The 57,671-nt window shown below is 67.8% G+C and carries 41 protein-coding genes (2 of these 41 running past the window's edge); 18 read left to right on the top strand and 23 right to left on the bottom strand.

The features are described from left to right. From flbD to fliF, 5 genes are all read right to left on the bottom strand, one after another. Positions 1 to 713 carry the 5' portion of a sigma-54-dependent transcriptional regulator FlbD gene (gene flbD / locus P5F91_RS15370; protein ID WP_277907550.1) on the bottom strand. The gene continues 706 nt to the left of window position 1, outside the view, so 713 of the gene's 1,419 nt are visible here — the first part of the coding sequence; its start codon is at positions 711 to 713; its stop codon lies off the left edge, out of view. Positions 714 to 771: 58 nt separating this feature from the next. Further along, the gene (locus tag P5F91_RS15365) at positions 772 to 1,716 is read right to left on the bottom strand and encodes a motility protein A (RefSeq protein WP_246134234.1); all 945 of its coding nucleotides are present in this window, start codon (positions 1,714 to 1,716) and stop codon (positions 772 to 774) included. A 43-nt stretch (positions 1,717 to 1,759) separates the two neighbouring features. Next, positions 1,760 to 2,062, bottom strand: a complete 303-nt coding sequence (gene fliN, locus P5F91_RS15360; RefSeq protein WP_004273939.1) for a flagellar motor switch protein FliN — start codon at positions 2,060 to 2,062, stop codon at positions 1,760 to 1,762. A gap of 93 nt (positions 2,063 to 2,155) precedes the next feature. Then, positions 2,156 to 2,869: a FliH/SctL family protein gene (locus tag P5F91_RS15355; protein ID WP_145609145.1), complete on the bottom strand. Its 714-nt coding sequence runs from the start codon at positions 2,867 to 2,869 to the stop codon at positions 2,156 to 2,158. 15 nt (positions 2,870 to 2,884) lie between these two features. Continuing rightward, positions 2,885 to 4,546 (bottom strand): flagellar basal-body MS-ring/collar protein FliF, encoded by a 1,662-nt coding sequence (gene fliF / locus P5F91_RS15350; protein ID WP_088871724.1) that lies wholly within the window; start codon positions 4,544 to 4,546, stop codon positions 2,885 to 2,887. A 289-nt stretch (positions 4,547 to 4,835) separates the two neighbouring features. Here fliF and P5F91_RS15345 point away from each other — a divergent pair, with 289 nt between their 5' ends. Together P5F91_RS15345 and P5F91_RS15340 are read left to right on the top strand one after the other, a co-directional pair. Beyond that, the gene (locus tag P5F91_RS15345; protein ID WP_145751495.1) at positions 4,836 to 5,144 is read left to right on the top strand and encodes an autorepressor SdpR family transcription factor; all 309 of its coding nucleotides are present in this window, start codon (positions 4,836 to 4,838) and stop codon (positions 5,142 to 5,144) included. A 22-nt stretch (positions 5,145 to 5,166) separates the two neighbouring features. Next, positions 5,167 to 5,829, top strand: a complete 663-nt coding sequence (locus P5F91_RS15340; protein WP_186454570.1) for an SdpI family protein — start codon at positions 5,167 to 5,169, stop codon at positions 5,827 to 5,829. 3 nt (positions 5,830 to 5,832) lie between these two features. Here P5F91_RS15340 and P5F91_RS15335 read toward each other — a convergent pair whose 3' ends face one another. Together P5F91_RS15335 and P5F91_RS15330 are read right to left on the bottom strand one after the other, a co-directional pair. Beyond that, positions 5,833 to 6,264 carry an MAPEG family protein gene (locus tag P5F91_RS15335; RefSeq protein WP_277907549.1) on the bottom strand — a complete coding sequence of 144 codons (432 nt, stop codon included), beginning with the start codon at positions 6,262 to 6,264 and terminating at the stop codon, positions 5,833 to 5,835. Positions 6,265 to 6,419: 155 nt separating this feature from the next. Then, entirely contained in the window at positions 6,420 to 8,687 is a 2,268-nt protein-coding gene (locus P5F91_RS15330) for a TonB-dependent receptor (RefSeq protein WP_145609149.1), read from the bottom strand. A gap of 494 nt (positions 8,688 to 9,181) precedes the next feature. Between P5F91_RS15330 and P5F91_RS15325 the strand changes: the two genes are divergently transcribed. Next, positions 9,182 to 10,423, top strand: a complete 1,242-nt coding sequence (locus tag P5F91_RS15325; RefSeq protein WP_277907548.1) for an efflux RND transporter periplasmic adaptor subunit — start codon at positions 9,182 to 9,184, stop codon at positions 10,421 to 10,423. Then, positions 10,420 to 13,557 carry an efflux RND transporter permease subunit gene (locus tag P5F91_RS15320; protein ID WP_277907547.1) on the top strand — a complete coding sequence of 1,046 codons (3,138 nt, stop codon included), beginning with the start codon at positions 10,420 to 10,422 and terminating at the stop codon, positions 13,555 to 13,557. The genes P5F91_RS15325 and P5F91_RS15320 overlap by 4 nt, the downstream gene beginning before the upstream one ends. Positions 13,558 to 13,587: 30 nt before the next feature. On the opposite strand, the gene P5F91_RS15315 is transcribed toward P5F91_RS15320, so the two are convergent. Beyond that, the gene (locus tag P5F91_RS15315) at positions 13,588 to 15,270 is read right to left on the bottom strand and encodes a methyl-accepting chemotaxis protein (protein WP_145609152.1); all 1,683 of its coding nucleotides are present in this window, start codon (positions 15,268 to 15,270) and stop codon (positions 13,588 to 13,590) included. A gap of 153 nt (positions 15,271 to 15,423) precedes the next feature. Next, positions 15,424 to 15,762 carry a DUF1491 family protein gene (locus P5F91_RS15310; RefSeq protein WP_145609153.1) on the bottom strand — a complete coding sequence of 113 codons (339 nt, stop codon included), beginning with the start codon at positions 15,760 to 15,762 and terminating at the stop codon, positions 15,424 to 15,426. A 140-nt stretch (positions 15,763 to 15,902) separates the two neighbouring features. Between P5F91_RS15310 and surE the strand changes: the two genes are divergently transcribed. Further along, the gene (gene surE, locus P5F91_RS15305) at positions 15,903 to 16,670 is read left to right on the top strand and encodes a 5'/3'-nucleotidase SurE (RefSeq protein ID WP_145609154.1); all 768 of its coding nucleotides are present in this window, start codon (positions 15,903 to 15,905) and stop codon (positions 16,668 to 16,670) included. 139 nt (positions 16,671 to 16,809) lie between these two features. Further along, positions 16,810 to 17,004 (top strand): hypothetical protein, encoded by a 195-nt coding sequence (locus P5F91_RS15300; protein ID WP_088871714.1) that lies wholly within the window; start codon positions 16,810 to 16,812, stop codon positions 17,002 to 17,004. Positions 17,005 to 17,031: 27 nt separating this feature from the next. On the opposite strand, the gene P5F91_RS15295 is transcribed toward P5F91_RS15300, so the two are convergent. From P5F91_RS15295 to P5F91_RS15285, 3 genes are all read right to left on the bottom strand, one after another. Further along, positions 17,032 to 18,675, bottom strand: coding sequence for a diguanylate cyclase (locus P5F91_RS15295; RefSeq protein ID WP_277907546.1), 1,644 nt, complete (start codon positions 18,673 to 18,675; stop codon positions 17,032 to 17,034). Beyond that, positions 18,672 to 19,064 (bottom strand): response regulator, encoded by a 393-nt coding sequence (locus P5F91_RS15290; protein WP_145609156.1) that lies wholly within the window; start codon positions 19,062 to 19,064, stop codon positions 18,672 to 18,674. The genes P5F91_RS15295 and P5F91_RS15290 overlap by 4 nt, the downstream gene beginning before the upstream one ends. A 143-nt stretch (positions 19,065 to 19,207) precedes the next feature. Further along, positions 19,208 to 21,124 (bottom strand): ATP-binding protein, encoded by a 1,917-nt coding sequence (locus P5F91_RS15285; RefSeq protein ID WP_145609157.1) that lies wholly within the window; start codon positions 21,122 to 21,124, stop codon positions 19,208 to 19,210. Positions 21,125 to 21,909: 785 nt separating this feature from the next. Between P5F91_RS15285 and fusA the strand changes: the two genes are divergently transcribed. Then, positions 21,910 to 24,051 (top strand): elongation factor G, encoded by a 2,142-nt coding sequence (fusA, locus tag P5F91_RS15280; protein WP_145609158.1) that lies wholly within the window; start codon positions 21,910 to 21,912, stop codon positions 24,049 to 24,051. A 186-nt stretch (positions 24,052 to 24,237) separates the two neighbouring features. On the opposite strand, the gene P5F91_RS15275 is transcribed toward fusA, so the two are convergent. Beyond that, complete coding sequence (locus tag P5F91_RS15275; RefSeq protein ID WP_277907545.1) at positions 24,238 to 33,624, bottom strand: beta strand repeat-containing protein; 9,387 nt, start codon at positions 33,622 to 33,624, stop codon at positions 24,238 to 24,240. Between the two features lie 556 nt (positions 33,625 to 34,180). Here P5F91_RS15275 and P5F91_RS15270 point away from each other — a divergent pair. From P5F91_RS15270 to P5F91_RS15255, 4 genes are all read left to right on the top strand, one after another. Beyond that, the gene (locus P5F91_RS15270) at positions 34,181 to 36,178 is read left to right on the top strand and encodes a cache domain-containing protein (RefSeq protein WP_277907544.1); all 1,998 of its coding nucleotides are present in this window, start codon (positions 34,181 to 34,183) and stop codon (positions 36,176 to 36,178) included. Positions 36,179 to 36,333: 155 nt separating this feature from the next. Next, positions 36,334 to 37,377: an N-acetyl-gamma-glutamyl-phosphate reductase gene (gene argC / locus P5F91_RS15265; protein WP_277907543.1), complete on the top strand. Its 1,044-nt coding sequence runs from the start codon at positions 36,334 to 36,336 to the stop codon at positions 37,375 to 37,377. A gap of 211 nt (positions 37,378 to 37,588) precedes the next feature. Next, positions 37,589 to 38,140, top strand: a complete 552-nt coding sequence (locus tag P5F91_RS15260) for a gamma carbonic anhydrase family protein (RefSeq protein ID WP_145609162.1) — start codon at positions 37,589 to 37,591, stop codon at positions 38,138 to 38,140. 161 nt (positions 38,141 to 38,301) lie between these two features. Continuing rightward, on the top strand, positions 38,302 to 38,526 hold the full coding sequence (locus tag P5F91_RS15255; protein WP_145609163.1) for a hypothetical protein: 225 nt from the start codon (positions 38,302 to 38,304) through the stop codon (positions 38,524 to 38,526). Positions 38,527 to 38,576: 50 nt separating this feature from the next. Here P5F91_RS15255 and P5F91_RS15250 read toward each other — a convergent pair whose 3' ends face one another. After that, entirely contained in the window at positions 38,577 to 39,503 is a 927-nt protein-coding gene (locus P5F91_RS15250; protein ID WP_145609164.1) for a LysR family transcriptional regulator, read from the bottom strand. Between the two features lie 123 nt (positions 39,504 to 39,626). Here P5F91_RS15250 and P5F91_RS15245 point away from each other — a divergent pair, with 123 nt between their 5' ends. Continuing rightward, positions 39,627 to 40,445, top strand: a complete 819-nt coding sequence (locus P5F91_RS15245; protein WP_145609165.1) for an alpha/beta fold hydrolase — start codon at positions 39,627 to 39,629, stop codon at positions 40,443 to 40,445. Positions 40,446 to 40,592: 147 nt separating this feature from the next. Here the strand turns inward: P5F91_RS15245 and P5F91_RS15240 are convergent, their stop codons facing one another. The 4 genes from P5F91_RS15240 to P5F91_RS15225 form a co-directional block, all read right to left on the bottom strand. Beyond that, positions 40,593 to 41,363: an Hpt domain-containing protein gene (locus P5F91_RS15240; protein WP_145609166.1), complete on the bottom strand. Its 771-nt coding sequence runs from the start codon at positions 41,361 to 41,363 to the stop codon at positions 40,593 to 40,595. Positions 41,364 to 41,517: 154 nt separating this feature from the next. Then, entirely contained in the window at positions 41,518 to 42,735 is a 1,218-nt protein-coding gene (gene hemA / locus P5F91_RS15235) for a 5-aminolevulinate synthase (RefSeq protein ID WP_145609167.1), read from the bottom strand. A gap of 353 nt (positions 42,736 to 43,088) precedes the next feature. After that, positions 43,089 to 44,636, bottom strand: coding sequence for an aminotransferase-like domain-containing protein (locus P5F91_RS15230; RefSeq protein ID WP_145609168.1), 1,548 nt, complete (start codon positions 44,634 to 44,636; stop codon positions 43,089 to 43,091). Between the two features lie 239 nt (positions 44,637 to 44,875). Then, complete coding sequence (locus P5F91_RS15225) at positions 44,876 to 45,142, bottom strand: hypothetical protein (RefSeq protein WP_145609169.1); 267 nt, start codon at positions 45,140 to 45,142, stop codon at positions 44,876 to 44,878. Between the two features lie 320 nt (positions 45,143 to 45,462). Here P5F91_RS15225 and P5F91_RS15220 point away from each other — a divergent pair, with 320 nt between their 5' ends. The 4 genes from P5F91_RS15220 (at position 45,463) to P5F91_RS15205 (ending at position 49,513) form a co-directional block, all read left to right on the top strand. Beyond that, complete coding sequence (locus P5F91_RS15220) at positions 45,463 to 46,179, top strand: response regulator (RefSeq protein ID WP_145609170.1); 717 nt, start codon at positions 45,463 to 45,465, stop codon at positions 46,177 to 46,179. Beyond that, the gene (locus P5F91_RS15215) at positions 46,176 to 47,495 is read left to right on the top strand and encodes an ATP-binding protein (protein ID WP_145609171.1); all 1,320 of its coding nucleotides are present in this window, start codon (positions 46,176 to 46,178) and stop codon (positions 47,493 to 47,495) included. The genes P5F91_RS15220 and P5F91_RS15215 overlap by 4 nt, the downstream gene beginning before the upstream one ends. Positions 47,496 to 47,729: 234 nt before the next feature. Then, a complete protein-coding gene (locus tag P5F91_RS15210; RefSeq protein ID WP_277907541.1) occupies positions 47,730 to 48,908 on the top strand; it encodes a M20 aminoacylase family protein in 1,179 nt (392 codons plus the stop codon). 137 nt (positions 48,909 to 49,045) lie between these two features. Beyond that, positions 49,046 to 49,513, top strand: coding sequence for a hypothetical protein (locus P5F91_RS15205; RefSeq protein ID WP_145609173.1), 468 nt, complete (start codon positions 49,046 to 49,048; stop codon positions 49,511 to 49,513). A 137-nt stretch (positions 49,514 to 49,650) separates the two neighbouring features. Here the strand turns inward: P5F91_RS15205 and P5F91_RS15200 are convergent, their stop codons facing one another. Next, positions 49,651 to 51,627 (bottom strand): polysaccharide biosynthesis protein, encoded by a 1,977-nt coding sequence (locus P5F91_RS15200; RefSeq protein WP_145609174.1) that lies wholly within the window; start codon positions 51,625 to 51,627, stop codon positions 49,651 to 49,653. A 377-nt stretch (positions 51,628 to 52,004) separates the two neighbouring features. Then, complete coding sequence (locus P5F91_RS15195; RefSeq protein WP_145609175.1) at positions 52,005 to 52,349, bottom strand: hypothetical protein; 345 nt, start codon at positions 52,347 to 52,349, stop codon at positions 52,005 to 52,007. Positions 52,350 to 52,744: 395 nt separating this feature from the next. Here P5F91_RS15195 and P5F91_RS15190 point away from each other — a divergent pair, with 395 nt between their 5' ends. Then, positions 52,745 to 53,548 carry a BglII/BstYI family type II restriction endonuclease gene (locus P5F91_RS15190; protein WP_088871697.1) on the top strand — a complete coding sequence of 268 codons (804 nt, stop codon included), beginning with the start codon at positions 52,745 to 52,747 and terminating at the stop codon, positions 53,546 to 53,548. A 121-nt stretch (positions 53,549 to 53,669) separates the two neighbouring features. Here the strand turns inward: P5F91_RS15190 and P5F91_RS15185 are convergent, their stop codons facing one another. Both P5F91_RS15185 and P5F91_RS15180 read right to left on the bottom strand, forming a co-directional pair. After that, positions 53,670 to 54,941, bottom strand: coding sequence for an NAD(P)/FAD-dependent oxidoreductase (locus tag P5F91_RS15185; protein ID WP_145609176.1), 1,272 nt, complete (start codon positions 54,939 to 54,941; stop codon positions 53,670 to 53,672). A 1-nt stretch (position 54,942) separates the two neighbouring features. Next, positions 54,943 to 55,656: a phosphatase PAP2 family protein gene (locus P5F91_RS15180; RefSeq protein WP_145609177.1), complete on the bottom strand. Its 714-nt coding sequence runs from the start codon at positions 55,654 to 55,656 to the stop codon at positions 54,943 to 54,945. Between the two features lie 229 nt (positions 55,657 to 55,885). Between P5F91_RS15180 and P5F91_RS15175 the strand changes: the two genes are divergently transcribed. Then, positions 55,886 to 57,226, top strand: a complete 1,341-nt coding sequence (locus P5F91_RS15175; protein WP_277907885.1) for a glutamine synthetase family protein — start codon at positions 55,886 to 55,888, stop codon at positions 57,224 to 57,226. Between the two features lie 135 nt (positions 57,227 to 57,361). Here the strand turns inward: P5F91_RS15175 and P5F91_RS15170 are convergent, their stop codons facing one another. Then, on the bottom strand, positions 57,362 to 57,671 hold the final stretch of the coding sequence (locus P5F91_RS15170) for a methyl-accepting chemotaxis protein (RefSeq protein WP_145609178.1). The gene runs 1,376 nt beyond the window's last position; the window shows 310 of its 1,686 coding nt (coding positions 1,377-1,686); its start codon lies beyond the right edge, outside the window; it ends in the stop codon at positions 57,362 to 57,364.

Genomic DNA, 57,671 nt, shown 5'->3' with positions numbered 1-57,671 from the left:
TCCTGGATGGCGCGCAGCAGCTTCGCCTGGAGGCGGATGTCCATCTCGGAGATTTCGTCCAGCAGCAGGGTGCCGCCGTTGGCCTCCTCGAACTTGCCCACGCGGCGCGCCACGGCGCCGGTGAAGGCGCCCTTCTCATGGCCGAACAGTTCCGATTCCAGCAAGTTCTCCGGGATGGCGGCGCAGTTGACGGAGACGAACACCGCGTTGGCCCGGCGGCTCTTGCGGTGGATGTAGCGGGCCATCAATTCCTTGCCGGTGCCGGACTCGCCGGTGATCAGCACGCTGGCGTCGCTGGGGGCGATCTGGTCGGCCAGGCGCAGCACGCCCCCCATGGAGGGGTCGCGGCTGACGATGGCATGGCTTTCCTCCGCCACCGCTTCCAGCACGGCAGCGATCAGCTGCGCGTCCGGGGGCAGGGGGATGTATTCCTTGGCGCCGGCGCGGATGGCCTTCACCGCTGCTTGCGCGTCGGTCGCGACACCGCAGGCGACCACCGGCACGGTGATGCGTTCGGTCTTCAGCGCCTCGATCAGCATGGCGACGTCCAGCTTGACGTCGATCATCACCAGGTCGGCGCCCTGGCCGCCGCGCAGGGCGTTGAGGGCACCGCCGATGCTGTCGGTGTGGGCGACCTTCGCGCCCTTCTGGAGCGCGATCTTGCCCGCCGCCGTGATGTAGCCTTCCAGCGTCCCTACGATCAGCAACCGCATCGCTCAAAACCCTTTCAAACCGGGACGCCCCACCGGGGACGCGTCCGTCGTCCAACCATCAATCGTAATGGTTCAGCCGCAGCTCCGGCGGCAGAACCGTGTTCATCATCATCTCCAGCCGGCGCGGATTCTCCTGCCGGGCGATGGAGATGGCGCCCAGCATGAACAGCGTGTCCACGATGGCCTGGGCGTCGGTGTTGCGTTCCAGCTTTCCGGCCAGCGGGGCCAGGGCCATGTTGCCCACCAGCGCGCCGTAGAAGGTCGTCAGCAGGGCTATGGCCATGGCCGGGCCGATGGCCGCCGGGTCCTGCAGGTTGCCCAGCATCTGCACCAGGCCGACCAGGGTGCCGATCAGGCCCATGGCCGGCGCCACTTCCGAGGCGCGGCGCAGCACGGCGGCGCCATGGCGGGACCGTGCCTGCTGCGCCTCGATCTCGGTGCGCAGGATGCGCTCCACATCCTCCGCCGCGATGCCGTCCACCACCAGCTCGATGGCCCGGGCCTGCAGGGGCTCGACCCCCTTGTCCTTCATCAGCGGCTGCAGGGTCAGCGGGCCGTTGCGGCGCGCCGCCTCCGCCATCTGCAGGACATAGCCGGAGACATCGGCGATGTCGGCCACCGGCCGCATCAGGGCGCGGGCCAGCTGGCGGCGGCAGGCCGCCAGGTCCTCGCGCGCGAAGGACACGATGGTGACGGCGATGGTGCCGCCCACCACGATCATGAGCGAGGGCACGTTGATGAAGGCGCGCGCGTGCCCGCCGAAGGCCAGGGCTGAGAACACCAGCGCGAACCCCGCCGCCAGGCCCAGCACCGTGGTCAGGTCCAGCCCGTGGCGCACCCGCACCGGCTCCGGCAGGGGGGCGGACGCCGGCGCCTGAGTCCCCACCGGATGGGCCGGCCCCTTGGTCTCGTTCGCCGCCTCCGGCGCCGGCGCGGCCGCAGCCATCCGTCCGGCGGCGGTGCCGGCGGCGCGCAAGGTCGGGGAAGGGGGGCGGCTGTTCAACGGTCTCTCTTTTCTCGATTACGGATCAGGTCTCGATTACGGATCAGGTGCGTTCGGACTTGATGATTTCCGTCATGGTCACGCCCAGGCGGTCTTCCACCACCACCACCTCGCCGCGCGCCACCAGGCGGTTGTTGACGTAGATGTCGATGGCCTCGCCCACCTTGCGGTCCAGTTCCACCACTGCGCCGCGGCCCAGCTTCAGCAGTTGGCTCACCTGCATGGTGCACTTGCCCAGCACGGCGGAAATCTGAACCGGGATGTCGTAGACGGCCTCCAGGTCCTTCACGATAGGGGCGCCGTCGGCGTCCATGCCTGCTTGGCCGTCGAAATCGTCCAGGCTCATCGTTTCCCTCGTTTCTCACCGCCGGGGCGCCGCCCGGTCACGCATCCTAACAACACTGGCCCATAACATGTTGGCCTATCACGGCCTATACGCTCATTCCGCCGCTTCGCGGCCATCTTCCAGCGGGCGTCCCAGATTGCCGGCGATGCGGTCGATCTCCGCCCACAGGGCGGCCACGTCGCGCTCGGCGCCGCCGTCGCCCCAGTCGGCCTTGCAGTCCAGTTCCCCGGCGCGAGGATCGGCCACCACGGCGACGGAGCCGGCGAAGCCCTGGCGCGCCGCCATGTCCTCGATCTTCTCCTTGATGGGGGCCAGCCAGTTCTCATGCACGCGCACCAGCAGGCGCGGTTCGTCCGACAGCTCCGCCAGGAAGGCGTTGACCGATGCCTCCACTTCCACCAGGCCATGGCGCTTGACCATGGCGGGGAACAGCTTGCGCACGATGGCCAGCGCCATGCGGACGGTGTTCTGGGCGCGCAGCGCCCGGCCCTGTGTCTCCGCCTGGATCAGCTGCCCGACACTGCCCTGCAGTTGCGCCAGCACGTTGGCCAGTGCCAGCGCCGACTGGTCGGCACCGGCCTGCATGCCCTCGGCATGGCCCTGGGCGTAGGCGGCTTCGCGCGCCATGCGCACCTGCTGCTGCAGGTCGGCCAGGCTGAAGGTGGGTTCCGGCGGCGGTGGGGGCGGGGGCGGCGGTTCCGGCGGCAGCTCTGGCACAACAGGGGGCGGCAAATCCTCCGCCACCTCAACGCGGCGGCCCTCGGGATCGAAGGAATTGTCGAACAGGAATCTGCGGATGTTGGTCATGGGCTACGTCCGCGCTCAATTTTCCTGGTACAGCCAGTTCCGGATGATGGATACGGCCTCTTCCGGGTGCTTTTCGACGATCTCGCCCACCTTGCGCAGCGAGGACGCGCGCACGCGGCCATCGACGCGGTTGATGTCGATCATCTGTTCCAGTTCCTCGTTGGCCTGGGCGGCCTCCAGCGCCAGCTCGCGGGCCAGCGCGCCGCCGCCGGGGCCGGCCAGCTGCGGCACGCCGCTCTGGTCGGACAGCAGGTCGGGCTCCTCATCCAGCTGCGGGGTGCGGTCCAGGGCGCGGGCCACCAGCGGCCGGATGACCAGCAGGATGACCAGGATGGCGACGATGGCCAGCACGATGGTTTCGGCAATGCGGAACACATCCTGCTTGGGCAGGCCGAACAGCGTCTCTTCCTTGGCCTCCAGCTCGCCCTCGGGGGTGGCGAACTTCATGCTGACCACGTCCACCGTGTCGCCGCGCGAACCGTCGAAGCCGATGGATGATTTGACCAGGGACCCCAGCTTCTGCAGCTCGTCATCCGAGCGCGGCTGGTACTGGGCCACCCCCTTGTCGTCGGGCACGTAATTGCCGTCGACCAGCACGGCGACCGACAGGCGGCGCACCTGGCCGGCCTCGCGCTCGTGGACCTTCACGGTCTTGCTGATCTCGTAATTGATGCGCTCGTTGGTCTTGGTGGTCTTGGAGCTGGAGGAGCCGTTGGTGGTGTTCTCGGCGTTGGCGGAGGGCAGGTTGTTCGCCACCGTCACCGGGTCCTGGCCTTCCTTGTTGATGTCTTCCGAGTTCTCGTTGTTGGTCTCGGTGGAGCGCACGACCTGGCTGTCGGGGTCGAAGATCTCGCTGTTCGTCGTGATATGGTCGAAATCCATGTCGACCGTCACCTCCGCCCGCACCTTGCCCATGCCCACGGTGCGGCCCACGATCTCCTCGACCTTGTCGGTCAGGCGCTGCTGATAGGCGAGGCGCTTTTCTTCCGCCGTCGCCATCATGGCTTCCTTGCTGTCGGAGCCCATGCCCCGGGCCAGCAGGTTGCCCTTGTCGTCCACCACCGACACCATGTCGGGCTGCAGTCCCGGGACCGACGCAGCGATCAGGTGCTGGACGCTGGCCACCTGTTCCTTCTTCAGCTGCTGGCCGGGCCGCAGGCGCAGGACGACGCTGGCCGTGGCCTTCTGCGTTTCACGGCTGAACAGCTCGCGCTTGGGCAATACCAGGTGGATGCGGGACTGCTGCACCGGGGCCAGGGTGTTCACCGTGCGCGACAGCTCTCCCTCCAGCGCGCGCAGCTGCTGGACGGATTGCATGAAGCTGGTGGTGCCCAGGCTTTCCGCCTGATTGAAGATCTCATAACCGACGTTGCCGCCGGTGGGCAGGCCCTGCTGGGCCATCAGCATGCGGATGCGGCCCACCTGGTCGGCGGGTACCTCGATGCGGGTGCTGTCCGGGCTGACCTGGTAGGGCACCTTGGGCTGCATCTGGTCCAGTTGCTGCACGATGGCGCCGCCGTCGCTGGGCGACAGGTCGCTGTACAGCAGGGCCATGTTGGGCGAGGAGCCGTTGAACAGCAGGAAGCCGAACAGGGCCAGGATCAGCAGCGCGACGCCACCGATGGCGCCCAGCCGTACCGGCCCCAGATTACGCAGGGTCTGCAACAGGTTTTCCAAGGTCCGCTCCCGGGCCGGCGGTCACCGAAAAATCACAGCGGAGTCTATAGTGTCGATTCCGCGTTTGCCAGGATTGTGGGAACGTTCAGGGAATGAAATAGGGGGTGCTGGGCAAAAATTTCCTACACACCGCAAAGTGTGTCATTTGCGTCACGCATTTTGCCACTTGGCGGAGTGTTGCATTCAACAAGAGCTACCTCGCTGGCGAAATTTGCAAAATGCAATAACTGAGGAAGGCGCCGCCAAAGCGACTTGACTATATTTCGCTAATTAGCTAAATACCGTTATTATGAATCGCGTCTTTAAAGCCCTGGCCGATCCCAGCCGCCGCCGCATCCTGCAGCTGCTGCGGGAGGGGCCGTTGTCGGCCGGCGACATCGCCCGCCATTTCGACCTGGCCAAGCCCACCCTGTCCGGCCATTTCGCCGTGCTGCGCGAAGCCGACCTGGTGGACCAGGAGCGTCAGGGCACCACTATCTACTACCGCCTGAACCTGTCGGTGCTGGAAGAGGCGCTGTCGGGCCTCATGGACAGCATGGGGATAGGGCAGGGGGAGCGGGCGGCCCATAGCCCCGGTCTGGTCAAACCGGGAAAATAGCGGTCCCGCGAGGAGCATGCAGATGTCCGCTCGGTTCTATTGGCTGATGACGGCCCAGATCCTGGCCGTCATGGTGCTGGTCAGCATCTATACGCTGGCGCAGGTCGGGATGGAGGCGACCCTGCCCATCCATTGGGGCGCCAACGGTCAGGTCAATGGGGTTGCCCCGGCACCTTGGGCGCTGGCGATCCTGCCCTTGACTGTCGTGGGATGGGCGGCGCTCACGGTCCTGCTGGCCCGGTTTTCGCCCAGCGCGGCGGCCCTGGCGCGGTCAGGGACCGCGTGGCGCACGGCCTGTCTGTCGCTGACCGGCATGCTGGCGCTCACCCACTTCGCCCTAGTGGGTGGCGCTTTGGGCCACCCGGTGGACATGGGCCGCACCCACGCGCTGATTATGGGCGTGTTCCTGGTCCTGATGGGCAATGTGATGGGCAAGGTGCGGCAGAACGGTCTGCTGGGCATCCGCACGCCGTGGACGCGCAACGACGAATGGGTGTGGGACCAGACGCACCGCTTCGGTGGCCGACTGTTTGTGGCCGGCGGCTTCCTGCTGCTGGCGCTGACCTTGTGGCTGCCGCCGGCCCTGATCCGCGGGCCCCGCCTGACGATGGCGGTGCTGCTGCCCTTGGCCTTGATCTCGGTCCTCCGCTCCTACCTCTACTGGCGTGTCAGGCCCAACCGCTGAGCGTCAGGCGGGAAAGGTCAGCAGCGTCAGGCCCAGCCGCACCCACATCGCCGCCAGCACGGCCATGGACAGGATGAACACCGCCGCCCGGTGCAGCACGTGGTTGTAGGTCAGGTGGATGGCGCTTTGGATGACGCGCAGCGCCACGAAGACCCAGGCCAGCGCCTCATAGAGATGGTCGCCCTGGCGCAGCACCATCAGCACCACGCAGATGACGTAGAACAGCGGCGGCACCTCCAGCAGGTTGTTGAAGGCGCGCTGGGCCGTGGCGCAACCGTCCGTCTGGGTGCCCGCCGTGAAGTTGCGGAAGTAGGACAGCCGGACATTCCCCCGCCTCACCGCCCGCACCCGCATGATGAACAGCCGCAGGCCCACCAGCAGGGTGAACAGGAACAGGACCAGCATGGGGAAGTACAGGGCAATGCTGCTTGTCATGGCCGTCCGTCGCGTCAGGAAGCGTCATGCTCAGGCTACGGCTTTTCGGAATGACGGGAAGCCTGATCACACGGTTAGGCCGATGGCGATAAAGAAACGGCGCGCGGGAGGGCCCCCGCGCGCCGGTCTTTGAACGTGCCGTAGGCCTTGGCCGCCTAGAACCGCACCTTGACCGTGCCCAGGACCTGGCGCGGCGGCTGGGGGAAGGCGCCCAGGGGGCCGTTGTCGTCGGCCTCGATCAGGTTCACCTTGCGGTCGAACAGGTTGCGCACCGTCAGGCTCAAATCCACGGTGTCCTGATGGGGCGGCGTCCACGTCCAGGTGGTGTTCCACAGGGCGTAGCCACCGCTGACGCGGCTGTTCTGGCTGTCGTAGGCATAGTCGCCGAACATCTCCACCCACAGCTTGGCCGACAGGCCCAATGCCGGGATGCCCTGGTTCAGGGCGACGCTGCCCGTATGCCGGGGAACGCCCTGCACCCGCTTGCCGGTGAAGTCGCGCTGGATCAGCGTGTCGCTTTCCACGAAGCGGTCGTCCAGCCAGTAGGCCTCGGTATAGCCGTAGGTGACGTCGGCCGACAGGTGGGGCACCAGGCTGTCCAGCCGGGCGCTGCCCGCCAGTTCCACCCCCTGCGACAGCTGCTCACCCGTGTTGAAGGTCTGCGGCACGCCATTGACCTCCACCACCTGCAGCAGGTCGTGGCGCTGCAGGCGATAGATGGTGACGCTGCCCGACAGCAGGCCGCCGAAGGCATCGCCCTTCACGCCGGCCTCCACATTGTCCGCCAGTTCCGGGTTCAGGCCGGTCTGGCGGGTGCGGAAGGACCACAGCGGCCCGAAGGCCGCGGAGAAGCCCTGGCCGTAGGCGACATAGGCGCTGACCTCGGGCGTCACCTTCCAGGTGACCGACGCCTTGGGGCTGAAATGGGCGTTGTCGTCATAGGCGGTGCCGCCCGGCGTGATGGTGCCGTTGGGCCCGCCGCTGGTGGTGTCGCCATAGACGACATGCCGCTCGAAGTAGTCATAGCGGCCGCCCACGTCCAGGGTGACGGGCCCGAAGGTCCGGTCCACCTGCAGATAGGCGGCGTAGGCGCGCTCGCGGCCGTAGGCGTTCAACTGGGTGTCCGTCACCCACTCATCCGTGTCGATGTTCTGGCCGGTCAGGATGCTGCGCTGCTCACCGTAGTAGTAGGTGTCGTCCAGCTGGCCGGTCCAATGCTCGGTATGGTGGGCGCGCACTTGCTCCGCGCTGACGCCGCCCAGCACCTGCCAGGGCCCGTGGGTCCAGGACAGCTGCTGCTCGCCATAACCGGTGATGGTGTTGCCGTCCACGCGGAAGCCGGTGAAGGTGACCGAGCCGGCGCTGGGGTCGTACTCGTTGGCGAAGCCCTGCAGGGCGGAGGTCAGAGCCTGGCGGACATGCAGCTTGGTGGTGGCCACCAGGCCCTCGGCCAGGTCACGCTCGTACGTCGCCGTGGCCGTGGCCATGCGCTTGTAGAAGCCGGCGTTGTCCTCGTTCCAGTTGGCCTCGCGGCCGCCCGGCAGGGCGACCAGCTCACCCCGGCTGTCCACCGGCAGCTCGCCCGCCAGCTGCTGGCGGGTGTCCACCCAGGTGGCGGTGACGGTCAGGCGGCCGGCATCGCCCATGTCCAGCTGGTGCTTCAGGAACAGGTTGGTCTCGTTGCGGCCGGTGCGGTCGCGCCAGCCGTCGCCCCGCTCATGCCCCACGTCCAGCAGCAGGGCGCCACCCTTCACGGTGGGCGTCTGCAGCAGGGCGTCGCCGTGCAGCCAGCCGTCGCTGCCGGCCTGCAGGGTGACCTCGCCCTTGGTCTCGCCGGTAACCTCGCGGGTCAGGTAGTTGATGGTGCCGCTGATGGCGCCCCGGCCGTACAAGGCCGACATGGGGCCGCGGACCACGTCCACCCTGCCCACCGCGCTGTAGGGCAGCTGTTCCAGGTCGACCTCGTCATCCCCGGTGACGTAGGGGATGCCGTCCATCATCACCACCAGCGTGTCGTTATGCACCTTGCTGGGCACGCCGCGCAGGGTGATCGAGGTGTAGGTGCCCATGTCGTTCTTGGACACCAGCACGCCCGGCAGGTCCGTCAGTTCATCGCCGATGAACAGCACACCCTTCTGTTCGAACTCGTCGCGCGACACGGTGGACACGCTGGCGGGCACGTCGCGCAGGGCTTCGGCCCGGCGGGTGGCGGTGACGATGATCTGGTCCAGCGGAGAGTCGCTGTCGGCGGCGGGGGCCATAGAGGCGGGTGTCTGCCCGCCGGTGGTATGGGGGTCGTCGGTATGTCGATCGGCGGTATGGTCGGCGGTATAGGAGGACGAAACGTCTGCGGCCAGGGCGGCCGAAGCCGAGAGGACGGGCGAACCCGCCAGGATGGTGGACAGCAGCAGCAGACGGCGCATCGTTTCAGAAGCCTCCTCAGGTCTTTGAATGCGGAAATGTGGGAAAACGGCGCCGGTGTACCCTATCCATCGCAGGCTGCGAAGGCATGAACGCGCCGTGGCCGGAGATGGGCGGTATGTTCCGCCAAAGGGGACGGCGCCGGGTACCCGTCTCCCGTCGCTCGTGCAGGCCGCTTCACGCGCTGGCGGGGCCTCAGACTTTAAGGATAATGCCTGAGGCCGATGTATATCTTATAAGACTGCGAAAACCGGGATCCGCGACGTTTTGCCTGCTTGGGGGTGGGGCCCGGGGGGCTGGCGGTTGTGCGGACGAGGCGCGGGGTTGGGTCGCAGATGCCGACGCGTGGGCTGACAGGGCTGGGCGTGATGTCCGCCGTCCGACGGGCGGCGGCTGGTGTCGTTTTCAACCGCGTTAAGGCAACTGTCACCGTTTTGCCCCATGATGCCACCGGTCCCGATGTCGCCCGCCCCCGTTCGTTCCCGGAGAAGTCCCGATGAATCGTCGCACGGCCGCCGCCGCGCTGGTCCTTGCCCTGATCGCCGCGTACGGCGGGTACCGCGTGTGGGGGGCCAAGTCCGAAGCGCCCGGGGCTGAAGCGGAAGCCTCGGCCCCGCCGGGCACGCGTGGCCCTGGCACTAACAGCAACGGCCCGGTGCCGGTGGTGACGGCGCGCGTGCGGCGCGGCGCCATGCCCATCGACGTGGCCGCCGTGGGCACGGTGCAGCCCATCTCCACCGTGCAGGTGCGCGCCCGCATCGACAGCCAGCTGATGGAAGCGAAGGTGGAGGAGGGGCAGGAGGTCAAGTCCGGTGACCTGCTGTTCCTGCTGGACCAGCGCCCGGCCAGGGCCGCCCTGATGCAGGCGGAGGCCAACCTGGCCCGTGACCAGGCCAACCTGGGCCAGGCGCGGTCCGACGCCAAGCGCAACGCCGACCTGTTCGCGCGGGGCGCCGTCTCCATGCAGCAGAACGAGCAGGCGTCGGCCACCGCCAAGGCGCAGGAGGCCACGGTGCTGGCCGACCAGGCGGCGGTGGACCAGGCCCGCCTGACCCTGGCCTTCACCGAAATCCGCTCCCCCATCGACGGGGTGGTGGGCAGCATCCAATTGCGTCCCGGCAACCTGGTGAAGGGCAGCGACAGCGGCTCCACCCTCACCACCCTGGTGCAGGTGGCGCCCATCAACGTCGCCTTCACCGTGCCGGAGAAGCATGTGACGGCGGTACGCCAGGCCTTGCGGTCCGGCCGGCCGCCCCTGGTTTCGGCCAAGACCGCCGACGGCCTGGTCGCCGCCACGGGCCGCCTGGTCTTCATTGACAACAGCGTGGACGCCCAGTCCGGCACCATCCAGCTGAAGGGCCTGTACGACAACAAGGACCGCGCCCTGTGGCCGGGCCAGTTCGTGGACGTCACCCTGCACCTGGGCATGGAGGCCGACGTGCTGTCCGTGCCGGCGGTGGCGGTGCAGCGCGGCCAGGCCGGCGCTTACGTTTTCGTGGTCAAGGCCGACGACACGGTCGACATGCGCCCGGTGACGGTGGGTCGCTTCGCCGAGCAGGGTGCCGTCATTGCGAGCGGCGTCGAGGCGGGTGAGCGGGTGGTGACCGAAGGCCAGCTGCGCCTGGTCCCCGGTGCAAAGATCGTGGAACGCCCGGCCACCCAAGGGGGCGGGGTCGAGGCCGACAGCGCCAATCCCAGCGCGGGCGCCGTGCAGGCCAGCGGAAAGGCGCGCACGTGAACATTTCCGAGCTTTGCATCCGCCGGCCGGTGATGACCGTCCTGCTGACGGCGGCGCTGATCCTCAGCGGCGTGCTGGCCTACAAATACCTGCCCGTGGCGGCCCTGCCGCGCGTGGACTTTCCCGTCATCAGCGTGTCGGCCAGCCTGCCGGGCGCCAGCCCGGACACCATGGCGTCCTCCGTCGCCATCCAGCTGGAGCGTGAGTTCTCCACCATCGCCGGCATCGAGAGCATCACCTCCAGCAGCGTGCAGGGCAGCACCAACGTCAACATCCAGTTCGAACTGGACCGTGACATCGACAGCGCCGCGCTGGACGTGCAGGCGGCCTTGTCGCGGGTGCAGCGCCGCCTGCCCATCGAGATGACGACCCCGCCCAGCTACCGCAAGGTGAACCCGGCCGACCAGCCGGTGCTGCTGCTGGCCCTCAGCAGCGCCACCCTGCCGCTGAGCCAGGTGGACGAATACGCCGAAACCCTGCTGAGCCCAGCCCTGTCCACCCTCAGCGGCGTGGCGCAGGTGCAGGTTTGGGGGGCGCAGAAGTTCGCGGTGCGCATCCGCCTGAACCCGGAGGCGCTGGCCGCCCGGGGCATCGGCGTGGATGAGGTGCAGAACGCCATCGTCGCCGCCAATTCCAGCTCTCCCGTCGGCGTGGTCTCGGGCTCGGCGCAGCAGCTCATCCTGGAGACCAACACCCAGCTGTTCGACGCGCAGAGCTTCTCCCACCTGGTCATCGCCACCCGCAACGGCGCCCCGGTGCGCCTGGGCGACGTCGCCAGTGTCATCGACGGGGTGGAGAACGACCGGACCGCCAGCTGGTTCAACGGCACCCGCACCATCGTCCTGGCCATCCAGCGCCAGCCCGACGCCAACACGGTGGAGGTGGTGGACGCCGTGAAGCGGGTCATCCCCACCTTCAAGGCCAGCCTGCCGCCCTCCATCAACATCAACGTGCTGATCGACCGGTCGCTGTCCATCCGCGCGGCGGTGGAGGATGTGCAGTTCACGCTGATCCTGACCATCGGCCTGGTGGTCATGGTCATCTTCCTGTTCCTGCGCAAGGTCAGCGCCACGCTGATCCCCGGCATCGCCGTGCCCATCTCCCTCATCGGCGCCGCCGGCGCCATGAAGGCCTTCGGCTTTTCCATCGACAACATCTCGCTCCTGGCGCTGACCCTGTCGGTGGGCCTGGTGGTGGACGACGCCATCGTCATGCTGGAGAACATCGTCCGCTACATCGAAGAGGGCATGAGCCCGTTCGAGGCGGCGGTGAAGGGCAGCCGGGAGATCGGCTTCACCATCATCTCCATCACCCTGTCGCTGGTGGCGGTGTTCATCCCCATCTTCATGATGGGCGGCGTGGTGGGCCGGCTGTTCCATGAATTCGCCGTGACCGTGACCCTGGCCATCGCGGCCTCGGCCATCACGTCGCTGACGCTGACGCCCATGCTGTGCAGCCGCTTCATCCACCATGACCACCATGCCAAGCCCAACCGGTTCGAGCGGGTGACGGAGGCGGGGTTCCAGGCCTGGCTGAAAGGCTACGACCGGACGCTGACTTGGTGCCTGGCCCACCGCCGCGTGGTGGTGGCCGTGTTCTTCGCCACCCTGGTGGGCACCGTCGTGCTGTTCCAGCAGGTGCAGAAGGGCTTCTTCCCCACCGAGGACAACGGCCAGATCTTCGCCCAGACGGAAGCCCGGCAGGACATCTCCTTCGACGCCATGATCGTCCTGCAGCAGCAGGTGGCGGCGGCGGTGGCCAAGAATCCTTATGTGGAGACCTTCATCTCCTCTGTCGGCGGTGGCGGCAACGTCACCAACGCCGGCCGTGTCTTCATGTCGCTGAAGGACCGCGCCCACCGCCCCAAGATGGAGGCGGTGCTGCAGAGTTTACGCCGGGACGTGGCCGGCATCCCCGGCATCAACGTCTTCTTCCAGCCGGTGCAGAACCTGAACGTCTCCGGCCGCCAGTCCAAGAGCCTGTACCAGTATACGCTGCAGGGCCTGGACCAGCCGCAGCTGTACCAATGGTCGGACCGGCTGATGCAGAAGATGGCGCAGATGCCGCAGTTGCAGGACGTGGCCAGCGACCTGCAGCTGTCCGGCCAGAACGCTTCCATCCATATCGACCTGGACAAGGCCTACATGCTGGGCCTGACAGCGGAGAACCTGCGCTCCAGCCTCTACAGCGCCTTCGGCACGCGCCAGATCTCCACCATCTACACGCCGACCAACGATTACGAGGTGATCCTGGAGCTGTCGCCGGAGGCGCAGAAGTCGGCCGACGTGCTGAACCGCATCTACATCCGTTCCGACAGCGGCAAGCTGATCCCCCTGGGCGCCGTGGCCCGCATCGACCGCACGTCGGGCCCCATCAGCGTGAACCACCAGGGGCAGCTGCCGGCCGTCACCCTGTCGTTCAACCTGGTGCCGGGCGTCTCCCTGGGGGCCGCCGTGACGGCCATCGAGGGCGTGCAGCGCGACATCGGCATGCCGGACAGCATATCCGGCAGTTTCCAGGGCACCGCCCAGGTGTTCCAGCAGGCGTTGGCCAACCAGGGCCTGCTGCTGCTGACGGCCGTGCTGGTCATCTACGTCGTGCTGGGTGTGCTGTATGAAAGCTTCATCCACCCGCTGACCATTCTGTCCGGCCTGCCCTCGGCGGCGGTGGGGGCGGTGGGTTCGCTCATGCTGTTCGGCTTCGACCTCAGCGTCATCGCCATCATCGGCGTGCTGATGCTGATCGGCATCGTGAAGAAGAACGCGATCATGATGATCGACTTCGCGCTGGAGGCCCGGCGCGAGGGTGCTGCGCCGCAGGACGCCATTTACCGCGCCTGCCTGCTGCGCTTCCGCCCCATCATGATGACCACCATGGCGGCCCTCATGGGCACGCTGCCCATAGCGCTCGCCTCCGGTGCCAGCGCCGAGCTGCGCCAGCCCCTGGGCGTGGCGGTGGTCGGCGGCCTGGTGGTGTCGCAGCTGCTGACGCTCTACATCACCCCGGTGCTGTACCTCTACATGGAGGATTTCAGCCGCTGGATCGACCGGCAGCTGCATCGCGGCAAGGCCCGCCGCGCCGCCCGCCGCCTGGTCCCCGCCAACACCGACGGCCGCGCCAACGCGGCGGAGTAGGGCCCCCCGCCGCGTTGGCCCTCCGGCGCGTCAGGCGGCGCGGATGCCGCGCAGGAAATTGTCCACGTCGCCGCGCATGCGTTCGGCATTGCGGGCGAGGTCGCTTGAGGCGGACAGCAGTTTCTGCGCCACCGATCCCGTGGTCGCCGCCGCTTCGGTCAGGCCGCCGATGTTGGCGCTCATCTCCTCGGTTTCGCTGGCCGCTTCGGTGACGTTGCGGGCGATCTCCCGGGTGGCGGCGCCCTGTTCCTCGACCGCCGCCGCGATGCCGGACGAAATGGTGCGGATCTGGTCGATGACGCCGCTGACGGTGCGGATGGCGGCGACGGCCTGCGCCGTTTCCTGCTGGACATCGGCGACCTGGGCCGTGATCTCCTCCGTCGCCTTGGCCGTCTGGGTGGCGAGGGTCTTCACCTCGCTGGCGACCACAGCGAAGCCCTTGCCCGCCTCGCCGGCGCGCGCCGCCTCGATGGTGGCGTTCAGGGCCAGCAGGTTGGTCTGGCTGGCGATCCCGGCCACCAGTTGAACCACCTCGCCGATCCGGCCTGCCGATTGCGACAGGCTCAGCATCATGGTGTTGATCTTGCCCGTCTGGTCCGCCGCTTCGACCGCGATGCGGGCCGCGTCCGCCACCTGGCGGCTGATCTCGCTGATGGACGCGTACAGCTCCTCCGACGCGGCCGCTACCGTCTGCACATTGGTGCTGGCCTGTCCGGCGGCGGTGGCGGCGTCCCGGGCCTGGATGCTGGCCCGGTCGGCCACGTCACTCATCGTCTCCGTGGTGTGGTGGATTTCGTTGGCCGCCTCCGCGCTGCGCTGGATCAGGCCCATGACGCTCTGCTGGAAGGTGTTGGCGATGGCCTCGCGCTCCGACTTCAGCGCCGCGGCGGCGCGGCCGGCCGCCTCCCGCCGTTCCTGCTCCTTCCGGTCCAGTTCCATCAGGCTGTCGCGGAACACGGTCAGGGCCCGCGCCAGTTTGCCGATCTCGTCCCCCCGCGCGGCGTGAGTGATGGCGATATTCCGGTCACCATCGGTCAGGCGCACCATGGCATCGGTAATCGCCTCCAGCGGGTGCGTGATGGTGCGCACCAGGTAGAGCGACAGCCCGAGGATGGCCAGGCTCACCACCGCCAGGGCGGTGCCGTAGGTCATCAGGCGCTGATGGAACAGGGTGTCGATGTCATCGATGTAGACACCGGCGCCCACCAGCAGCTTCCACGGGGCGAAGGGGCGGATGGAGGCCAGCTTGGGCACGGGCGCATCGCCCTGCTTGCGGGGGAAGGCGTAGGCCACGTCCCCGCCGCCGGCGCGCGCCGCCTCGATGAACAGCCGGATGAACGGAACGCCGTTCGGATCCTTGAGGTCGATCAGGTCCTTGCCCTCCATCTGCGGCTGGGGACCGACGACCTGGGCGATCCCGGTATCGCTGTAGACGAAGATGTAATTGCCGTTGGCGAAGCGGATGGCGCGGATGTCCGTCTTCACGCGCTCCAACGCCTCCGCTTCGCTGAGTTTTCCGTTGCTCGAGAGGTCGTGATAATAGGCCAGGAGGCTGGTTGCCGACTCGACCTGTCGCAGCATCTGTTCCTTGCGGCCTTCCAACATCAGGGTGCGCTCATGGAACGTGCTCAGGATGGCGATGATGATCATCGCGGCGACCGGCAAAAGGACGGCCGCCAGGATTTTAACCCTGACACTCACGGATCTTGGCATGCCGCTCTCCCTTATGGGTTGTTTTATAAGGGGAATTAGGGCGATTCAGATGCCTTGTTCAAGGTTGGCGGGTCGGTTTGTAAATAATAATTTAAATATACGGCGTGCAATTCCGTCGAAACTTGTCTGATCCGGGCAGGGGGCACCTAGGGCTCAGATCACCTTGCCCTCGAACGGGTGCGACCCGTCGCGGCTTTCCACCTCGATCACCCACAGGTCGGGATCGCGGCGGGTGGCGCGCTCGATGAAGGCGTCGGCCTCCGATTCCGGCACCTGGGCGCCGCTGAGGCCGGGGAACCAGCCCAGCTTGCCGTCCATGTCGCGGCTCTGCGTGTAGACCTTGGCGCCCTGGAAGGGGATGACGACCTTCAGCAGGATCAGCCCGCTCTCCGCCTCGCCCTTGCGCAGGACATAGACGGGGATGCTGTCGGCGGCGCAGCGGCGCAGGTGCAACTGGACCCAAAGGGCGGTGGACAGCCGGTCGTCGGACATGGTCCCGGGGTTCCTGAAGGATTGGACGGGAAAAGCGGTAAAAGCGGAGTGGGGCGCGACATTGCGGCTTGCCATCCGCGCCGCCGCCCGGAAAGGTGCGCCCGTATCTATAGGGTTCCACCGCTTTCGAGGCCAGAGTCATGACGTCATCCGTCCCGCCCGCCCGCCGCCTGGGCCGCGTGCTGCTCACCAACGACGACGGCATCAACGCGCCCGGCCTGGCCCTGCTGGCCGACCTGGTGGCCGGGGTGGCGGAGGAGGTCTGGGTGGTGGCGCCGGAGAAGGACCAGAGCGGCATGTCGCGTGCCGTCACCCTGACCACGCCCCTGCGGGTGGAGGAACGGGGGGAACGCCGCTACGCCCTGACCGGCACGCCCAGCGACTGCGCCATCTTCGGCCTGCGCCACCTGCTGAAGGACAATCCGCCGGATATCGTGCTGTCCGGCATCAATCGGGGCGCCAATGTGGGCGACGAGGTGCCGTATTCGGGCACCGTGGCGGCGGCCCTGACCGCGCGCCTGCTGGGCGTTCCGGCCATCGCCTTCAGCCAATCCTTCGCCAAGGGCGGACAGGTGCGCTGGGACACGGCGCGGGCCGTCTTCGCCCGGTCGCTGGACTATGCGCTGGACCTGCGGGTCGCCACCAACGCCGTGCTGAACGTGAACTTCCCCGACGTGGACGCGGCCGATGTGGGCGACGTGGTGCTGACGCGGCAGAGCCGGGGCACCTTGGATCGCATCGATGTGGAACCGCGGGCCGACATGCGCGGCGGCACCTATTACTGGATGGCTTTTCGCCGCCACATGCCCATCCTGGGCCCGGACACGGACGCCGGCGCGCTCAAGCACGGCCTGGTGTCGGTGACGCCCCTGGGCTTCGACATGACCGCCCCGGAAGGCATAGCCTGACCAAACCGCCCAGACGGCATAGCCTGACAGAGACCACCCTGGCCCGCCCTTTGCTTCCGTATAAAGGGAAGGGGGCCGGCGGCCGACCCCCAGGAATCCCGGATCAGACGGGAAGCCAGGCCAGCCAAGGGGTTTCACCATGTCGGGCGTGTCGTTATTCCAGGGAAAGATTTACCGGGTGGGCAGAAGCGTACTGGTGCTGGGCCTGGCGCTGGGGGCCCTCAGCGGCTGCGTCGTGGTCGATGCCGCCGGCACGGCCGTGGGCACGGCGGCCGACGTGGCCGGCACGGCCGTCAGCACCACGGCCAAGGTGGTGACGGCGCCCGTGCGGTAAGCCGGCCGGCCCACGGCGCCGCTGAAATCAGCCCAGCTCGATCCTGTTGCGGCCGGCGTTCTTCGCGCGATAGAGCGCGGCGTCGGCCGTCAGGTTCAGGGCCTTGGCATCCAGCCCGGGCTTCAGTCCCACTACGCCGCCGGAAAAGGTCACCTGGAACTGGGTGTCGCCGTGCACATAGGGGATTTCGCTGAACTGCTGGCGCAACAGGTTCAGCCGCTCCGCCGCGTCCTGGGCCTTGGTCTGAGGCATCAGCACGGCGAACTCCTCACCACCATAGCGCCCGATCATGTCGCTGCGCCGCAGCCGCTGCTGCAACAGGCGTGACAGGCCCTTGATGACGCGGTCGCCGGCGCCATGGCCGTAGCGGTCGTTGACCTTCTTGAAATGGTCGATGTCCAGCATGGCGAAGGACAGGTCCGTTCCGTCACGCTGGGCGCGGGCCACCTCGGTCACCAGCAAATCCTGGATCATGGGGTGGTTGTAGGCGCCGGTCAGGCCGTCGCGCACCATCAGCGCCTTCAACTGGCGGGCGCGCCGGGCGCGGGCGCGCACGGTTTCGGCCAGGTCCCCCAGATCGACGGGTTTGGTCAGATAGGCATCAACGCCCGTGCGCACGGCGGAGCGGTGCGTCTCCGCGTCCAGGTCCGCCGTCAGGAAGACGATGGGCAGGGCCAGCAGGCCATCATACTGCCGCAGCACCGACGCCAGTTCGAAGCCCGTGCACTGGGGCATGATGAGGTCGGTGACCATCAGGTCGGCATTGTGGTCATACAGCGCCTCGACCGCCTGCAGCGGGTCGGTCACCAACCGTGTCTGCATGCCGGCGGACCGTAGCGCCATCTCGTAATAGGCGCCCAGCGTGGCGTCGTCATCCACGATCAGGATGCGCAACGGCTGGTCGGGGTCGCGTTCCGTCAGGCGGTCCAGATGATCGACAAGGGCGTTGGCGTCCGGCGGTTTCACCACATAGGCGTCGCAGCCGGCCCTTGCCGCCGCCAGCCGCGCGGCGAAGCCGGTGGCGGACGACAGCGCGAGGGTCGGTATCTTGCGCCCCTTTCCGTCCGTCATCTGCGTGGCGTTGGGGATCATGCCGTGCGGGTTGACGTCCAGAATGATCGCTTCCGGTGCGGCATCGGCCACGGCGGCGGCTAGGGCGTCGCCATCGGGGAAGGCGGTCAGCTTATAGCCGTAGGCGGCCAGGATGTCGGCCAGATCCTCGGCGCCCGCGCCATCGGCTTGCATCAGGTAGACGGAACGGTAGGGCCCCTCGCTGGACAGGGTGGGGGCGGTGGGTAGGGTATCGACGGCGGGGGCCAACGGGGCGGCGCCGGCGATTGTTCGCTCCAGTCCATCGATAGCAGCGCGGAGCACCGACGGGGCGATGGCGCCCGGCCGGTTGATCACGCCCTCCAGCACGCGGGCGGCGACGCTCAGGTCCGGCAGGCCGAAGGTGGCGCCGGAGCCGGCCAGGGAATGGGCATGGCGCGACAGGTCGGCGCGGGCGGCGGTGGCGTCGTCGCCGTCCAGTCCTTCCAGCGCCTCGGCCGCCTGCCGGATTTGCGTCAGGCGGTCCGGCAGGCCGGCCAAGAAGTCCTGGCGGATTTTCTGCATCCGCGCCAGCAGGTCCGCTGGCAGGGTCGGCATGGTGGGTGGGGTGTCCTGGATCATGTCGGGCCGGCGCCACCCCACAGTTCGCGCACGGTGTTTGGCAGGCTCATGGGGTCGAAGGGCTTGGCGACGACGCCCACGGCGCCCAGCTCCTTGAACCGTGCCACTTCCGACGGTTGGACCTTGGCGGTCATGAAGGCGATGGGCACGCCGGCCAGGGCCGGGCGCTGGCGGATGGCGGCCAGGGTGGCGGGGCCGTCCATGCCGGGCATCATGGCGTCCAGCAGGATCAACTGGGGCGTCCAGCCGTCCAGGATTTCCAAGGCGCGGGCACCGGATTCAGCCATCTGCACGTCAAAGCCGCCGACATGGCGCAGACTGAGTTCGACGATGGCGCGGATGTCCGGCTCGTCATCGACATAGAGGATGCGGTTCAGTGACTCGGCCATGCTGCCTCGCGGTGGTCTTGGGCGGGACATGCCGGCGTCCCCGTGGCGCTACAGTGCGCATCAGGGTAGCCGCCGGGGCCAGCGGGCGCAAATGGAGTTCGGGCGACAGTCGGCCACAGGCTATCGGGCCGCCAAGATGCCGTTCAGGGGGCCTGAGGGCAGGGGGGCTCAGGGCACGGGGGCTCAGGGCACGGGGGCTGCGGCATGTCGGCGGCCGCAGGGGCGTCGGACCGGGCGCCGATACGCCTGGATGGCAGGGTCAGCACGAATTCCGTGTCGCCCGGGTGGCTGGTCAGGGTTATGTGCCCGCCGTGGCGCTCCACGATGGCTTTGACGATGGACAGGCCCAGGCCATTCCCCCCTTTCTGCCGGCTATCCGACGAGTCCGCCTGGGCGAATTTCTGAAACAGGCGCGGCTTGAACCAGTCGGGCACGCCGGGGCCGTTGTCGTGCACCGAGAGGCGGATGCGGCCTTCCTGCATGTCGCCCCGCACGGTGACGGCGCCGCCCGGGTTGGAATATTTGATGGCGTTGGACAGCAGGTGGGCCAGCACCTGCCGCAGGCGCCGCGGGTCGCCCACCACGGGAAGGGGGCCGGCGGAAGTGTGGCGTAGGGTGATGGTGTGTTCCTCGGCCATGGGGCGCAGCGTCGCCACCGTCTCCGCCGCCAATTCCGCCAGGTCCAGCTTGTCCGCCTTCAGGTCCAGGGTGCCGGATTCAATGCGCTCGATATCCAGCAGGTCGTTGACGATGGCGATCAGCCGCTCGCTGTTGCGGTCGGCGATGCGCAATAGGTTCTGCGCCTGTTCGGTCAGGGCGTCCGGCATGCCCAGCGCCAGGCGGATGGACCCGTGGATGGAGGTCAACGGCGTGCGCAATTCATGGCTGACGGTGGAGATGAAGGCGTCCTTCATGCGCTCCACCTCCTTGCGGTGCGTGATGTCGCGCAGCACCAGGGTGTAAAGGGGGCGGTCATCCAGCTGGGTGGTGGTGACGGTCAGTTCCGCTGGGAAGCGGCGTTCCTCGCCGCGCACCTCGACCTCGCGGGGGCGGTTCCCTTCCAGCGCCAGGGGCAGCCACAGGGTGCCGGCCGCCTCTTCCAGCACGGCGCTGGCGGCGGCGCTGGCCCCGGCCAGGCTGGGCAGGGTCAGGAAATCGTCCACCGGCAGGCCCAGCAATTGGCGCACGTCGCGGCCCAGCATGGTGGCGCCGGCGCGGTTGGCGGACAGGATGACGCCCGCCTCATTGATGGTCAGGACACCGTCCTCCAGGCTGTTCAGGATGCTGTCCAGCCGCTCACGACTTTCCTGCACGGTGGCCAGCATGCGGCGTTCCAAGGCCTGGCGCTCCGCCCGCTGGCGCTCGCGCGCCTGCTGCTGTTCCTTCAGCGACTGCAGCGCGCGTGCCATGGTGCCCAGCTCATCGCTGCGTCCGGCACCGGTGACCGTGACGCTGGTGTCGCCCCGGGCGATGCCGCGCAGCGCCGTGGTCAAGGCCATGATGGGCAGCACCAGGCTGCGCGACAGCAGCACCCAGATGCCGATGGCGGTGGCGACGATCATCAGGCCGCCCACCAGGATGCCCAGCGCCCCTTCCGACTGGGCGTTCTGCTGGCGCACCAGATCCTGGTCCAGCATCTCGCGTTCCGCCGTCGCGATGGCGTCCAGCGTGCTGCGCACCGCATCCATTGAACGCTTGCCCCCTAGGGCCCGGGCCTGGTCGCGGGCCAGGGCCCGCGTCGTGGGGTCTGTCGCCATGGTCAGGGTGGGGTTGGCGTAGCCGTCCTGCCAATCACGCACCTCGGCGCGCAGCGTGTCCACCCGCCGCCGCTGGTCCATGTCGCTCTGGATCAGCGCCTCCAGCCTTGCCAGGCGGCTTTCCTGCGATTGCATGGCTTGGCGGGTCGGCTCCAGGAAGGTGGGGTCGCCCGCCACGATATAGCCGCGCAGGCCCGTCTCCTGGTCCAGCATGGTGGTGCGCACCGCCTCCACCGCCTGGATGACGGCCAGGGCCTGCTGGCTGTCGCGGGTGGTGCTGACGATGACGTCGATCCTGCGCATGCCCCACAGGCAGACTGCGGCCGCCAGGACGAAGAGCAGGGTGAAGGCCAGGAACAGGCGGCGGGGGATGGACAGGCCCTGAAGGGGGCGCGCCTGGGTGTCGTCGGGGGGGATGGGGATGTCGGCGCCGGCGGCGTGCGCGTCGGCGATGGTCGCGTCCGGGGACGGCCGGGCGCTCTCCTGCGGACTTGTTCTTTCGGTGCCGCCGTGGGCGGGGGCGTTGAGGTCCAGGATTATCCGCTTTCGTCTTGCCGTCCGGGGTGCGCCCGGTCAGGGAGCTGGCAAGCAGGCTTGCCCGCCAATCGTTAACAATTCCACTCTGGGGCACCCATTGCGGGTAAGTGGAGCGGCGGCCCCGGGGGTTGGGGCCGCCTGGTGCACAGCGTTGATTCCACGCTGTCCGCGCACGATCACCAAGGGTGCATTTGGTCGGGATTTCGCGAACTCGGGGGGTACTTTAGCCCTAGGCCATGCCGGGAGCGGAGCCGGATTGCGCTGCAATCGGCCCCGCTCCCGGTATACCGCCCGGCGGAATCGGGCAGGCGACAGGGAAAGGCCCCGCCATGCGCGTGAATCTCCCCTGCTCAGGGGTGACATGCCGCATGAGCCCTTGGAAAAGGTGGCGGAACGCGCTAGATATCCGCCCGCCCGGGAGGTAATGCGGCGTGCCGTCGACCCCCCGGCCTTTTTTCATGCGGGTCCTTTCAGGGCCCGCGCTCGTTTTTGAACATCCCCCGCGCCGGCTTCATACTTTTGCACCGGACGTTGGACGACGGAGCCCTCTAATGCCCCGCAGCACACCGCTGGACGACATTCGCAACATCGGCATCATCGCCCACGTCGATGCCGGCAAGACGACGACCACTGAGCGCATCCTGTACTACACGGGTCGCAAGCACACGATCGTCGACATTCATGACACCAAGGACCTGAAGTCGTCGACCACGACCGACTATCTGGAACAGGAACAGAAGCGCGGCATCACCATTCAGTCCGCTGCCGTGTCCTGCTTCTGGAAGGACAAGAAGATCAACCTGATCGACACCCCAGGCCACGTGGACTTCACCATCGAGGTGAACCGCTCCCTGCGCGTGCTCGACGGTGCCGTGGTGGTGTTCGACGGCGTGGCCGGTGTGGAGCCCCAGACCGAGACCAACTGGCGCCTGGCGGACAACTACAACGTTCCGCGTATGTGCTACGTCAACAAGATGGACCGTTCCGGCGCCAGCTTCAGCCGCTGCGTGGACATGATCCGCAAGCGCTTGGGCGCCACCCCGGCCGTCATCCAGCTGCCGCTGGGCTCGGAAGACAACTTCCAGGGCATGATCGACCTCGTCGAGATGAAGGCTTACGTCTGGTTCTCCGAGGAAAAGGACAGCCAGTGGGAGATCTGGGACGTCACCGACGATCTGGCCGACAAGCTGAAGATCACCAACGCCTATGACCGTGAGCTGCTGAGCAAGGTTGGCGAGTACCGCGCCGAGCTGATCGACACCTGCCTGATGCAGGACGACGCGGCCATGGAGCAGTACCTGGAGTCCGGTGAAGAGCCGTCCCCCGCCGTGCTGAAGGAATGCCTGCGCCTCGGCACCCTGAAGGGCGACTTCACCCCGGTCCTGTGCGGTTCCTCGTACAAGAACAAGGGCGTGCAGCAGCTGCTGGACGCGGTCGTCGCCTTCCTGCCGTCGCCGACGGACGTCGAGGCCATCAAGACCGTGGACCCGGACGGCAACCCGAACGGCGAGCGCAAGTCGTCGGACGACGAGCCCTTCGCTGGCCTGGCCTTCAAGGTCATCAACGACAAGTACGGTTCGCTGACCTTCGTGCGCGTCTACTCGGGCGTCGTCGCCAAGGGCACCTCCCTGCTGAACACCACCCGCGGCAAGCGTGAGCGCATCGGCCGTATCGTGGAAATGTTCGCCAAGGAAGCGAACGACCTGGAAGAAGCCCGCGCGGGCGACATCGTGGCCTTCGTCTCGCTGGCCGAGACGGACACCGGTGATACCCTGTGCGATGCCACCGCCCCGGTGGTGCTGGAGCGCATGCGCTTCCCCGACCCCGTCATCAGCGTGTCGGTGGAGCCGAAGAACCGTGCCGACCAGGACAAGTTCGGCGCCGCCATCGGCAAGATGGTCCGCGCGGACCCGTCGCTGCGTCTGGAAACGGACCGCGACACCGGCCAGACCCTGCTGCGCGGCATGGGCGAGCTGCACCTGGAAGTGACGCTCGACCGTATGCGCACGGAGTTCGGTGTGGAAGGTGTGATGGGTCGCCCGCAGGTGGCCTATCGTGAGACGATCACCAAGACCGTCGAATACACCTACACCCACAAGAAGCAGACCGGTGGTTCGGGCCAGTTCGCCGAAGTGAAGGTCCGCTTCGAGCCGAAGGAACGTGGCGCCGGCTTCTCCTTCGTGGACAAGGTCGTCGGCGGCACGGTGCCGCGCGAATACATCCCGTCGGTGGGCAAGGGCCTGGAAGTCCAGAAGGAAGACGGCGTCCTGGCTGGCTATCCGACCGTGGACTTCGAAGCCACCCTGCTGGACGGTAAGTACCACGAAGTGGACTCGAACGCCCTGACGTTCGAAATCGCCGCCAAGGCCTGCTTCCGCGAAGGCATCCGGACCGCTGGTCCGATCCTGCTGGAGCCGGTGATGAAGGTCGAAGTGGTCGTTCCGGATGACTACCTGGGTGACGTGATCGGCGACATCAACCGTCGTCGCGGCACGGTGCTGGGCCAGCTGGAGCGTGGCCACAACATCGCCGTCGAATCCCACGTGCCGCTGTCCGAAATGTTCGGTTATATCGGTCAGCTGCGCGGCATGACCTCGGGTCGTGGCTCCTACACCATGGAGTTCTCGCACTACGACCCGGTGCCGAAGAACGTGGCCGACGAAATCATCGCGAAGAGCGGCAAGGCCGCCTGAGCCTGATTTCAAAGGCAGAGAGTATAAGAACGGCCGCCCCACCCGGGGCGGCCGTTTCTTTTTGAGCGTGATGTGAGAACAGGCGCAGGGCGCTATCCCCTGGCGCGGCAGATGTCACTTGGCGGTTATGGGAAAGCAGGCATCGTACCGCTATCGGAACGACGCCCATGTCGCCTGAAGCCAGGCTTAACCGGAGGTGCCCAGGATGCTGTTCATCCAGGCATTCACCTGGTCGCTGGAGAAGGCGGCGACCTGGGCGCCGGTAACGGCCAGGGCGAGCCGCTGTCCCATCGTAGACAGCTGATCGGTGGTCAGCGCATGGGCCTGGGCGGTGGTCAGGGCCGCGACCTGGCTGGTGCTGAACTCCCGTACGTCATCGGTGGTCAGCGCGTGCACTTGAGCGGTGGTCAGGGCTTGAAGCTGGGCGGTGGATAGCCGCTGCACCTGGTCGCTGGTCAGGGCCGACAGGTTGCCGGTGGTCAGGCCCGCCACTTGGCTGGTGGCCAGTGCCGCCACCTGGGTGGTGGACAACCGCTGCACCTGGTCCGTGGTCAGTCCGTCCAGCTGCGCCGTGCTCAGCACCCGGATTTGGGCCGTCGTCAGGGCGCGCAGGTCGGCGGAGGGCAGGGCGTTCAGCTGGTCGCTGTTCAGCACCTGCACCTGGTCGCTGGTCAGCTTGGACACCTGGGCGCTGGTCAACGCCGCCACACTGTCGCTGTTCAGCGCCAGCAGCTGGTCCGTCGTCAGGGCGGTCACCTGCGCGGTGGTCAGCACCCTCACGTCGGCTGTGGCCAGGGCGTTCAGCTGGGCCGTCGTCAGGGTCTGGATCTGCGTGGTGCTCAGGCCCGTCACCTGGGCCGTGGTCAGCGCCCCCAGCTGGTCGGTGGTCAGTGCGTTCAACTGGTCGCTGGTCAGCCCCGCCAGCTGGCCGGTGGTGAAGGCCGCCAGGTTGGCTGTGCCGAGATTGGCCAACTGATCGGTGGTCAGCGCCCCGATCTGGGCTGAGGTCAGGCTGCGGATGTCCGCCGTCGGCAGGGCCACCAGCTGGTCGCTGGTCAGCACGTGGATCTGCCCGGTGCCCAGCTGGGACACCTGCGCGCTGGTCAGCGCCGCCACGTGCAGGGTGTCCAGCGCCACGACCTGGTCGGTCGACAGGCTGTTCAGCTGTGCCGTCGACAGGACGCGCACGTCGGCCGTTGTCAGGGCGTTCAGCTGCCCGGTGGTCAACGCCCCCACCTGGTCGGTGCTCAGCTTGGCCACCTGGGCAGTGCTCAAGGCGGCCACGCTGTCGCTGTTCAAAGCGGACAGCTGGGCCGTGCGGAGCACCGTGATCTGGGCCGTCGTCAGCGACCGCACGTCGGCCGTGGTCAGGGCGTTCAGCTGGTCGGTCGTCAGCGCCCGCACCTGGTCGGTGGTCAGGCGGATCACCTGGGCGGTGGTCAGCGCCGCCACGCTGTCGGTGCTGAGCGTCGACACTTGGGCGGTGGTCAGCGCCGCCACTTGCAGGCTGTTCAACGCCCGCACCTCGGTGGTGGTCAGCGCGTTCAGTTGGTCGCTGCCCAGCGCCTGCAGCTGCGCGGTGCTAAGGCCGGCCACCTGCTGCGTGGTCAGGCCTGGCAGCTGGTCGGTGGTCAGCGCCTGGACTTCATCGGTGGTCAGCACCCCCAGCTGGGCGGTGCTGAGCGCCGCCAGGTTGGTGGTGCCGAGCGTCGCCAGCTGGGCCGTGGTCAGGGCCGCCACCTGGGTCGTTGTCAGGGTACGGATATCGATGGTGCTGAGGGCGTTCAGCTGGTCGCTGGTCAGGGCCCGCACCTGGTCGGTGCCGAGCTTGGACACCTGGGCGCTGGTCAGGGCGCTGGCGTTGGCGGTGCTGAGGGCGGCCAATTGCGCCGTGGTCAGGGCGGCGACCTGGGCCGTGGTCAGGGCACGGATGTCGGCGGTATTGAGCGCGTTCAACTGGTTGGTCGTCAGCGCGGCGACTTGGTCGGTGGTCAGCTTGGCCACTTGGGCGCTGGTCAACGCGGCCGTGCCGTCGGTGTTCAGGCTGGACAGCTGGCTGGTGCTGAGCGCCTGCAGCTGGGCCGTGGTCAGGGCGCGGATGTCGGCGGTATTGAACGCGTTCAACTGGTCGGTGTTCAGCACCCGCACCTGATCGGTGGTCAGTTTCGCCACCTGCTGGGTAGTCAGCGCCGCCACGGTGTCGCTGCCCAAGCCGGACAGCTGATCGGTGCTGAGGGCGCCCAGCTGCGCAGTGGTCAGCGCGCGCACGTCGGCGCTGTTGAGCGTGTTCAGCTGATCGCTGGTCAGCGCCTGCACCTGCGTGGTGGTCAGCTTGGCCACCTGCAGTGTGCTGAGGGCCCCCGTCTGGTCCGTGGTCAGCGCCGCCACTTGGTCGCTGGCCAGCCCGCCCAGTTGAGTGGTGGTCAGTGCTGCGAAGTTGCCGGTGTTGAGCGCTGTCAGCTGGCTGGTGGTCAGCGTCGCCAACTGGGCGGAGGTGAACTCCCGGATGTCGGCCGTGGTCAGGGTGTTCAGCTGATCGCTGGTCAGGGCCCGCAGCTGGTCGCTCGACAGCCGGCTGACCTGCGCGCTGCTGAGCGCCGAGAGATTGTCCGAGCCCAGGGCCGACAGCTGGGCGGTGGACAGGACCGCGACCTGGGCAGTGGTCAGATTGCGAACATCCAGGGTGGTCAGCGCGTTCAGCTGATCGCTGTTCAGGATTTGGATCTGGTCGGTCGACAGGCGGGACACCTGGGCGCTGCTGAGGGCTGCCACCGCGTCCGTGCCCAGGTTGGACAGCTGGTCGGTGGTCAGCGCCGCCAGCTGCGCCGTGGTCAGCGCGCGGACGTCGGCGCTGTTCAGGGTATTCAGCTGATCGCTGGTTAGCGCCTGGGTTTGCCCGGTGCTGAGCTTGGCCACCTGCAGCGTGCTGAGGGCGCGGGTCTGGTCGGTGGTCAGCGCCGTTATCTGCGCACCCGTCAGACCCGCCAGCTGTGTTGTCGACAGGGCGGCGAAGTTGGTGGTGCTCAGGCCGGCCAGCTGGTCCGTGCTGAGCGCCGACACCTGGGCCGACGTGAACTCCCGCATGTCGGCGGTCGATAGCGTGTTCAGCTGGTCGCTGCTGATGGCCTGCAGCTGGGCGCTGGTCAGGCCCACGATCTGGTTGCTGGCCAGGGCGCCCAGATTGTCGGAGGTCAGGTTGGACAGCTGGTCGGTGGTGAAGGCCGACAGCTGGGCGGAGGTGAACTCGCGGATGTCGGCGGTGGTCAGCGCGTCCAGCTGGTCGGTGGTCAGGGCGCGGACCTGGGCGCTGGACAGCTTGTTCACCTGGGCGCTGCCGAGCGCCGACAGGTTGGTGGATCTGAGGGTGGACAGCTGATCCGTCGTCAGCACCGCCACCTGGGTGGAGGTGAGGGCGCGCACGTCGGCCGTGGACAGGGCGTTCAACTGGTCGCTGTTCAGCGCCTGGACCTGGTCGGTGGAGAGCTTGCCCACCTGCATGGTGCTGAGGGCGGCCACCGTGTCGCTGCCCAGCGCGGACACCTGGCGGGTGGTCAGTGCCAACAGCTGCGCCGTGGTCAGCGCCCGGACGTCGGTCGGCGTCAGCGCGTTCAGCTGATCGCTGTTCAGCGCCTGGATCTGGTCCGTGGAAAGCTTGGACACCTGCAGCGTGCTCAGGCTGGCGACCTGGTCGGTGGTCAGCGCCGCCAGCTGGGATGATGTCAGGCCACCCAGTTCCGTGGTCGTCAGCGCCGAAACCGCCGCTGTGCTGAGCCCGGCGATTTGCAGGGTCGTCAGGGCCTGCACCTGGGTGGAGGTGAACTCCCGCATGTCAGCGGAGGTCAGCGCGCCCAGCTGGTCGGTGGTCAGCACCCGCACCTGGGCGCTGGTCAGGCCCACCACCTGGGTGCTGGCCAGTGCGGAAAGGTTGTCGGAGCTGAGGTTCGCCAGCTGGTCGGTGGTCAGGGCGGACAATTGTGCCGACGTGAACTCCCGGATGTCGGCGGTGGTCAGGGCGTTCAGCTGATCAGAGCCCAGGGCCTGGATTTGGCTGCTGGACAGCTTGTTGATCTGGGCGCTGCCGAGCGCCGACAGATTATCGGAACCCAGGGTGGACAGCTGATTTGTCGTCAGCGCCGCGACCTGGGCGGAGGTCAGTGCCCTCACGTCGGCGGTCGACAGGGCGTTCAGCTGGTCGCTGGTCAGGGCCTGCACCTGGGTGGTGGACAGGCGGGTCACCTGCAGGGTGCTGAGTGCTGCGACCGTGCCGGTACCGAGGGTGATGATCTGGTCGGTCGAGAGGGCCGCCAGTTGGCCGGAGGTCAGGGCGCGCACGTCGGCGCTGTTGAGCGCGCCCAGCTGGTCGCTGGTCAGGGCCCGCACCTGGGCGGTGGCCAGATTCGCCACCTGCAGCGTGGACAGCACCGCCACTTGGTCGCTGGTGACCGCCCCGAGCTGCGCGGTGGTAAGGCCGGCCAGCTGGGTGGTGCTGAGGGCCGTCACCACGGCTGTGGAAAGGCCCGCCAGCTGGTCGGTGGTCAGGACGCCCACCTGCGCCGAGGTGAATTCGCGGATATCGGCGCTCGACAGCCCGTTCAGCTGATCGGTGGTCAGCGCCTGCACCTGGGCGCTGGTGAAGCCCACCACCTGGTTGCTGGTCAGGGCCGACAGGTTGGTGGAACTGAGGTTGGACACCTGGTCGCTGGTCAGCACCCCCAGCTGGGCCGACGTGAATTCCCGCAGGTCGGCGGTTGTCAGGGTGTTCAGCTGGTCGCTGGTCAGTGACTGAACCTGGGCGCTGGACAGCTTGCCCACCTGCGTGCTGCTGAGCGCCGACAGGTTGGTGGCGCTCAAGGTCGATAGCTGGTCGGTGGTCAACACCGCGACCTGCGCCGTCGTCAACGCGCGGATGTCGGCGGTGGACAGGGCATTCAGCTGATCGCTGGTCAGGGCGCGGACCTGCGCCGTGGTGAGCTGCGCCACCTGGGCGGTGGTAAGCACGGTGGCGGCGGCGGTGCCGAGGGCGGCGAACTGGTCGGACGACAGCACGGCCAGCTGGGCCGTGGTCAGCGCACGCACGTCGGCGGTGGAGAAGGCGCTCAACTGGTCAGTGGTCAGCGACCGCACTTGGCCGGTGCTGAGGCCCGCCACCTGCTGGGTCGTCAGTCCCACTACCTGATCACTGGTCAGCGTCACCAGCTGATCGGTGCCCAGCCCCGCCAGCTGCTGGGTCGTCAGCGCCGACAGGTTGGTGGTGGCCAGGGCCGATACCTGGTCCGTGGTCAGCTGCGCCACCTGGGCCGAGGAGAATTCGCGGATGTCCGCGGTGGTCAGGGTGTTCAGCTGGTCGCTGGTCAGCGCCCGGATCTGGGTGCTGGACAGCCCGGTGACCTGGGCGCTGCCGAGGGCCGAAAGGTTGGTGGAGTTCAGCGCCGCGATCTGGTCGGTGCCAACCGCCCGCAGTTGAGCGCTGCTGAGCGTCCGTACGTCGGCGGTGGACAGGGCGTTCAACTGGTCGCTGGTCAGCGCGCCCACCTGGGTGGTCGACAGCTTGGCCACCTGTGCGGTGGTGAGGGCCGCGGTGTTGTCGGTGCTGAGCGTGGACAGCTGGCCGGTGCTGAGGGCTGCCACCTGGGCGGTGGTCAGGGCGCGGATGTCGGCGGTGGACAGCGCGTTCAACTGGTCGCTGGTCAGCGCGTTCAGGATACCCGCCGACAGGCTGGCCACCTGGGCGGTGCTGAGGGCGGCAATCGTGTCGCTGCTGAAGGACAGCAGCTGGTCGCTGGTCAGCGCGCCCACCTGCGCCGTGGTCAGGATGCGCACGTCGGCGCTGTTCAGCGCGTTCAGCTGGTCGCTGCTGAGCGCCCGGAACTGGGCCGTGCTGAGCTTGGACACCTGCAGCGTGGTGAGCGCGCCCACCTGGTCTGTGGTCAGCGACCCCACTTGGGCCGTGCCCAGGCCGGCCAGCTGCGTGGTCGACAGCGCCGCCACGGTGGCGGTGCCCAGGGTGGAAATCTGGTCGGTTGTCAGGGTTGCCAGCTGGGCCGAACTGAATTCCCGGATGTCGGCGCTGCCCAGGGCGTTCAACTGGTCGCTGGTGAGCGAGCGCAGCTGTGCGCTGCTGAGGCCGGCCACCTGGCTGGTGCTGAGCGCCGCCAGATTATCCGACGCCAGGGCGGACACCTGGTCGGTCGTCAGCTGCGCGATCTGGGCGGAGGTGAATTCCCGGACGTCGGCCGTGGTCAGGGCGTTCAGCTGATCGCTGGTCAGGGACCGCAGCTGCGCGCTGGACAGCCCGATGACCTGGGTGCTGCTGAGCGCCGACAGGTTGGCGGTGCTGAGGGTCGACAGCTGGTCCGTGGTCAGGGCCGCCAGCTGCTGGGAGCCCAGCGCCCGCACGTCGGCGGTCGACAACGCGCCCAACTGGTCGCTGCTGAGCGCGCGTAACTGGGTGCTGGTGAGGCGCGTGACCTGGGCCGTCGACAGGGCGTTGAGGGCGTCGGTGCCCAGGTTGGTGAGCTGGAGAGTGCTGAGCACCCCGATCTGGGCGGTGGACAGGGCGCGGACGTCGGCGGTGGACAGGGCGTTCAGCTGGTCGCTGTTCAGCGCCTGGACCTGGGCCGTGGTCAGGCCCGCCACCTGGCTGGTGGCCAAGCCCGCCACCTGGTCGGTGGTCAGCGCCGTCACCTGTGCCGTGGTGAGGCCCAGCATTTGAGTGCTGGACAGGCTGGACAGGTTGGCCGTGGTCAGGCCCGACAGCTGGTCGGTGGTCAGCTGCCCGATCTGGGTGGAGGTGAATTCCCGCAGATCGGCGCTGTTCAGCGCATTCAGCTGGTCGCTGCCCAGCGATCGCACCTGGGCCGACGACAGGCGGTTGATCTGCGTGCTGCTGAGGGCGGATAGGGTGGCGGTACTGAGGGTGGACAGCTGGTCGGTGGTCAGCACCCCGATCTGCGCGGTGGTCAGAGCGCGGATGTCCGCCGTGGACAGGGCGTTCAACTGATCGCTGCCCAGCGCCCGGATCTGGCCGCTGGACAGCGCGGCCACCTGCGCGGTGCTGAGCGCCGCCAGGCTGTCGGTGTTCAGGCCCGCCACCTGGTCGGTGGTCAGGGCCGCGGTCAGGGCGGTGGCCAGGACGCGCACGTCGCCGGTGCTGAGCGCGTTGATCTGGTCGCTGTTCAGCGCCTTCAGCTGCAGGCTGGACAGGCCCGTCACCTGGTTGGTGGCCAGGGTTGCCACCTGGCTGGTGCTGAGCGCGCCCACCTGGTCGGCCGTCAGGCTCGCGATCTGGGCGGAGGTCAGGGCCGACAGGTTGGCGGTGCTGAGGCCCGCCACCTGGTCGGTGGTCAGCGCCTTCACCTGGGTGGAGGTCAGCGCCCGGGCGTCCGCGGTGTCGAAGGCGTTGATCTGGTCGCTGGATAGTGCCTTCAGCTGCGCGGTCGTCAGGCGCGCAACCTGGACGCTGGTCAGCGCCGCCACGTTCAGGGTGGTGAGGTTGGACAGCTGATCCGTGCTCAGCGCCGACAGCTGCGCGGTGGTCAGCGCCGCGATGTCGGCGGTGGTGAAGGCGTTCAGCTGGTCGCTGGTCAGGCCCCGCACCTGGGCGGAGCCGAAGCCTGCCACCTGCAGGGTGGTCAGGCCAGCCATCTGGTCGGTCGTCAGCGCCGACAGCTGGTCGGAGGTGAAGCCGTTCAGCTGGGTGGTGGTAAAGCCGGAAATGGCGCTGCCGCTCAACGCCGACAGCTGGTCTGTGGTCAGCGCCCGCAGCTGGCCGGAGGTGAAGGCGCGGACATCGGCGGAGGGCAGGGCGCCCAGCTGCTCCGTCGTCAGCGCCTTGATCTGGGCGGACGTCAGCTGCGCCACCTGGAGGGAGGACAGCGCCGCCACCTTGTCCGTGGTCAGGTTGCCCACCTGCTCGGTCGTCAGGCCGGCGATCTGCGCCGTGGTCAGGGCGCGGATGTCGGCGGTGCCCAGGGCGTTCAGCTGGTCGCTGCTCAGCCCCTTGATCTGGGCAGCGGCCAACTGCGTCACCTGGCTGGTGGACAGGGCGGCAAGGCTGCCCGTTTCCAGGTTGGCCAACTGCGCCGTGGTCAGGGCCGTCAACTGGCCGGAGGTCAGGGCCCGGATGTCCGCGGTGGACAGGGAGTTCAGCTGGTCGGTGCTGAGCGCCCGGATCTGCGCCGAACTCAGGCGCGATACCTGGGACGAATCCAGGGCGGCCAAGCCATCCGCGCCCAGTGCGCGGATCTGCCCGGTGCTCAGGGCCGCCAGCTGCGCCGAGGAGAACACCTGAACCTGGCTGGAGCTGAGGGCGCCGACCTGCGCCGTCGTCAGCTGCGTCACCTGCGTGGCGCTCAGCGCCGCCAGGCTGACGGTCGCCAGGGCGCCCATCTGATCGGTGGTCAGGGCGCCCAGCTGCTGGGCGCTGAACAGGCGCACGTCGGCCGTGGCCAGGGCGTTCAGTTGGTCGGTGCTGAGCGCCCGTATCTGCGCGGCCGACATCAGCAAGGTCTGGTTGGTGGTCAAGGCGGCCACGCCGGCGGTGCTGAGGCCGGCGAGCTGGGCGGTGGACAGCTGCAGGATCTGCGTGGCGGACAGTTCCCGAACGTCGGCGGTGGTCAGGCCGTTCAGCTGGTCCGTGGTCAGTGCCTGGACCTGGGCCTGGCTCAGCCGGGCGACCTGGGCGCTGTTCAGCGCCGACAGGTTGGCGACGCTTAGGCCCGCCACCTGTTCCGTCGTCAGGTTGGCGATTTGCGCCGTGGTCAGGGCGCGGAAATCATCGGTGCTGAGAGCGTTCAGCTGGGCGGTGTCCAGCACCCGCATTTGGGTGGCGCTCAGGCTGGCCAACTGCTGGGTGGTCAGGCCGGCCATCTGGCTGGTGGTGAAGACGTTGACCTGGGCCGCGGTCAGGCCCAGCATCTGTCCGGCGCTAAGGGCCGAGAGGTTGCGGGTGCTGAGCGCCACAATCTGGTCGGTGCTGAGCGCCGCCAGCTGTGTGCCGGAGAATTCCCGCATGTCTGCCGTGGTCAGCGCGTTCAGCTGATCGGTGGTCAGCGCCCGGACCTGGGCGGTGGTCAACAGCGCCACCTGGCTGCTGCTGAGCGCCGACAGGTTGGCCGTGCTGAGGCCCGAAATCTGGCCGACCGTCAACCCGGGCACCTGCGCCGTGCTAAGGGCCTGGATCTGGCTGGTGGACAGGGCGTTCAGCTGGCCTGTGGACAGGTAGCCCACCTGGGCGCGGCTGAAATCGCGGATGGCGGCGGTGGACAGGCCCGACAGCTGGCTGACGGTGATGGCCTCCACCTGGCTGGAGGTCAGGGCCTGCACCTGGTTGGATTTCAGCGCCTCGAGATCGGCGGGGCTGAAGGCGGCGATGTCCTCATCGCTGAACGCCTGCAGCTGCTGGGCGCTGAACACCATCTGGCTGGCCGTGAAGGCCGTGACCTGGGTGGAGGAAAGAACAGCGATCTGGGCGGTGGTGAGGGCCGCGACGTCCTGAGTGGTCAGGGCCTGAATAGCCGCTGTCGAATAAGCCGCGATCTGCGATGGTGGTACAGTACCGATAGACGAAACCATCACCCTCTCCGATCACATCTCTTTGAGATGTTTAACACTCGGCACCACCACGCCCCTTCTGGGCGCACCCACAGCCACGTGGGTCTTCAACCCCCCCCCGCCGCGCCCCTTATGGGAACAGCGGAAGTACTTTGTGTCCCAGGAGGGCCGCCCCGTTCTGGAGCCGCCGGCACCCGGGGGTGCGCGAGTATTGATCCGACGCCGACTTATCCAACCTGGATATACGGAGCCACTTTAATTTGGATAAAACTTAACCTCAAGGCTAGTTTCGTAGACAACCCGGAAGAACAGGATGGGCCGCCACTTGGCTGTGCTGGCCGCCCTCCGGCATGGGCGTTCGATTCACGACAGGTTAATGTGTCACGGCTTTTGAGGCGCCGGTGTAATACCCGGCCGTTGACTGCCGGTTGATTTCCGGGGCCCAGCCCGCCCGCTCGCCCGCCAGCGCCCCCAGAAAAAGCGTAACCGGCCGAAGGTTGAAGAACCGTGGCGCGTCGGATATTCCATCAAGAATAAGCATCGCATGGATGTACATCTATTGAGGGGGGTCTGGTAGATGCGCTGGTTCAATGACCGGACGATCAATCAGCGGCTTTGGGTTCTGGTGGGCGTCGCCGTGCTGGCGGCACTGGTCTACATCGGCCTTGGCGTGGCGCAGCAGCGCACGCAGCTTTACGGGGATCGCCGCGACATGGCGCAGGACGCGGTGGGGGCCGCGCAGACCATCGTCGAGGCCTATATCCAGAAGGAAAAGCAGGGCGCCCTGCCCAGGGCCGACGCCCAGGCGGCGGCGCTGGCGGCCCTCAGGGCCGTGCGCTTCGCCGGTGAATACGTCTTCGTGAACGACACCAAGGGTGTCCTGGTCATGAACCCGAGCCGTCCGGATCTGGAGGGCAAGGACATGACCGACTTCAAGGACCCAGCCGGGACCTATATGTTCCGCGACTTCGTCGCCATGGCGACGGGGCCGCAGGGCCACGGCTTCGTGCCCTACAAGTGGCCGCGCCCGGGGCAGACGGAACCGGTGGACAAGCTGTCCTATGTGACCCTGGTCCCGGCCTGGGGCTGGGTCCTGGGTTCCGGCGTCTATCTGGACGATGTGCAGGCGCAAGGCCGGGCCTTGGTGGTGGGCGGCGTGGTGGAGGGCGTCATCGCCCTGCTGCTGGTGGGATCGCTGTCCTTCGTCATCGCCCGCAGCCTGTCGCGCAGCCTGGGTGAGCTGACGGGCGACATGCGCCGCCTGGCCCAGGGCGACCTCACCTTCACCATCACGGGCACCGACGCGCCCAACGAGCTGGGGGAAATGGCCCGCGCGCTGCAGGTCTTCCGCGACAACGCCTTGGCCAACCGCCGGCTGGAGGAGGAGCAGGCGGCGGCGCGGGAGGCGCAGCAGCGCCGGCATGACGCGCTGGAGGTCCTGGTGCGTGACTTCAAGGCCATGGTGGCGGGCAAGCTGCGCTCGGTCGCTGCCGCCGCGACAGAGCTGGAGGCGACGTCCGGCGGCCTGCGCGAACAGGCGGAGATCACCAGCGGCCTGGCGGTGACCGTGGCCACCGGCGCCACCGCCGCCAACCAGAACGCCCAGACCGTGGCCGCCGCGACGGAGGAGCTGACGGTTTCCAGTTCGGAAATCGGCCGCCAGGTGGAGTTCACCGCCGCCACTACTGCCCGCGCGGTGGAGGAGGCGCGCAAGGCCAGCACCGTGATGGCGGAGCTGTCGGAGGTCGCGGCCGGCGTGCAGACGGTGGTGCAGCTGATCAACGACATCGCCGGGCAGACCAACCTGCTGGCCCTGAACGCCACCATCGAGGCGGCGCGGGCGGGTGAGGCCGGCAAGGGCTTCGCCGTGGTCGCGCATGAGGTCAAGTCGCTGGCGGGCCAAACGGCCAAGGCGACGGAGGACATCGCCAGCCGCGCCATGGCGGTGCAGACGGCCGCCGCCGACGCCGTGTCCATCATCACCTACATCACCGACGTCATCGAGCAGATGGGCGGCAACTCCGCCACCATCGCCTCGGCCGTCACCGAGCAGGGGGCGGCCACCACCGAGATCAGCCGCAACGTGCAGGAGGCGGCGGCCCGCACGGCGGAGGTGGCGGGCAACATGAACACGGTGGAGGAAAGTGCCCAGTTCACGCTCAGCGCCTCCAGCCAGTTGCATGCCGCGGCGGGTGAGCTGTCCAGCCAGGCGGAACAGCTGCAGATGGAGGTGGAGGAGTTCCTGGGCGCCATGGAGCGGGCGGGCGACCGCCGCCAGTTCGAGCGCGTCCCGGCGGACCTGCCCATCACTGTGCAATGCATGGCCACGGGCAAGCCGGGCCCCATCTACCCGGGCCGCACCATCGACCTGTCGGCCGCCGGCCTGTCCGCCCGTATCGGCCAGATGGCCAACAAGCCGGGCGATGACCTGCTGGTGGGCGGCCTGGGCGACCACGCCATTCCCGGCCGTGTCGCCAGCATCGTGGATGGCGTCGTGCGCATCCAGTTCCGCATGAACGAGGACAGCATGACCATGATGCAGCAGGCCCTGAAGAAGGCCGGCGTGACGCTTTGACGACGCTTTGACTAGGTGGGGCGGACAATAACGCATGGCTGAGGGGACGAGGTGGCCTTAGCCATGCGTCCCCCTTGGTTGCAGTATCGGGCCCGATTGATTATGTGGCCTCACAACCACCATCCCATCCGTCCGCATCCAGGAGATCACATCCCATGTCCACCGCCCTGCGCGTCGCCATCCTCGGTGCCTCCGGTTACACCGGCGCCGAACTGGTCCGCCTGCTGGTCCGTCATCCCGACGTCCGCCTGGTGGCCCTGACGGCGGAGCGACAGGCCGGCAAGCCCCTGGCCGAGGTCTTCCCGCACCTGGGCGGATATGATCTGCCGGACCTGGTGAAGATCGACCAGGTGGACTGGGACGGCGTCGATTTCGTCTTCTGCGCCCTGCCGCACGGCACGACGCAGGAGGTCATCGCCAGCCTGCCGCCGCGGTTGAAGGTGGTGGATCTGTCCGCCGACTTCCGCCTGCACGATGTCGACACCTACGCCACCTGGTACGGCCACGCCCACAAGGCGCCGGAGCTGCAGGCCGAGGCCGTCTACGGCCTGGTGGAGGCCAACCGCGCGGCGGTGAAGGCCGCCCGCCTGGTGGCCAACCCCGGCTGCTACCCGACGGCGTCGCAGCTGCCGCTGCTGCCGCTGCTGCGCCAGGGCCTGATCCAGGCCGAGGACATCATCATCGATGCCAAGTCGGGTGTGTCCGGCGCCGGCCGCGACGCCAAGCAGGCCAACCTGTATGGCGAGGTGGCGGAAGGCGTGCACGCCTATGGCGTCGCTGGCCATCGCCACGCGCCGGAGATCGAGCAGGGCGTCAGCGAGGCCGCCGGCAAGCCGGTGGTGCTGAACTTCACGCCCCATCTGATGCCCATGAGCCGCGGCATCCATGCCAGCATCTATGTGAAGCTGGCGCCAGGCAAGACGGCCGACGACCTGCGCGCCGCCCTGGTGGACGCCTATAAGGGCGAAACCTTCGTGCGCGTGCTGCCCGCCGGCGTGGCGCCGCAGACCCGCCACGTGAAGGGCAGCAACCACTGCCTGATCGGCGTCTTCCCCGACCGCGTGCCGGGCCGCGCCATTCTGCTGTCGGTCATCGACAATCTGGTGAAGGGCGCCTCGGGCCAGGCCATCCAGAACATGAACCTGATGATGGGCTATCCCGAGGATCGCGGCCTGGAGCAGGCGCCCCTGTTTCCGTGATTGGGTTCCCGTGATCGGGAAGCCGCCTTATGTATGGGGCCCGGGTGTCAAGCGCGGGCCTCTTTCCCTTGCGCAACACCAAGACCATCATGCGTCGCATGATGGTTAGGATGCGACTGCGTCCGCCGGAGATTGCCGGGGAGCGTAGCGGACCGGAAATTGAGGAAGCCAAGGCCACGGGTGTGGCCGCCCGGCGCATGAGGGAGAAAAAATGACCAATGCCAGCGAGGCCCTCACGACCGTGCGGCCCACGGTGCTGCCCTACAAGGGCGTCCTGCCCCGTATCCACCCCAGCGCCTTCCTGGCGAATGCCATCGTTATCGGCGATGTGGAGATCGGGGAGGAGGCCAGCCTCTGGTACAACGTGGTTGTGCGCGGAGACGTGAACCAGATCCGCATCGGCAAGCGGACCAACATCCAGGACGGCACCACCGTTCACTGCACGCATGAGCGCTTCACCACGGTCATCGGCGACAATGTGACGATCGGGCACATGGCGCTGCTGCACGGCTGCGTCATCGAGGATGGCGCCTTCATCGGCATGAAGGCCTGCGTCATGGATGGCGCCGTGGTGGAAAGCGGCGCCATGGTCGCCGCCGGCGCCCTGGTGACCCCGGGCAAGCGGGTCAAGGCGGGGGAGCTTTGGGGCGGCAGCCCGGCGCGCCTGCTGCGCCCCCTGACGGAGCAGGACAAGGCCACGCTGCCCCTGACCGCGCCGCATTACGTCCGTCTCTCCCGGCAGTACCTCGACGAGATAGGGTGAGCCGGGATGGGTTGCCGGACGGGCTGATTTGAGTCATGGTCAGCCGGGTCGCGCGTTGCATAATGGGAGGCGCGCTGATCATTTCGCGTGGGGACGCGGCATCGATAAGCCGTCTGGGCGTCCCCCGCGCATCACTTACGTGACCTGGTGGAGGGCTCTCCATGACCAAGCCGTCACTACGAACCGATCATACCAAACGCCGTTTTCGTGCCACCGCTGCCCGCCAGGGGCGCCTGCTGGCCAAGTTGCGGCGCCCACACTGCCTATCGGCCATGGAGGCGAGCGAACAGGCCTTCCGCGCGGCCGGCGCGCTGGCGCTGGCGGAGGCTGTGTTCGGCGACCGAGGCAAGGCGCTGGCCTGGTTGCGCGCCGCCGGCTCTCCATGACAGGCGCCGCCGGATAACATCGCCTGCCGGATACCGCTGGGCGCGTCGGGTCACGACGGCGCTTCGGCGTAGCGGATGATGCTCTGATTTTGGACGCTTGCGATCAGTTCGTCCGTACGGGCCAGAAGCTGCCGCAGCAGGCGCGAAGGATTGGCCTGGTTGTAGCCCAGGGTCAGGTCGACGGTCGGGGGCACGCCCTCCAGCGCCCTGGCCACGACGTTCGGCGTCAGTATGTTTTGCGCATACAGCGGCACCAGCGTGATGCCGCCCGTGGACGCGACCAGCGACATTGCCGACGATATGTTCTCGCCTTCGTACTTCGCCTTGAGCGTGATGCCAATCTTCGTGGCGTAGTCCTGGATCACCGACTGCAGGACCGGCGAGGTTCTGGCCGAACTGACATAGATTTCACCGGCAAGGTCCTGCGGCTGAATCTTCCTAAGGGAGGCCAGGCGATGGCCCGCCGGCAGCACGGCAATCACAGGCTCCTTCGCCAGCAATTTGAAGGATAGGCCCACGCTCTGGGCCTCGGGGCGGAGGAAGGCGACGTCCAGCCTGCCACGCATCAGGGCGAGGGCGAGATCTGGGGACGAGAGGCTGCTCAGGGTGATTTCAACCTCCGGCGCTTCCTCGCGGATGATGCGCAGCAGATGAGGGAGCCACGTGACCTCAAGCCCCACCATGAAGCCGATGGTGAGCATCGGCCTTTCCGGCTGTGCCATCCGGCGGGCGGCATCGGTCGCTGCCTCGACCTGCAGCAGCGCCAGCCGCGCGTGGTCAAGAAAAACGCGCCCTGCGGGGGTCAGTGTCACGCCGCGGGCCTGCCGCTCCAGCAGCGTCACGCCGACTTCCGCTTCCAGGTCGCGAATTTGCCGGCTCAGAGAGGGCTGCGAGGTGTTCAGCCGCCGTTGGGCGGCGGTCAGCAGGCCGCCTTCCTCCGCAACGGCGACGAAATACCGGAGATGCCGCAGTTCCATCGAACCCCTCGTTATGCTTTTGAGGCATAGCTTGAACGTACAAGGTCTTTGTCGGCGGCAGAAGGGCCATTTACGCTCGCCCCGAAGTCTGAACCCGCACTGTGATTGAGACGGAGCGACGTGATGCCGACCATTACCACGACGGACAACGTAACCCTCTTCTACAAGGATTGGGGTTCAGGCCAGCCGATCGTTTTCAGCCACGGCTGGCCGCTTACGGCGGACGACTGGGACGCCCAGATGACCTTCTTCCTTCGCCACGGCTACCGGGTGATCGCTCACGACCGGCGTGGCCACGGCCGGTCCGACCAGCCGAGCACCGGCAACGACATGGACCACTGGGTTGCCGACCTCGCGGCCCTGACCGAGCACCTGGAGCTGCGCGATGCGGTCCATATCGGGCACTCCACAGGTGGCGGTGAGGTGGCTCGCTATGTGGCCCGCCACCCGGAGCGCGTCGCGAAGGCGGTACTGGTCGCTTCCCTGACGCCGAACATGTATCGGAGCGAGGACAACCCGTCCGGTCAGCCGCCGGAGTGGTTCGAAGCGATCCGCGCGGGTGTGCTGGGCAACCGATCGCAGTTCTACCGGTTCGTTCCAGAGAATCCGTTCTACGGCTACAACCTTGATGGGGCCGAGCCCTCGGAGGCGATCATCGCGAACTGGTGGCGTCAGGGCATGGCCGGCGGTGCGCTGGCCCACTACGCGACTGTCGACACGTGGCTGGAAGATTACAGCGAAGACCTCAAGAAGATTACGGTGCCGGTGCTGGTGATGCATGGCGAGGCCGATCAAGTCGTCCCCTTCGCCAGCTCCGTGCCGCGCGCGGTCGATCTGCTCAAGAATGGGTCGCTGAAGACCTATCCGGGCTACCCGCATGGCATGCTGACCACGCATGCGGATGTCCTCAACCCCGACCTGCTCTCATTCATCAGGTCTTGACGGCACCGGCCACGGCTGAAAAGGGCTGAGGAAGGTTGCCGATGATCACCCGGGGATGAATCATGCCGGGCTTCGGCCGGTGCGAAGAGGCGATTGGTGGCAAGGCCTCTTCACACCGGCGCAGGCCGCCTGCGGGTTGGAACTGCCTCAGCCCAGGTTGAAATGGGTGATGGCGGCGGCGATGTCGTCGCCAAAGCTAGGGCCCAGCCGCACGGTCGCCACCTCGCCGGGCACGCCCTTCAGGCTGGCGGCGTCCAGGCTGGTCAGCAGCGCCATGGGCACGCTTTCGGTCAGGGAGATGGCCTTCAGCGCGCGGATCAGGTCCACTCCGCCGAGGCCGTCCATGACGGCGGACGCGATGATCATGTCCGGCGGTACGCGCACGGCCACGGCCAGCGCCTCGATGGGATCGGCCAGGGTGTTGACCTTGAAGCCGCAGGCCGCCAATTCCGCCGCCACCCGGCGGGCCACGATCTTGTTGGGACTGACCAGCATGATGTCGACGTCGTGGACTTCCACGTCGGCAATGTCGAACTCATAGCGCGAGGGCAGGGCGCGGATGACGGCGTTGGTGGCCGCCAGGTCCGGCGTGTCGTCCCGGTCCGCGGCCTCGGCGATGCGATCGGCGAACGTGTGCAGGTCGACGATCTGGCTTTCCGTCAGATCCTTCAGGCCCGTCAGGTAGGCCTCCAGACGCTGGGCGATCAGGCTGACCAGGGGGAAGCCGAAGGAGGTGCCGGAACCACGCAGGCTGTGGGCGTCGCGGCGGATGGCCAGCAGGCCGTCGGCGGTGGGGATGCGCCCCAGCGACACCGCCTTCAGCGTCTCATACAGCGCGCCCAGGCGATCATGGACGTCGTCGCGGAACTCGACCTTGAGCTGTTCAACAAGATCGTCGAAATCGGTCTGCTCAACCATGGCGCCCCTCAAACATATCCCGTGGATCTAGCCCGCGGGTGCGCCGGAGCGCAAGACGCGGACCGTCGCGGCGCTCCAGTGCATTGGTATCGGTTGGTGGTGCTTCAATGAAAAAGGCCGCCCGGGGTGGGCGGCCTTTCATCAGGTGACGGCCTCAGGCCGCTTTGCGCAGTTCCAGCCTGCTCCACACGTCCAGCAAGGCATCCACCAGGCGGGCCATGTGATGGTCGTCGTGGAAGGGCGTGGGCGTGATGCGCAGCCGTTCCGTGCCCCTGGGCACGGTGGGGTAATTGATGGGCTGGACATAGATGTCGTGCTTGGTCAGCAGATCGTCGCTGGCCTGCTTGCACAGGCGCGGATCGCCCACCAGCACCGGCACGATGTGGCTGACAGATGGCATGACCGGCAGCCCGGCCTCCGTCAGCAGACGCTTCAGCGTGGCCGCCCGTTCCTGATGCAGCACGCGCAGCTCGTCATGCTCCTTCAGGTAGCGGACGGAGGCGGCGGCGCCGGCGGCGATGACCGGGGCGATGGAGGTGGTGAAGATGAAGCTGGAGGCGAAGCTGCGCACGCAGTCGACCAGGGCGGCCGAACCGGTGATGTAGCCGCCCATCAGGCCAAATGCCTTGCCCAGCGTGCCCTCGATGACCGTCAGCCGGTCCAGCACGCCGTCACGCTCCGCCACGCCGGCACCCCGGGCGCCGTACATGCCCACGGCATGGACCTCATCCAGATAGGTCATGGCGCCGTGCTTGTCCGCCACGTCGCAGATCTCGGCGATGGGGGCGATGTCGCCGTCCATGCTGTAGACGCTTTCGAACGCCACCAGCTTGGGGCGGTCGGCCGGGTATCGGCTCAGCAACTGGTCCAGATGCTCGGGGTCGTTGTGGCGGAAAATATGCTTCTCAGCACCACTGTGCCGGATGCCCTCGATCATCGAGGCATGGTTCAGCGCGTCGGAGAAGACGACGCAATTGGGCAACAGCTTGGGCAGCGTCGACAGCGACGCCTCATTGGAGATGTAGCCCGAGGTGAACAGCAGCGCCGCTTCCTTGCGGTGCAGGTCCGCCAGCTCCCGCTCCAGCAGCACGTGGTAGTGGTTGGTGCCGGAGATGTTGCGGGTGCCGCCGGCGCCGGCGCCGGACTTGGCCAGCGCCTCGCGCATGGCCGCCAGCACCACCGGGTTCTGGCCCTGGCCCAGATAGTCGTTGCTGCACCACACGGTCACGTCGCGCGGCGGCTCATCCGGGGAAGGGTAGTAGGAGGCGATCGGAAACTCACCCACGCGGCGTTCCAGATCGGCGAACACGCGATAGCGGCCCTCGCGGCGAAGGCCATCGATCTGGGAGCGGAAAAAGGCTTCGTAATCCATCTGTCCGATGGCTCCTTCGTGGAGCGGTCCTCTAATCCTAGAAGACCGGCGGCAAGCTACCGGTCGACACGACAACCATCACCGACCAAGTGCTCACTGTCCTCATAGTGGGCAGCGAAATCACCGCTGGCAAGTGCCGGCAGGCCGCGACCGAGCAGAAGTACCATGCCAGTGGACCGGGGCCATCAGCTTTGATGTTGATCAATTCGGCGGGCAAATGGACCTTAACCCCGAAAGCCCGGGGTGAAAAGCCCGGATCCGCTGGACAAATTGCCCAAGCGGTCCGTCTTTGGTCGAACACGGCCTTTTGAGCGGGCGCAACGATATTTTCCATGGACCGGGATGATGGGTAATCAATAGGCGCAGGCGGTACCGCTGGCATGCGCCTCCAGCGTCTCGGCCAGGCGCTGCGCCGCCTTCAGGATCAGGGGTGGGGGGAAGGCGGCATAGCCCAGCACCAGGCCCTGGGTGCCGCCCCGGCCGGCGTGGAAGCTGCTGAGCGGCGTCACGTCAATGGACCGCGCGCGCGCCGCCTGGCGCAGGGCGATGTCGGGGGCCAGGGTGGGGGAAATGCCGGGTACCGTCTTCAGGGCCAGTCCGTCGGCCAGCTTGGCCGCCATCTGCAGCCCGGCCGCCGCCGGCGTCAGGGTCAGCGCGCCGGCCCACAGGCGGCGGGCGGCATCGATCAGCGTCTCGCGCCGTTCCTGGTAGGTCAGGCGAGAGCGGCGCAGGTGGGAGGCAAGGTGCCCTTCGTCGATGAACTCCGCCAGCGCGCTCTGCTCCACCACGGGGGCGTGCAACTCGAACAGGGCGCGCATCTCCAGCGCCCGGTCCAGCAGGTGGTCCGGCACCACGAGATAGGCGATGCGCAGGCCGGGGTAGAGAATACGCTCGAACCCGCCGACATGCAGCACGCGGCCGCCCCGCTGGGCGGCCCGGTCCCCCAGGTGGGCCCCGGGGCGATCCCCCAAGCGGTCAAGGCTCATGAGGGTGGCCGGCGGGCGGGTTTCGAAGGTGAAGCCGCCGTCGCCGTCATCCTCGATCACGTGGGCGTCGGCGCGCGCGGCCCAGTCCAGCAGGGCTTGGCGGCGTTCCAGGCTCATGACCGTGCCCAGCGGCATCTGGCAGTTGGCGGTGACCACGGCCAGCCGGGCATCCGGCGCCAGGGCCGCGCCTTTGGCGGGATCCAGCCCGTCGGCATCGGCTGGAACGGGTACGGGCGTCATGCCCAGGCGTCGCACCAGGGCTTGCGTCAGGGGGCAGCCGGGATCCTCCGTCCACACCCGGTCGCCCGGGCTGGCGGCCAGGCCCACCGCCAGGTCCAGGGCGGCGGCGCGGCCGGGCAGGATCAGGATCTGGTCGGGATGGCAGCGCAGGCCACGGCTGGCCTCCAGGAAGCTGGCCAGCGCCACGCGCAAGGGGCGCCAGCCGGGGGCGCTGTCCCGCTCCAGCGCGCGGGCCGAGAGGCTGCGCCAGGAACGGCTGAGCACTCGGCGCCAGGCCTCGATGTCCAGCTGGTCACCGGCGGCGATGCCGGGACGGAAAGGCAGGGTGGGCGACGGCAGGGCCGTTTCCGCCGGCCCCGGGCCCTGGGCGCGCGGCGCCGGGGCCCGAACCTCGGCCGGGGCGTAGTCGGGGGGCAGGTTTTCCACCACGAAGGTGCCGGATCCCACGCGGGATTCCAGGTAGCCCTCGGCCGTTAGGCGCTCGATTGCCGCCACGGCGGTGTTGCGCGACAGGCCCATGTCGCGGGCCAGGGTGCGGGTGGAGGGCAGGCGCTCGCCGGGCGCCACCACGCCGGTGGCGATGGCATGGCGCAGGCGGTCGAACAGGCGCTGTTGCAGGGAGCCGCCTTCACCGCCGTCCGTCAGCGTGAGCAGGGGCCCGCGTCGGCTTTTCATGGGGCGTCTCCGAGGGGGGAGCAGGGCGGCCGGAACTGTCGGCCGAAGGGAAGCCGGCGGACGGCGCTACGCGCTCGCCGTCCGCCGGGTGCGATCGGGGATGGCCACACGACCATCAGGCCATCCCGTTTCGAACCGGTGGCGGGGAAGGGGCGCCACCACCACCGGTCTCGCATCGGTGCGGAGGGGCCGCCAGGCGGCCCACGATTCCCCGTCGGGGCTCCGCGGAAGGGGAAGGGTTAGCGGTCCAGTACCTTGCCGCTGGTGGCGTCGACGCGGAAGGACTTCAGCGGAATGCCCTCGGCGGTGACGACGGGGACGTTGTAGTACTCGTCCTTGCGGGTGGCACTGCCGACACGCAGGTTGGCCTTGTCGTGGGCCTGCAGATAAGCCTGGACAGCCTTGCGGGCGTCAGAGCTGCTGACCATCGCGTCGTCGGCGAAGGCCGGGGCGGCGGCGCCCACCAGCAGGGCGGTGGCGGTCATCAGGGCGGCGAAACGGTTCATGGTGGTTCTCCTCGGGTGGGGGCTTTTAGCGGGCCGCCGGGTGGGTTTGGCTGAAGTTTGGCCCCCGGGGCCTCAGGCTTTCCTGTTTTCGTTGACGGTCCCATCTGACCATGGCCCTGTTTCGCCGAGATTTCCGCCAGGCCGGTCGAATGAAACAGTGCGTAACCGGCCTTGCGGGCATTTACAGTGTCGTTACAACATCCCCGTCGGACGCGACGGAGATTGCCGGTACAGTTGTCCATGCTCGGATACGCCCTTTGGGAAGCGCCTTGTGAGGCGTTGTCCGGCGGGCGGGTTCGGGCCCGCATATGGGACGAGAGATGTCTGAGAACATTCATCTGCTGGTGGTCGACGACGACCGGGAAATCCGCGACCTGCTGACCCGCTACCTGACCCGCCACGGCTACCGCGTCACCGCCGCTCGCGACGGACAGGAAATGCGCAAGTTCCTGGCCGACCGGAACATCGACCTGATCGTCCTTGACCTGATGCTGCCCGGCGAGGACGGCCTGGCCCTCTGTCGCGCCATCCGCGCGGAATCCGGCCCGCCGGTGGTCATGCTGTCGGCCATGGGCGAGGACGCCGACCGCATCCTGGGCCTGGAGATTGGGGCCGACGACTACCTGCCCAAACCCTTCAACCCGCGCGAGCTGGTGGCGCGCATCAAGGCCGTGCTGCGCCGGTCGCAGGCGGCCAACGTGGGCGGCAGCCCGGCGGCGGGCGCCTTCAGCTTCGCCGGCTACATGCTGGACCCCGCCCAGCGCCGCCTCAGCGCCGCCTCGGGCGAGGAGATCGCGCTGACGGCCGGGGAATATGAGCTGCTGCTGGCCCTGGTGCAGCGGCCCCGCCGCGTGCTGTCGCGCGACGACCTGCTGGAAATCACCCGCGGCCGCGCCGCCGGCCCCTTCGACAGGTCCATAGACGTGCAGATCAGCCGCCTGCGCCGCAAGATCGAGACCGACCCCGCCGACCCCGCCATCATCAAGACGGTGCGATCCGGCGGCTATATCTTCTCCGCCGAGGTCGGCACGCCATGAGGGCCGTCACCGACCGCATGTCGTATTCCATCTTCGCCGTGCTGGTCGGCGGCATCCTGCTGAGCCAGGCCATCGCGCTGGGGCTTTACCGCACCGATCGGGCGGAGGCCGTGGCGGCGGCGCAGAGCGGGCAGCTGGCCGGGTGTCTCGCCAGCATCGCCGGCGTGGTGGACCACCAGCCGGCCGACATCCGTGACAAGATGCTGGCAGGCCTGCGCGACGGCAATTTCAAGGTCAACGTCGCCGGCACCACCCAGGACGTGTCGCTGGACGTGTATGAGAAGCCCAAGGTGAATCCACCCGGCCCCCATCACACGGACATGATCGCCCTGCCGCCCTTCGGCACGATCACCACCCCCCCGCCGGAGCCCAAGTACGTCATGGCCAGCCACCAGCTGGCCGATGGCAGCTGGCTGAACGTGCACATCCCCATGGCCGGGGCCGACGCCCTGTCGGAACCGGGTTTCCTCGCCTCGCTGGCGGGCAGCGCCGCCGTGGCCATCCTGCTGTCCGCCTGGGTGCTGGGTTTCACCACCCGTCCCCTGCGCCGCTTCGCAGCGGCCGCCGACCGGCTGGGCGTGGACATGAACGCCCCCTCGCTGGATGAGACCGGCCCGCGTGAGGTGCGGCTGGCCGCCGCCGCCTTCAACAAGATGCAGCGCCGACTGCGCGCCTTCGTGGAGGATCGCACGCGCATGCTGGCCGCCGTGTCGCACGACCTGCGCACGCCGCTGACCCGCATGCGCCTGCGGGCCGAGTTCGTGGACGACGACGGCGTGCGCGAGAAGATGCTGGAAGATCTGGGCGAGATGGAGTCGATGATCGGCGCCACGCTGGCCTTCGCCCGGGACGAAGCGGCGCAGGAAACGCTGGAGCCCCTGGACCTCAACCTGCTGCTGTCGCGTGCGGCGGAGGATTATCGGGACGCCGGCAAGCCCGTGGGCTTCAGTCCGGCGCCGGGCCCGGTGCGGGTGGTCGGACGGCGCACGGCGCTGAAACGCGCCTTCACCAACGTGGTGGAAAACGCCCTGAAATACGGTATCAGCGCCGACGTGGCCGTGGCCGTGCAGGGTGAGACGGTGGCCGTCTCCGTCACCGACCAGGGGCCGGGCATCCCGGAGGCGGAGTGGGACAACGTCTTCCGTCCTTTCTACAGGCTGGAGGCCTCCCGCTCCCGCGACACCGGCGGCACCGGCTTGGGCCTGTCGGTCGCCAACGACGTGGTGCGTGCGCACGGCGGTGAAATCCGCCTGGAGAACCGGGCGGAGGGCGGCCTCAAGGTCATCCTGCACCTGCCGCTGGAGGCGGCGCGATAAAACCGCACAGGCGCCGGTGCGGGTTACGTCTTCCCACAGGCTGCGGGCGCCGTTGGGGGCGGCCCACACGGTCGGGGGCGCATGACGGGCGGGTGAAGCCCCTGGCGGTTCCCCCCTGGCCGTGGCTATGATGCGGTGGTCGAACCCGTGCGCTTGGCGCCGTCCCGGTTGGGAAATGCCATCGCCCCGTTTTCCGCAGAGCGCCTCGCCTTCGCGTGCCCTTGAGATTCCGTTATGGCCATTCAGAACCGCATCGCCGATTTCCACGCCGACATGACGGCTTGGCGGCATCACATCCACGAAAACCCTGAGGTGGCGTTTGAAGAGACGCAAACCTCCGCCTTCGTGGCCGAGAAGCTGAGCGAGTTCGGGATCGAGGTGCACCGCGGCTTGGCCGGCACCGGCGTGGTGGGCGTGCTGCAGGGGGAGGGCCGGGACACTGGCAAGACCATCGGCCTGCGCGCCGATATGGACGCCCTGCCCATGCAGGAGGAGAACACCTTCGCCCACGCCTCCAAGGTGGCGGGCAAGATGCACGCCTGTGGCCATGACGGGCACACCACCATGCTGCTGGGCGCCGCCCGCTATCTCGCCGAGACACGCAACTTCTCCGGCACCGTGAACTTCATCTTCCAGCCGGCCGAGGAAGGGGCCGGTGGCGGCAAGCGCATGGTGGAGGAAGGGCTGTTCGACCAGTTCCCCTGCGACATGGTCTTCGGCATGCACAATTGGCCGGAACTGCCACCAGGCAAGATGGGTGTGCGCTCCGGGCCGGTCATGGCCGGCGCCGACCGGTTCGAGATCACCATCCAGGGGCGCGGCGGCCATGCCGCCCAGCCGCACCTGGGAGTGGACCCGGTGGTGGTCGCGGCCCAGCTGGTGGTGGCCGCGCAGACCCTGGTCAGCCGCGGCCTTTCGCCCGTGGAATGCGGCGTGGTCAGCATCACCCGCATCCATGCCGGCACGGCCTTCAACATCATCCCCAACGAGGTGAAGCTGGCCGGTACCGTTCGCGCGCTGACGCCCGAGATACGCCAGCAGCTGGAGGATGGCTTGCGTAATCTGGTGCGGACCCTGCCACCGGTGTTCGGTGCCACGGGTGAGCTGGTTTACCACCTGGGCTATCCGCCTACCATCAACCATGCCGACCCCACGGTCATCGCCGCCGCCGTGGCCGCCAAGGTCGCGGGGGCGGAGAACGTGCTGGGCGACATGGGGCCCAGCATGGGGGCGGAAGATTTCGCCTACATGCTGAACGCCCGCCCCGGCTCCTATGTCTGGCTGGGCCAGGGCGGCAGCGCCCTGGGCTGCTCCCTGCACAACCCGCGCTATGACTTCAACGACGACGTTCTGCCGATGGGCGCCAGCTACTGGGCGACCCTGGTGGAAACCGTTCTGCCCCGGGCGGCATGATCCGGCCCTGGCCAATCCGCCGGGAGGGTTCCCGGGTCGCGGCTTCCGCCCGCTGTGACAGCCGGGCGGGAGATGGATGTCGTGGCCACCGTGCACGGCCGGCGCGCCGCATGGCTGCGCTGGGGCTGGCTCTGGGTATGAGCGCCGCTTTGACAGGCTGTTCCGGCAGCTTGGCGTGGCTGGGGGGCGAGCCGCCGCCGGACGACAACGCCCTTCCCCCCGCCGTTTCCCCCAGTCTTGTTGGGCGCGGCGAATGGCACGGCGGGCTGAGCCGGGCGCAAAGCACGACATACCTGGTGGCCCGCAACGCCGCCGAATGGCAGTCGCTGTGGGACCTGGTGGGGATGCGTGTCCCCGGCGCTCTGCCGGAACGGCTGATGGCGCTGGGTGTTTTCCTCGGGTCCCGCAACTCATCCGGCGCGGGGGTGGAGGTGGTGAACACCCGCGTGGAACATCGGGATGGCATGCGCGACCGCCTGGTGGTCGAATATCACGAATTCGACCAGTCCTCGCGCAACACCGCCACGGGCAGCTTGACCAGCCCTTACGCCATCGTCCTGGTGGATTGGTCGGACGCGCCGGTGCGTTTCGCCCGGGTGCCTTGACCCTCAGAGATGTCGTTCCCCCAGGCTCCGGCGGTGCCGGTCCGGACCTATGAGGGTCTGCCATCGACTTGTGTTCAACCGAAACAAAAGGCCCGGGAACTTGGCGGTTCCGGGCCTTCGCTTTTCAAGCCTCAGGACTACGCTTGATTTGGCAGCACGGTTTCCGAGGGAAGGGGAACCGGATCCAGCTGGCTATAGTCAGGGACGATATGGTGCAGCAGGGCCTGAAGGCGAGCGGCGTCGGCGGTGGCGCAGGCCGCGTCCAGCTCATCCAGCGAGCGGCGCAGGATAGCCAGGTCCACCGCGCGGGGCGAGGCCACCAGCACGCCTTCGGCCGAGGTCTGTTCCGGCGGTTCGGCAGCGGCGAACATCTCTTCATACAGCTTTTCGCCGGGCCGCAGGCCGGTGAAGGTGATCTTGATGTCCTTGTCCGGGCGCAGGCCGGCCAGGCGGATCATCTGCCGGGCCAGGTCGACGATCTTCACCGGCTGGCCCATGTCCAGCACGAAGATGCGGCCACGGTCGTCGCGCCCGGCGTTCATGCCGTAGGCGGAGGCCTGCAGCACCAGTTCCACCGCCTCGCGCACGGTCATGAAGTAGCGGCAGACTTCGGGGTGGGTGACGGTCAGCGGGCCGCCGGCGCGCAGCTGGCGGCTGAACAGCGGCACCACCGATCCGGTGGAGCCCAGCACGTTGCCGAAGCGCACGGTCATGAACCGGGTTTGCCAGCCCTTGCCGGCGCCACTGGACGCCACGATGTCCAGGGCCTGGCAATAGCACTCGGCGATGCGCTTGGTGGCGCCCATGACGTTGGTGGACCGCACCGCCTTGTCCGTCGAGATCAGCACCATCGCGGCGGCACCGGCGGCGATGGCGGCATCGGCGACGTTGCGCGTGCCCATGACGTTAGTCAGCACGCCCTCGACCGGGTTCAGCTCCACCATGGGAACATGCTTCAGGGCGGCGGCGTGGAACACCAGTTCCGGCTTCTCCTCATGGAAGACCTCCATGAGGCGGTTGCGGTCACGGACGTTGGCCAGCACGGCGCGGCAATCCAGGTCCGGGCAGTTCTCCCGCATCTCCATCTCGATGGAGTAGAGGTTGAACTCGCCATGATCCAGCAGGATCAGACGGCGCGGCTTCAGCTGCGCGATCTGGCGGGTCAGTTCGGAACCGATTGTGCCGCCGGCGCCCGTGACCAGCACGGTGCGCCCGGCGACCAGGCCGTCGATGGCACCCTTGTCCAGGGCCACCTGGGGGCGGCCCAACAGGTCCTCAATGACGATGGGGCGCACGGTCATGGGCCCCTCGTTCACGGCGTCGCGGAAGTCGGTGAGGTCGGGCAGGCGGGCCAGAACCAGATTCAGCGCCTCGCACTTTTCCACCAGTGCGCCCAGCCTGGTGCCCGACAGGCGGGCGCGGGGGCGGGTCAGGATCAGGCGGCGCGGGCATTGCCCTCCGGCGGCCAAGTCGCCGACCACGGACGACAGCTCGGCCAGGCGGCCCAGCACCTTCACGCCGTGGATCTCGCGGCCGATGCGGCCGCCCTTGTCGTCCAGGATGCCGACGACGCGATAGGCGGCGTCGCGATCCGTGGCCATGGCGCGAATGAAAATCTCGGCTTCGTCACCGGCGCCGACCAGCAGCACGGGAATGCGGTCGCGGGCGTTGCTTTCCAGAATGCCGGCCAGGCGGCGGTCCTTGGCCAGGCGGTACAGCAGGCGCGGCCCGCCCAGCAGCACCACCAGCACGAACCAGTTGATCAGCGGCACGGAGCGGGGCAGGGCGTCCAGCCGCGTCACCAGGAACATCAGCAGCAGGAAGACCAGGATGGTGGTGGTGACGGCGCGCGCGATGGCCATCAGATCGCGCAACGAGGCGTAGCGCCAAACGCCCGAGTTCATACCGAACAGTCGGTAGGCGGCGGCGGCGATGATGGTGAAGAGTGCCGCGCCGGGAACCAGGGCTTGGGTATAGTGGATGATGCCATCCCCAACCCTCAGGTACAGCGAAACAATAAACGAAATCCCAGCAACCAAAATGTCATGAAAATATGCAAGGAAGCGCCGATCAAAAATAAGCGGCAGCTTGAAGGTTTCTTTTAATTTACGCATGGCTCCAGCCTGCGGTTGATTGTTTATGGGCGATTAACAGAGCGTGACAGGGGCACTGAAATCGCATATCCGAGAATGTATTTCTAAACGCCTGACGCGATCCTGACACTATCCGATACTCTGCTGCAAGTGCGAAAAAGGATTGGCAGGGCATATGCCTACTCCATTAGGCAGGCCGTTTTTCAACGTCCTGAATTGGCCAGCGGCGGCCAGGAGGACATCCGTGGCCAATCCTTGTCAGCGGTACTCCTGAAAGCTTCCGGATGATAGTGGTCAGAAGCATGAAACCATTGGGAATCTAGAGACACGACCGGCGCGGAAAATAGGTCTTTCCGACTAGAAGGGAAGCGATAAGCGGATGGATCTGGGGTGCGTCCTCACGAGCGCAACCACGCGAAAATCCCTTTGCTTTTGGGCTTCGCCGCCGGCGCTTTTCCGCTCGGCCGTTTGGCGCCCGCCGTGGCTGGGGTGGAGGATCCTGGCGTTTTTATGCCGGCGTAGTCACGCTTGAACCGCTCCAGATCCTCGCGCAGGCCAAAACGGAAAGACACGTGCAAGACCTGGGAACGGCGGTTCAGGCCTGGGTCGAGTTTTTCTTCCATGCCCAGAAACTCCACGGCCCAGCGACCCCGAATATTGGCCCGAATCCAGTCTTCCGCCTTGTCCATGTCGCCGGCGGAGTTTAGTTGCAGTGTTGTCGTGAAATCTTGCTCAGCACTCACGCTCGCCTCTCAGGTCATTTCCTGGTTGAACGGATCAGGCATGATCATCCTGGCGTCCTACTCGATCTCGCGATCAGGGACGGTCTGTCGGCCGGGCCGGCGGTCCGGCTCCCCGAGTCGCTAGCGCGACCCCGCTTCGCGGCGCAGACCTTAGACGACCCCTGCCGCGGGCGACTACGCATCTCCCGGACAGCAAGGGACCGGAAGCCGTATGGCCGATGGAGATAGATGCCCTACCGACGTATCCCGGCGACGATAGCTGATGCCTTGGCCAGCGGCCTCCGCTAGCGGCCATTGAACGCGCCAGAGGTGCCTGTGCCGGATCCGGTATCGACAGGGCCATAGGATCGGGTAGGGTCCCCGCCTCGGTTTTCGCCAGCGGACGTTACCTCCAGATGTTCCCTACCTTGCTTCAGCGTGGCTTCCAGGTGGAGTTCCTGTCCCATGCCCGGGCTATCCTGGGCGTCGACTTCCCCGACGCCATGGCCGAGCTGGACGCCGTCATCGGCGCGCTGTCCATCCCCGTCACGGAAATCGTCGGGTCTGGCGGCGGTGAGGCCAAGATCACCCAGCGCCTTCGCCGCTCCCTGGCCGAGCATGGATGGGAGAAGGCGCACTTCACCATCGAGAAGCGGGTGAACGGCAAGCGGCGCGAGTCCATCAGCCACGAGGTGGACCATGTGCGCGACGTGCCCGGCGTCGGCGTCATCGCGCTGGAGATCGAGTGGAACAATAAGGACCCGTTCTTCGACCGGGACCTGGAGAACTTCAAGCGACTGCATGCCGAGGGTGTCATCTCCGTCGGCGTCATCGTCACCCGGGGCCGTAGCCTGCAGGATGAGATGGTGCCCATGGTGCGCCGCTTCGCCCAGGGGCGGGGCCTGACCTGCGACGCCGACGTGCTGGCCCTGGGCCTGCGCCCCACCACCCGGCAGCAGGATGACGTGGCCCGCCGCATGGCCGGCGGTGCGCCGTCCTTCGCCGAGGCCTGGGCCGCCTCCTTCTGCCAGGACAAGTATGGAGCGGCCACCACCCATTGGCGCAAGCTGGAGGACCGGGTGCACCGGGGCGTGGGCAATCCATGCCCGCTTTTGCTGATCGGCATCCCGGCCGAGGTCGTCACCTTCGACATCCCCCTGTCGGACATGCCCAGGGCGCCGGTCCCGGAACCGGTGGAAGCCGAACTGCCGTTTTTCTGATTCCTCAAGCGCCGGCGGGCCGTCCGGCCCTTGGCTCATCCCCGATTTCCAGTCCGCCTTCGGCTTCCCAGAAATCTCCAGCGCCTGCGGCCGCGGGCTGGTCGCTGCGCTCCGGCTTTTCTCACAGCAGGTCGCGCAGGCGGTACCACAGGCCGGCCAGCACCAGCAGGGGCACGCGCCAAGGGCCGCGCACGAAAGGGTGCTGGGGCAGCCGGGCGAAGACGTCATAGCGCTCAGCCTGGCCCATGATGGCCTCGGCCAGCAAGTGGCCGCAGATGCCGGTGAGGGCGACGCCGTGGCCGCTGTAGCCGTGGGCGTAGTAGGTGGTGGGCGACAGGCGGCCCAACTGGGGCAGGCGGCTGACGGTCATGCCCACGCTGCCGTGCCAGAAATGATCAATGCCCACGTCTTTGAGCTGAGGGAAGCAGTGGACCAGGTCCCGCGCCAGCTTGGGCTTGGCGTCAGGCATCGCCCGGTTGGCGTAGTTGACGCGGCCGCCGAACAGCAGGCGGTGATCGGCGCTGCGACGGAAGTAGTGCAGGCCGACGTTGGTGTCCGACACCGCGTGGTCGCCCGGCAGCAGGGCCGCCGCCCGTTCCGTGCCGAGGGGCTGCGTCGCCAGCATGTAGGTGACGATGGGCACCAGGGTGCGCGTCAGCGGCGGCGCCAGGTCGCCCAGGTAGGCGTTGCCGGCCAGCACCAGGAAGCGGGACCGCACGCGGCCGCGGGGTGTGGTCACCACCGGGGCGGCACCCGTGGTGATGGCCAGGGCTGGTGTGTTCTCGTACAGGCGCGCGCCGGCCTCCCGTGCGGCGCGTCCCAGGCCTTGGGCGTAGGCCAGCGGGTGCAGGTGGCCGCTGCCCATATCCTCCAGCCCGCTATCATAGCGCGGGCTGGCCAGCAGGGCGCGTAGCGCCTCGCCCTCCACCAGGCGTAGGCGGTCATAGCCCACGGCGTCCGCGTCGCGCAGCTGGGCCAGCAAATCCCGGCGGTGGCGGGGCTTGGCGGCGGCGTTGATGTAGCCCCAGCGCAGGGCGCAGGCTATGCCGTGCCGGTCCACCCGCCGCACCAGCAGGGCCTTGGCTTCTTCCGCCAAGGCCCACAGGCGCCGCGCGTCGTCGGCGCCGCCAAGCCGCGCGATGGCGCTGATGGATTTGTTATAGCCGCTGATCAGCTGGCCGCCGTTCCGGCCGGAGGCGCCCCAGCCCACCCGCTCCGCCTCAACCACCACCACGTTGTAGCCGCGTTCCGCCAAGGTCAGGGCGGCGGACAGGCCGGTGTAGCCGGCGCCGACGACACAGACGTCGCAGTCCGTATCGCCCGCCAGCGCTGCAACGGCGGGGCCGGGCGGAGAGGAGTGGACGTACCAGCTGTCCGGCCAGCAGGTGCTCATGTCAGCCGGGCAGCCAGCGGCACCACAGCGCCAGGGTGGCGCGGCGGCTGTAAAGGGCGGCGTGCAGCAGGGCGCTGGTCAGCACCGCCAGCAGGCCGGCGTACAGGACGTCGCTGAAGAAATGGCCGCCCATGCCAATGCGCAGCAGGCCCGCGCCGGCCCCGGCGCCCAGCCCGCCATAGAGCCACAGGCGCTGCCGCCGCCGCGCGGTATAGGCGAAGCTGTGCAGGAAGAAGGCCAGCACCGCGTCCCCCGAGACGAAAGAGCAGTTGCGCCCGCAATTGGCCTTGGGCGCCGGCAGCACCGGCGGGGTATAGGGGGCGGCCCCGCCGAATTCCACCACCTGGACGGGGCGGGCGCGGTGCCAATGATCCTTCAGCACGGCATTGCCCAGGAGGCCGGGCCCGATGGCCAGCGATAGCAGCAGGAAGCCCCAGGCGCGCACGTCCGCCCCCAGCAGGGGCCGGCGACGCCAGGCGGTCCAGGCGGTGCCCAGAACCAGCACGCCGGCCATCACCCGGGCGCCCACCTGCACCGCCTCGTGCAGCAGGTTGGCCACCGGATCCGCCCGCCAGGCGAAGCCCGCCTGCTGCGTCCAGAACCAACCGGCCGCGGCCAGGTCCAGGGTGGGTGAAACCGTCGCGTAGGCCAGCAACGCCGCGAGGCCGATCAACGCCATGAAACTCAGGACGCGGGGAAGGGTTGGGGACGGCATGGCGGCGGGACGATCCGGGAGGATGAGGGGGCGTACCCGTCCGCACATACCATCCGATGGGGGCGCTGTCACCTCGGCATAAGCCGCAAGCGCTAGGGTTCCCGCCAGCTTTGGCCGCTGCCATGCCGCATTCCCGCCCCGATATGATGGGACGGTCCCTGTCGATTTTGTCCGGTTCGGATCGCCCGTGAGCGGCGGTCCCATCCCCGATATCGAGGTGTACGACCCCATGGCCGTCCTGGAAGAATTCATCCGCAGCAACCGCATCACCGAGGTGGAGTGCCTGGTGCCCGACCTGTCGGGCATCGCCCGGGGCAAGATCGTCCCGGCGGAAAAGTTCCTGCGCATCCTGCGGGATCGCGGTTTGCGCCTGCCCGAAAGCGTGTTCATCCAGACCGTGACGGGCGACACGCCACCCAACAGCGTCACCAACCCGGAAAACTCCGACGTCTACATGCTGCCTGACCCGGGCAGCGTGCGCTTCGTTCCCTGGTATGAGGCGCCCACCGCCGCCGTCATCTGCGATTGCGTCTATGCCGACGGCACCAGCGTGGACATCAGCCCGCGCTGGGTGCTGAAGCGCGTGCTGGAGCTTTATGCCGAGCGCGGCTGGAAGCCCCTGGTGGCGCCCGAGCTGGAATTCTTCCTGGTGGCGGTGAACAAGGACCCGGACTATCCCCTGGTCCCGCCGGTTGGCCGCTCCGGCCGGCAGGAAAGCGGGCGCCAAGCCTTCGGCATCGACGCGGTCAACGAGTTCGATCCCATTTTCGAGGCGGTCTACGATTACTGCGAGCAGCAGGACATCGACGTCGATACCATGAGCCATGAGGCCGGTGCCGCCCAGATCGAGATCAACTTCAACCACGGCGACGCGCTGAGCCTGGCCGACCAGGTCTTCCTGTTCAAGCGCACGGTGCGCGAGGCGGCCATCCGCCATGGCATCTACGCCACCTTCATGGCCAAGCCCATGCAGAATGAGCCGGGCAGCGCCATGCACATCCACCAGTCGCTGGTGGACGCCAAAACGGGGCGCAACCTGTTCGGCCATCCCGATGGCGGCGACACGCCCCTGTTCATGAGCCATATCGCCGGCCTGCAGAAGTACCTGCCCAGCGCCATGCCCCTGCTGGCGCCCAACGTGAACAGCTATCGCCGGCTGGTGCAGGGGTCGGACGCGCCCATCAACGTCCATTGGGGGCGGGACAACCGCACCACCGGTTTCCGCGTGCCCCTGAGCCAGCCGGAGGCGCGGCGGGTGGAGAACCGCGTGGCCGGCGCCGACGCGAACCCCTACCTCGCCATCGCCGCCAGCCTGGCCTGCGGCTATCTGGGTATGGTGCAGGAATTGGAACCCACGGAGCCGGTGAAGGGCACCGCCCATCGCCTGGCCTTCACCTTGCCCCGCCACCAGGGCGACGCCCTGGCCAAGCTGAACGCCAGCCGTCCCTTGCGGGAGATCTTCGGCGAGCGCTTCGTCGCTTGCGTCACGGCGGTGAAACAAGCCGAGGACGCCGCCTATCAGCAGGTGATCTCCAGTTGGGAGCGGGAGAATTTATTGCTCAATGTTTGATGCCCTGCGGGCGCCGGCATCCGCCGGCTTGCCATCCTCGATGTCCGGTCCGCTGACGCTCCCCGGCAATCTCCGGCGGCCCCCGTCGGGGCCTACAGCGGCAAGAGCGATCGCTCTTGCCGCTGGTCTCGCTTCCTAGCGGATATTGGCCAGGAAGCCGTGCACCTGGCCGCGCAGGCGCTCGGCTTCCACCGACAATTCGCCGGCGGCGGTGCGCACGGTGTGGGCGACCTGGCCGGTTTCGGTCACCGCCTGGCGGGCGGCGGTCACGTTGCCGGAGACCTGCTGCGTGCCGGTGGCCGCCTGCTGGACGTTGCCGGCGATCTCCGCCGTTGCGGCCCCCTGCTGTTCAACGGCCGCCGCCACGGCGGCGGTGATCTCGTTCATGCGGTTCACGGTCTGGCCGATGCCGGCGATGGCGTCCACGGCGGCATCCGTCATACCT

Origin of the sequence: Nitrospirillum amazonense (assembly GCF_029594735.1) — a bacterium.
In the GTDB taxonomy this organism is placed as follows: Bacteria; Pseudomonadota; Alphaproteobacteria; order Azospirillales; family Azospirillaceae; genus Nitrospirillum; species Nitrospirillum amazonense.
Note: the sequence above shows the minus strand (reverse complement) of the source record. Positions and strands in the feature narration are given on the sequence as shown.

Bases quoted from the DNA above. Each gene is read 5' to 3' on its own strand.
- P5F91_RS15335 (WP_277907549.1), bottom strand. From the start codon at position 6,264: ATGACAAGCAGCATTGCCCTGTACTTCCCCATGCTGGTCCTGTTCCTG.
- P5F91_RS15310 (WP_145609153.1), bottom strand. From the start codon at position 15,762: ATGTCCGACGACCGGCTGTCCACCGCCCTTTGGGTCCAGTTGCACCTG.
- P5F91_RS15355 (WP_145609145.1), bottom strand. From the start codon at position 2,869: ATGACCAACATCCGCAGATTCCTGTTCGACAATTCCTTCGATCCCGAG.
- P5F91_RS15270 (WP_277907544.1), top strand. From the start codon at position 34,181: ATGCGCTGGTTCAATGACCGGACGATCAATCAGCGGCTTTGGGTTCTG.
- fliN (WP_004273939.1), bottom strand. From the start codon at position 2,062: ATGAGCCTGGACGATTTCGACGGCCAAGCAGGCATGGACGCCGACGGC.
- P5F91_RS15175 (WP_277907885.1), top strand. From the start codon at position 55,886: ATGGCCGTCCTGGAAGAATTCATCCGCAGCAACCGCATCACCGAGGTG.
- P5F91_RS15290 (WP_145609156.1), bottom strand. From the start codon at position 19,064: ATGGCCGAGTCACTGAACCGCATCCTCTATGTCGATGACGAGCCGGAC.
- fusA (WP_145609158.1), top strand. From the start codon at position 21,910: ATGCCCCGCAGCACACCGCTGGACGACATTCGCAACATCGGCATCATC.
- P5F91_RS15300 (WP_088871714.1), top strand. From the start codon at position 16,810: ATGTCGGGCGTGTCGTTATTCCAGGGAAAGATTTACCGGGTGGGCAGA.
- P5F91_RS15345 (WP_145751495.1), top strand. From the start codon at position 4,836: ATGAATCGCGTCTTTAAAGCCCTGGCCGATCCCAGCCGCCGCCGCATC.
- surE (WP_145609154.1), top strand. From the start codon at position 15,903: ATGACGTCATCCGTCCCGCCCGCCCGCCGCCTGGGCCGCGTGCTGCTC.
- P5F91_RS15260 (WP_145609162.1), top strand. From the start codon at position 37,589: ATGACCAATGCCAGCGAGGCCCTCACGACCGTGCGGCCCACGGTGCTG.
- P5F91_RS15185 (WP_145609176.1), bottom strand. From the start codon at position 54,941: ATGAGCACCTGCTGGCCGGACAGCTGGTACGTCCACTCCTCTCCGCCC.
- hemA (WP_145609167.1), bottom strand. From the start codon at position 42,735: ATGGATTACGAAGCCTTTTTCCGCTCCCAGATCGATGGCCTTCGCCGC.
- P5F91_RS15245 (WP_145609165.1), top strand. From the start codon at position 39,627: ATGCCGACCATTACCACGACGGACAACGTAACCCTCTTCTACAAGGAT.
- P5F91_RS15190 (WP_088871697.1), top strand. From the start codon at position 52,745: ATGTTCCCTACCTTGCTTCAGCGTGGCTTCCAGGTGGAGTTCCTGTCC.
- P5F91_RS15250 (WP_145609164.1), bottom strand. From the start codon at position 39,503: ATGGAACTGCGGCATCTCCGGTATTTCGTCGCCGTTGCGGAGGAAGGC.
- P5F91_RS15315 (WP_145609152.1), bottom strand. From the start codon at position 15,270: ATGCCAAGATCCGTGAGTGTCAGGGTTAAAATCCTGGCGGCCGTCCTT.
- P5F91_RS15200 (WP_145609174.1), bottom strand. From the start codon at position 51,627: ATGCGTAAATTAAAAGAAACCTTCAAGCTGCCGCTTATTTTTGATCGG.
- P5F91_RS15220 (WP_145609170.1), top strand. From the start codon at position 45,463: ATGTCTGAGAACATTCATCTGCTGGTGGTCGACGACGACCGGGAAATC.
- P5F91_RS15230 (WP_145609168.1), bottom strand. From the start codon at position 44,636: ATGAAAAGCCGACGCGGGCCCCTGCTCACGCTGACGGACGGCGGTGAA.
- P5F91_RS15240 (WP_145609166.1), bottom strand. From the start codon at position 41,363: ATGGTTGAGCAGACCGATTTCGACGATCTTGTTGAACAGCTCAAGGTC.
- P5F91_RS15215 (WP_145609171.1), top strand. From the start codon at position 46,176: ATGAGGGCCGTCACCGACCGCATGTCGTATTCCATCTTCGCCGTGCTG.
- P5F91_RS15325 (WP_277907548.1), top strand. From the start codon at position 9,182: ATGAATCGTCGCACGGCCGCCGCCGCGCTGGTCCTTGCCCTGATCGCC.
- P5F91_RS15255 (WP_145609163.1), top strand. From the start codon at position 38,302: ATGACCAAGCCGTCACTACGAACCGATCATACCAAACGCCGTTTTCGT.
- P5F91_RS15210 (WP_277907541.1), top strand. From the start codon at position 47,730: ATGGCCATTCAGAACCGCATCGCCGATTTCCACGCCGACATGACGGCT.
- P5F91_RS15180 (WP_145609177.1), bottom strand. From the start codon at position 55,656: ATGCCGTCCCCAACCCTTCCCCGCGTCCTGAGTTTCATGGCGTTGATC.
- P5F91_RS15285 (WP_145609157.1), bottom strand. From the start codon at position 21,124: ATGCGCAGGATCGACGTCATCGTCAGCACCACCCGCGACAGCCAGCAG.
- P5F91_RS15295 (WP_277907546.1), bottom strand. From the start codon at position 18,675: ATGATCCAGGACACCCCACCCACCATGCCGACCCTGCCAGCGGACCTG.
- P5F91_RS15225 (WP_145609169.1), bottom strand. From the start codon at position 45,142: ATGAACCGTTTCGCCGCCCTGATGACCGCCACCGCCCTGCTGGTGGGC.
- P5F91_RS15340 (WP_186454570.1), top strand. From the start codon at position 5,167: ATGTCCGCTCGGTTCTATTGGCTGATGACGGCCCAGATCCTGGCCGTC.
- P5F91_RS15275 (WP_277907545.1), bottom strand. From the start codon at position 33,624: ATGGTTTCGTCTATCGGTACTGTACCACCATCGCAGATCGCGGCTTAT.
- argC (WP_277907543.1), top strand. From the start codon at position 36,334: ATGTCCACCGCCCTGCGCGTCGCCATCCTCGGTGCCTCCGGTTACACC.
- P5F91_RS15205 (WP_145609173.1), top strand. From the start codon at position 49,046: ATGAGCGCCGCTTTGACAGGCTGTTCCGGCAGCTTGGCGTGGCTGGGG.
- P5F91_RS15330 (WP_145609149.1), bottom strand. From the start codon at position 8,687: ATGCGCCGTCTGCTGCTGCTGTCCACCATCCTGGCGGGTTCGCCCGTC.